We start from the raw sequence: 41,185 nt of genomic DNA on the forward strand, positions 1-41,185 counted from the left end.
GCGCGCGAGCCGGCACGCAGCGATCCGGCGACACCGTGCGTCCCCCCACGCTTACTCCGTCGCGTCCGTAGGGTCGCTCGATGGCGACCGGCCCCGCGCTCCCCTTGGCCCCGGAACCGATCCCGCTGGGCGCGCTCTCCGATCCGATCCTCGTCGACCCCGCGCCGCGGCTGCTCGGGGCGGTCGTCGAGGCGTACCGCGAGGCCGCCCCTGAGTTCGTCGCCCCGAGCGTCGCCGATCTGGCGGGAGCGGCGGACGGAGACCGCGGTCCGGACCCCTCGGGCCTCCCGACGCTGAGGGTGCTCGCGGGCGAGCGAGCGAGCGACGCCGCGACGGCCGGCTTCCGGGCGGCGAGCCGGCTCGCGGCGCTGCTCGACGCCGACCTCGTCGACCTCCGGACCCTCGACGTGCCGCAGCCGAACCCGGTGCTGGCCGGCGAGGAGACGGGATTCGCGCTGATCGAAGGGGTTGACGGCGGCGAGGGCGAACGCGACGGTGCGAGACCGACGAGGCGGTGGCACCGCGTCGGCGCCGACGCCTCGCTCCGCGAGCGGTACGCCTCGACGTTCGCGGACGCCGAGCGGTACCGGCTCCGGACGCCCAGTCGGCGACGAGCGTACGAGGGGTTCGCGGCGCGGTGCGACGAGGCGGTCGCCGCCGCGGTGCTCCGCGCGCTCGACGCCGAGGTCGACGCCGATTCGCCCGGCGTCGGTCCCGAGCCCGAAGCGACGCGGGTCCGCGCCTACGCGGTCGGCGCCCGCGAGGGCGTCTCCGACCACGCGCTCCGCCGGGCCTGTGAGGACGCGGGACTCGGCAGCCCGTCGACGTTCACGCGGATAAAGCGACTCCTCCGCGAGGCCGACCTGATCGAGACGGTGTCCGAGCCGCAGCCGGTCGGTCGGCCGCGGGAGCGGCTCGCGGCTCGCGGCGCGCTCGAATCAGCCGAGACGCCGGCGGAGACGGTCGCGGCAGTTCGCGGCGTGACGGAGTGAAACGCGCCGGAGCGTCCGGGGCCTCGGGACCGATCTTCAGTCGTCCTTCGTCTTGATGTCCGCGGAGAGCCCCTGCGCCATCTCGATCTCCGTGGAGTTGTTCAGGGTCCACGCGGTGCGGTCGGTGACGGCCTCGATCGCCTCGCGGGCGGAGGGGTAGCCGTTGCCGGACTTCTTCACGCCGCCGAACGGGAGCTGGACCTCCGCGCCGATACACGGGAGGTTCCCGTACGCGAGCCCCACCTCGGCGCGGTCGCGGTAGTAGTTGATCTGGCGGTAGTCCTCGGAGATGACCGCACCGGCGAGGCCGTACGCGGTGTCGTTCTGGATCTCGACCGCGCGCTCGATGTCACCGTCGTACTCCAAGAGCGCGACGTGAGGGCCGAACACCTCCTCGTGGGTACACCGGAGGTCGGCGTCCGGGTCCGCCTCGTAGACGAACGGGCCGACCCAGTGACCGTCCTCGTGGCCGTCCGGGATCTCCTCGGCGTCGAGCTCGGTCCGGTCGACGAGGACGTTCACGCCCTCCTCGCGCGCGAGCTCGTTGTACTCGGTGACCTTCTCGACGTGCTCCGGTTCGATGAGCGGCCCCATGAACGTGTCCTCGTCCAGCGGGTCGCCGACCGCGACCGACTCCGCGACCTCGACGAACCGCTCTTTGAACTCGTCGTACACGTCGGTGTGGACGATCAGGCGCTCCGAGGAGACGCAGCGCTGCCCGGTCGTCTTGAACGAGGACATCACCGCGGAGTGGACCGCGATGTCGAGGTCCGCCTTCTCCGTGACCACGATCGCGTTCTTCCCGCCCATCTCGCAGGCCGCACGCTTGCCGGGGACGCCGCCGAGCTTGTCCTGGATGTGGTGACCGACCTCGGCAGAGCCGGTGAAAAGCACCGTCGAGACGTCGTCGTTCTCGACGATCGCGTTGCCGGCGTCGCCGAACCCCTGAACCATGTTGAACACGCCGTCGGGGATGCCGGCGTCGTCGAACATCTCCGCGACGATCTGCGCGCACCACGGGGTCTGCTCGGCGGGCTTGAACACGACGGGGTTCCCCTCGACCAGCGCGATGGCCATGTGCCAGTAGGGGATCGCGACCGGGAAGTTCCACGGCGTGATACAGCCGGTGACGCCGCGGGGCTTCCGGCGCATGTACGCGTCCTTCGAGGGGATCTCGGAGGGGACGATGTCGCCCTTCGGGTGTCGGGCGTCGCCCGCGGCCCACTCGACCATGTGCGCGGCCTCGACCACGTCGGCTTTCCCTTCCGATATCTCCTTGCCGCACTCCTTCGAGACGACCTCCCCGAGCTCGTCCGTGCGCTCGCGGAGCTCGTGATACACGTCCCAGAGGTACTCCGCGCGCTGGACCCGCGAGAGCTCGCGCCACTCCTCGAACGCCGCGGACGCGGCGTCGACCGCGCGGTCGACGTCGTCGGGCGTCGCGCGCCGGAACTCGCCGAGGGACTCGCCGGTCGCGGGGTTCTCGCTCTCGAACGTCTCGGAGCCGTCGCCGTCGACCCACTCGCCGTCGATGTAGTGCTGGTAGGGCTGCGCCATGGACGCAATATTTGCGGGTCTCGGTAAAAAGTCACCTCTCCGTCGGCGCCGAGCCCGCCGACGGGCCGCGACTATTCCCCGCGCGGCTCGCCGTCGGACCGGCGCCCGCCGTCGGCGCGCTTCTCGAGCTCGCCGGTCAGCTCCGCGGCGTCGAAGTCGTGGTCCGGCCGGATCGCGACGAAGTCGAGGAACCGACGCGCCGCGAGGAGCTCCTCGGTCGAGTAGGCCGTGAGCGCGGCGTCGACGGCGTCGGCCGCGCCGATCAGCGGCTCCAGGGCCGCGAGCGCGCTCGCGAGGTCGTAGGCGTGGGCCGCCTCGCGGCCGTCCTCGCTCACGCGGGTCGCGTCGATGACGTACAGCTCGCCGTCGGCGACGAGAACGTTCTCGGCCCGGAGGTCGCCGTGGGCGAGCCCCGCGTCGTGAACCGTCCGCAGGGTCGCGAACAGGTCGGGCGCGAAGCCGGCGACCGTCTCGGCGTCGAGTTCGCCGAGGGTCCGGAACTCGGGGAGGTACTCCAACACGAGGACGCCGAGGTCGCCGACCTCGAACGCCTCGATCGGCTCGGGCGCGTTGACGCCGAGCTCGCGGACCCGACGGGTCGCCTCCAGCTCGTGGCGCGCCATCTCGTACGGGGTCTCGTGGCGCTCGAAGAAGCCCTCGGTCCCGGCCGAGAACGCGCCGAGGTTCCGCCCCGTAGTGAACAGCGCGTGAACGAGCGTGTTCTGCCGGGTGATCACCTTCACGAAGAGGTCGTCGTCCACGACCATCGGCGTCGACAGCCAGTTGTCGGCGTCGAGGAACCGCACGCCGACCTCGTCGCGGTCGTACCGGTCCGCCAGCTCGCGGACGACCCGCTCGACGTCGGGCCAGTCGACGCGACCGCGGACGAGGTCGCGGAACTCCATACCGGCGGGACGCGGCGACGCCTGATAAGTCGTCGGCTCGCGGCCGCCGCCGCCGAGGACACGTCTGTCACGGTCGTTCGCATCGTTTATGCCCGCGGGTCGCAATTCTTGCCCATGGACTTCGAGGTACCCGCCGAACACCGGATGATACGCGACACCGTCCGGGAGTTCTGCGAGGAGGAGATCGCGCCGGTCGCGCAGGAGATCGAGGACGAACACCGATTCCCCGAGGAGGTGTTCGACGCCCTCGCGGAGCTCGACATGATGGGGGTCCCGGTCTCCGAGGAGTACGGCGGCCTCGGCGGTGACCAGCTGATGTACGCCCTGGTCACGGAGGAGCTCGGGCGCGTCTCCGGCGGGATCGGGCTGTCGTACGCCGCCCACACCTCGCTGGGCGCGAAGCCGATCGAGCTGTTCGGCACCGACGAGCAGAAGGCGGAGTGGCTCCGTCCGCTGGCGGAAGGCGAGGGGCTCGGCGCGTGGGCGCTCACGGAGCCGGGCAGCGGCTCCGACGCCTCCGACATGGACACGACCGCCGAGTACGACGCCGACGCCGGCGAGTACGTGCTGAACGGCACCAAACAGTTCATCACGAACGCGAACGTCGCGAACTCGATACTCGTGAAGGCCGTGACGGACCCCGAGGCCGGCTACGACGGGATCTCGACGTTCATCGTCGACCCCGACGCCGACGACGGGTTCGAGGTGACGACCGTCTGGGACAAGATGGGCCTCAACAGCTCGCCGACCTGCGAGATCAGCTTCGACGACGTGCGGGTCCCGGAAGACCGGCTGCTCGGCGAGGAGGGCGAGGGATGGAAACAGACTATGAAGACGCTCGACGGGGGACGCATCTCGATCGCCGCGCTCTCCGTGGGGCTTGCGCAGGGCGCCTACGAGGCCGCGAAGGAGTACTCCGGCGAGCGCGAGCAGTTCGGGAAGCCGATCGCGAAGTTCGACGCGGTCCGCGACAAGGTGGTCCACATGCACCGACAGATCGAGCGCGCCCGACTGTTGACCCACCGGGCGGCCTCGAAGTACGACGCCGGCGAGTCGGTCACCAGGGAGTCGGCGCTCGCGAAGCTCGACGCCAGCGAGGCGGCCCGCGAGGTCGCCGAGGAAGCGGTCCAGACGCTCGGGGGCTACGGCTACACCACCGACTTCGCGCCCCAGCGCTTCTATCGCGACGCGAAGCTCATGGAGATCGGCGAGGGGACCAGCGAGATCCAACACGTCGTCATCGGGCGCGAACTCGGACTCTGACCGGCTGTTTCGCCTTCTCGATCCCCGAACTCAGGGGAACTCGATCAGGTCGTCGTCGACGGCGCGCAGGCTCTCGGCGAGCCGCGACCCCTCCGGCACCGCACGGCGGAACGGCTCGGAGCCGAACTCGACGTCCCCGTTGACGGAGACGAGCCCGAGGTCGGCCGGATCGCCGTCGAGTCCCGTCAGGAACGCGACCGTCCGAACGGCGGGCACGTCGCCCGCCCGCGCGTCGGGATCGACGGAGCCGTAGAGGGTGCGGTTAACGGCGACATGGTGGACGCAGGTCGGCGTCGGCGCGAAACACAGCAGGTAGCGGGCGCCCGGCTCGGTGCGACCGAGCTTGGGGCGGAGCGCGTGGCGCTCGTCGGCGTGGAAGTACCGCTCCATCCGACGGTACTGTCTGAGAACCTCGTTCGCGCCGGTAGCGCGGCGGACGGCGGCGTCGGACTTGAGCTCGATCACGCGGTCGACGGCCTCGGGCGTCCGCGTCCGGACGAACAGGTCGACGACCCCCCGTCGCCCGTCGGCGTCGTACGGCTCTTCGAGCCGGATCGCCGGCGACTCGGTCGTCGCCTCGTAGTGTTCGACGAGTCGGGTCGCCAGCGCGTCTTCGCGCATGGATCCCGGGAGGCGTCGGAGCGCGATAAACCCGCCCCTCGCGGTCCGGATCGGCGCGCGTCGAGCGGTCGGGTCACCCCCGGGCGCGTTCCCGCGAACCGAGAGACGTCACGGGGTTTGTAAGGCTGTAGCCCCTACGATCGGTGATGTCTGATAACCTGTCCAGACGGCGGTATCTCGCCGGAACCGGAGCCGCGCTGACCATCGGAACGCTCGCCGGCTGTTCGGGCGGCGGCGACGGTGGGGACGGCGGAGACGGGTCGGACGGATCCGACGGTGGGGACGGGGGAGACGGCGGGTCCACCATCGAGGACGTCCCGAGCGCGATCGACGACTACCTCTCGGACGCTCGGCTGTACGAGGGGACGATGGTCGACGCCACGGGCCAAGACGAGGTGACCATCGAGGTCGGGGCCGGCGACATCGGGTACGCCTTCTCGCCGCCGGCGGTCCGCATCGACTCCAGCACGACCGTCGTCTGGGAGTGGACCGGGGCGGGCGGCGCGCACAACGTCGCCTCCGTCGAGGACTCCGAGTCCGACTTCAACAGCGGGAACGCGGTCTCCGAGGAGGGGGCCACCTTCGAGCAGTCGTTCGACAACACGGGGATTCAGCTGTACCAGTGTACGCCCCATCAGGCGAACGGGATGCTCGGCGCGATTGAAGTCGTCGAGGCCTAGACACCCCACGGCGGGCCGTTCCGTCGCAACGTAGATTTTTCGAGCGCAGACGCAGCTCAAGAGAGGAACGACCAGCGAACGTCGACGAGCCGGTCGCGCTCGCTGGTGACAGTCGGCCGCGCGAGGTGGTCGTTGGCGTTGGCGCCGACCTCGGCGAGCCGCGACAGCGCCTCTTCGAGCGTGCGATCCGAGCGCTCCACGGCGGGGTCGCGCTCGTAGGGGGCGTCGATGGGGTTCGCTCGCGAGTTCGAGATCGCGATCGCGTCGGTGAGATCGCCGCCGATCGCGTGGGGCGGCTGGTGGAAGTGCCAGTCGGCGACCGTGAGGAACAGCCACACGTCGCCGTTGATGGCGTGATACTCGCCGGTGACCCGATCGGCGTCGTACGCGACGACTCGCGAGAGGACGGCGGTCTTGAGCCGGTAGAGCGCGTCCTTTCGCGCAGAGCGGACGTTGCTCTCGGTGACGTCGCCGCGCTCGTAGGCCGCGGTGGCCTCGTCGGCGAACTGCTTCGCGACCTTGTTGACGACGTACAGCGATTCGAGCAGGTCGTCCGTCGGTTCGAGGGGAGTCACGGCGAATGTCGGTCGGGCTGCGACCAGCAGCAGGTCCGGCCGTCGCGCGGATAGGCGTTTCGGGCTCGCGGCGTCGGCCGTTCGAGACCGGCACCGTCGGCGCGCCGGACCGCGTCCGGGCGAGCGACCCCCGATGGTTAATTCTTTAAGCGCAGGGACGAAGTGAGGTGTAAGATGGCGCACGACTCCGTGAAACTGTACTCGGCGATATACGTCGCCCTCCTCGTCGCGGCGACGTTGAACTTCGCGCTCTTCGAGACGTCGTTCGTCGAGTTCACGTACACACAGGCGATCGTCGGGACGCTGGTGATCGCGACGGTCAAGACGCTGCTTATCGTCGCGTACTTCCAGCACCTCCGGTGGGAGAACCGCTCGCTGACCTACCTGATGGGGCTCGCGCTCGCCCTCACCATGCTGCTGATGGCGGCCGCGACGTACTCCATCTCGTAACGCTCCCGCACTCTCAGGCCGGTTCTCTTCCCCGACGGGGCTCTCTTTCCGCGAAACTCCAGCCTCCCGCGAAGCTCCTCGCCTTCCTCGAAGCTCCCCGGCTCTCTCGACGTACCCGTGTCGTCCCAAGTCCCGGCGCCTATCCCCTGTCTGACGTAGTGTATAATCAAGTGGTATTAGTTAGTTATAACACGCGTCGCAACGTCGCCCCGATCCGATGGGGTTCAGCGACCGACTGCTCGACGACGGCGCGGAGATCTGGGCGGCACAGAAGGAACACCCGTTCGTCACCGAACTCGCCGACGGGAGCCTCGACGAGGCGGCGTTCAGACACTGGGTGAAACAGGACTACCGGTACCTGCTCGACTACGCGCGCGTCTTCGCGCTCGCGGGGACGAAGGCGGACGACGAGGAGACGACCCGCCGGCTGACGGCGACCGCGCACGCGACCCTCGACGACGAACTCGACCTCCACCGGTCGTTCGCCGCCGACTACGGGCTCTCGGTCGACGACCTCGAAGCCGTCGAGAAGGCGCCGACCTGCGGCGCGTACACCGACTTCCTCGTTCGGACGGCCCACGAGGGGTCGATCGCAGAGATCGCGGCCGCCGTCTACCCCTGCGGACAGGGGTACCTCGACGCCGCGGACCACATGGCCACCCTCGCGACCGAGGACCACCGGTACACCCCGTTCATCGAGAAGTACACGAGCGACCCGTTCCGCGAGACGGTCGCGTGGCTGCGCGACCTCGTGGACCGATACGCCGAGGCGTTCCCGGGGGAACGCGACGCGATGCGGGCGGCGTTCCTCCGGAGCGCTCGGCTCGAACACGCCTTCTGGGAGATGTGTTACACCCGGGAGACGTGGGACGTCTGAGGCGGGGCCGGGCGACTGATTCGGTAGTGAGCGGTCTCGGAAGTGAGCGGTCCGGAGGTGGGCGGTCTCGGAGGTTGGCGGTCTCGGAGGTGGAAGCAACGACTGCTGGTTACAGAAGCGGATACCGTGAGCGGACCCTACCGTCGAGCGAACCAATGGACGTGCTACTCTTGGGCGCGAGCGGTCGTATCGGACAGCGGGTCGCGACGGAGCTGCTCTCCCGCGGGCACTCGGTCACGGGAGTCTCTCGGAGCGGGAGCGTCGAGGGAATCGACGACGACGCGTTCGTCGCGGTCGCGGGGGACGCGACCGACGCGGACCAGGTGGCCCGGCTCGCGGCCGGTCACGACACGGTCGCGTCGGCGCTCGGTCCGGGCGAGGGCGACGACCCGGAGGTCCTCACCGAGATGATCGAGGCGGTCGTCGAGGGGCTTCGACGCGCGTCGGTCGACCGGCTCGTCTGGACCGGCGGCGCCGGCGGCCTCAGCGTCGGACCCGACACGCGGCTCGTGGAGACGGCGGAGTTCCCCGACGAGTGGGAGCCCGTCGCCCGGGCGGCCATCGAGGCCTACGAGATCCTCGCGGCGGCCGACGACCTGCGGTGGACCTACCTCGCCCCCGCCGCCCTCATCGAACCGGGCGAACGGACGGGCGAGTACCGGACGGCCGACGGCGAACTCGTCGCCGACGACTCCGGGGACAGCTACATCTCGATGGAGGACTTCGCGGTCGCGCTCGTCGACGAACTCGACTCCGGCGACGGCGTTCACACGTACGTCGGCACCGGCTACTGAGCCGGACCGCGGAAAGCGCCGGGCGAAACCGTCGGACGATCGTCCCGGCGAACCGACGCGATTCTCTTTCTGTCGCTCGCGGAGCCGACGACGAAAGAAGGAGGCCGACGCGGCCGACCAGCGGCTCGCTCGTTAGAACGGGTACTCGCGCGGCTCGTGCTGGATCGAGATCCACTTCGTCTCGGTGATCTCGTCGAGGAACGCGTCGCTGTTGTAGTGGCCGACGCCGGAGGCGCCGATCCCGCTGAACGGGACGTGCGCCTCGTCGTTGATCGGCTGGTCGTTGATGTGGACGTTGCCGGTCTCCATGCGGTCGGCGATCTCCTTCGCGGTGGCGAGGTCGCTGGAGTGGACCGCGCCCGAGAGCCCGTACTCGGTGTCGTTGGCGATCTCGACCGCCTCGTCGACGTCGGAGAACGGGATCACGGGCGCGATCGGGCCGAAGTGCTCGTTCGCCGCGGCCGGCATGTCGTTCGTCACGCCCGAGAGGACCGTCGGCGCGACCACGAGCGAGTCGTCGACGCCGTCGACGTCGACCGCGTGACCGCCGGTCTCCAGCGTCGCGCCCGCCTCGACCGTCTCGTCGACGTAGCCGAGCATCTCGTCGCGCTGCGACTCGTCGATGATCGGGCCGACGATCGTCTCCGGGTCGTGGACGCTACCGACCGGCAGCGACTCGGCGCGGTCGACGAGCCCCGCGACGTACTCGTCGTAGACGTCCTCGTGGACGACGTGGCGGTTGATCGAGATACACACCTGTCCCTGGTGGACGAAAGAGCCGAACGCGGCCGCGTCGAGCGCGCGGTCGAGGTCGGCGTCCGCGGTGACGACGTGCGCGTTGTTGCCGCCGAGCTCCATCGCCGGGACCGCGAGGTTCTCTCCTGCGAGGCTCGCGACGTGCTGGCCGACCTCGGTCGACCCGGTGAACGCGACGACGTCGCTCTCGGGGTGGCTCGCGACGCGGTCGCCGATCTCGGAGCCGCGACCGGTGACGACGTTCAGGACGCCCTCGGGGAGGTCGGTCTCCTCGAACAGCTTCGCGAACAGTAGCCCGCCGGTGATCGGCGAGTTCGTCGAGGGCTTGAGCACCACCGCGTTCCCGGCCGCGATCGCGGGGGCGACCGCGCGCATCGAGAGGTTCAGCGGGAAGTTCCACGGCGAGATCACCGTGACGACGCCCTTCGGGCCGACCTGAAGCTGGTTCTCCTTGCCGGGGATGTTGGAGGCGGCGTGTTCGCCCTTCATCCGGCGCGGGAGCGTCGCGGCCTCGCCCGCGTGGTCGCCAGCGATCTGGATCGACGTCTCGCCCATGATGGCGGAGCCGCCGACCTCGTACTCCAGCAGCTCGATTATCTCGTCGGCGTTGGCTTCGAGCGCCTCGTGGAACTGTTCGACGACTTCCTGTCGGCGCGCGGGCGGCTGCTCGCCCCACGACGCCTGCGCTTCGGCGGCGGCCTCGTAGGCCGCGTCCACGTCGGCCTCCGTCGCCGAGGCCACCTCGGTCACCGTCTCGCGCGTCGACGGGTCCTCGACGGCGATGGTCTCGCCGCTCTCGCTGGCGCGCCACTCCCCGTCCACGTAGATCTCGTCCCAGTCCGCGTCGATGGATAGGTCGGTCATTTGTGTTTTACCAAACGGTAGAAACGGTGAAAAGGAGAGAGATAGCGGAGATGCCGTCCGGATCAGGCGGTCCTAGGCCCGACGATATCCCGCCGTCGAACGGAGGGGGAACGCGCCGCCGGTAGACTTTACCGGCTAGTAAGCAACACCGACGTATGAGTCAGTTCGACCGGTCCGGCGGCGTCGCCTCCGACGGGGAGCCCTCGGACCGCATCGACGGGACCGACGCCGCGGCCGCGACCCCGCGGACCGAATCGCGGATCCCGCCGTCGGAGGTGTTCACCATCCTCGGTAACGAGACGCGGGTCCAGGTGCTTCACGCCCTCCTCGATCTCGGCGCCGACGAGTCGCCCGTGAGCTTCACCGACCTGTTCGAGCGGGTCGACGCCGCCGACAGCGCGAACTTCAGCTACCACCTCGACCGCCTCACCGGCCACTTCGTGCGGCGTCGCGACGACGGGTACGAGCTCCGCGCGCCCGGCCGAAAGGTGGTCAGCTCCATCTTCACCGGGACGCTGACGGAGCGGGCGCAGCTCGGCTTCTTCCCGGCGGCGGGGTCGTGTCACGCCTGCGGCGAGGACCTCCACGCGTGGTACGTCGACGACACGCTCTCTATCGGCTGTACCGACTGCGGCGCGATCCAAGTGAGCTACCCGTTTCCGGCGGGCGCGCTCGACGGCCGGTCGACGGACGACCTGCTGGACGCGTTCGGGCACTACGTCCGACACCACTACTGTCTGGCCGCTGACGGCGTCTGCCCCGAGTGTACCGGCGCCGTGGAGACAGAGCTCGTGCGGACGCCCGACGAGGAGGGACAGGCGGTCGCGGTCGAACACACCTGCGGGCGCTGTAGCTACGACCTCCGCTCGACGGTCGGGCTCCTGCTGCTCGACGACGCCGACGTCCTCCGGTTCCACGCCGACCGCGGCGTCGACCTGAGCTCGGTCCCGTTCTGGACGTTCGACTGGTGCGTGAGCGACGCCGCGACGACCGTCGTCTCGGAGGAGCCGCTCCGGGTCCGGCTGACCGTCGACTGCGCGGGCGACGAGATCCGCGCGGTCGTCGACGAGAGCGGAACCGTCGTCGAGACCAGCGACCCCGACCGCGACGGACGGTGACGTCTCCGAGGAACGGTGTTCCGTGACGAAGAGAAGAATAAAGTGCCGCCGCGACAGCCCACAGTCCCGCTCCGCCGTCGGCGGCCGGGCGCGGCGCGCGGGGGTTCTCGTCGGACCGGATCGCGCGGTCGACGGTCCGCTTACTCGAACAGCTCGACGGCCTGCTCGTAGCGGTCGGAGGGCTCGCTCCAGTCGACGACCTCGAAGAAGTTGTCGACGAACTCGCCGCGAGCCGGGCCGTAGTCGTGGTAGTAGGAGTGCTCCCAGACGTCCAGCGCGAGGATGGGGTGGCCGCCCCAGATCGCGCCCTGATCGTGCTTGTCGACCACGACGTTGCGGAGCTGGTTCGAGAACGTGTCGTACACTAACAGCGCCCAGCCGCTGGCCCCGGAGGCCGCCGCCTCGAACTCGGCCTTCCAGGCGTCGTACGAGCCGAAGTCCTCTTCGATGCGGTCGGCGAGCGCGCCCTCGGGCTCGTCGCCGCCCTCCGGCGACATGTTCTGCCAGAACAGGTCGTGGAGGATGTGACCCGAGGAGTTGTGGGTCACGTTCCGGATGGCGCCCGCCGACGAGGAGAAGTCGCCCTCCTCGCGGTTCGCTTCGAGCGTCTCCTCGGCGCTATTCCAGCCGTTCACGTACCCCTGATGGTGTGTGTCGTGATGCCATTCGAGCACCTGCTCGGAAATGTGCGGCTCCAGCGCGTCGTACTCGTACGGCAGCGGATCGAGTTCGTAGCTCATTGTTGCGTCTCACCGTACTCGCGGGACGGATAAGAAGATTCTCTGTAGCGCGTTCCAGTAAGAAATCTGAAATACAAACATTATCCGAGTAATCCCCAAAAACCGATTTGGATCAGGATTGCGAAATTCACATACAGATACCGACTATTCCCCGATTCTGTAATCGTGATCGTTATCAGTCCTGAGCGAACCGGTCGACGGTGACTGCCGAGGAGTCGATCGCGGCCGACGGTGGCCGCCGTGCGTTCGCGGTTCGCGGAGGCGTAATTCCGACCGAGTTTTTTGTAGTCGGGGAGCGATCTGCCCGCATGGACTTACGCGCCGCAACCGCCGAAGACGTCGACGCGGTCCGATCGGTCGCCCGCGAGTCGCTCGTGGCGTCGTACGGACACGCGGTCGACGAGGAACTGTTGGACGAGGCCGTCGAGGAGTGGTACGACGCCGGCGACTTGGGCGACGACGTCGAGGACGACGACGCGGTGTTCCCCGTGGCCGTCGTCGACGGGGTCGTCGTCGGGTTCGCGGAGAGCTACGTCGTCGGCCGCCGCGAGCGCGTCGGCGAGATCGACTGGCTCCACGTTCACCCTGACCACAGGGGCGAGGGCATCGGTTCCGCCCTCCTCGAACGCGTCGAGTCCGCGCTCCGCTCGGCCGACGTCGACCGGATCGAGGCGCGCGTCCTCGTCGACAACGAGGCGGGGACCGAGTTCTACGAGCGCGAGGGGTACGAGCTCGCCGGCGAGCGCGACGTGGATATCGGCGGGGAGCCGTTCGCGGAGCGGGAGTACCGCAAACAGGTCGGCCGCCTCACGGGCATCTCGGAGGCGACGTACGAGACCGACGACGGCGAGACCGTCCACGTCGCGTTCGACGAGAGCGACCGCGGCTCGCTCGCGCCGTTCTACGTCGCGTACGTCGACCCGGACCACGACCGCCGCTACGGCTTCCTCTGTGGCAACTGCGAGGGGACCGACGTCGCGATCGACACGATGGACCGGATGGAGTGTCGCGACTGCGGGAACCGCCGGAAGCCGGCGCGGTGGGACGCGGCGTACTGACGGAGCGCAGTCGACGGCTCCCCTCCGGACGAGTTCCCCTCACAGCGTCTCCTTCACGCCGATGACTCGCTCCTCGGCCTCGCGGCCGGGGTCCCACTCGCTCCCGTCGCGGTCCGACTCGCGGTGTTCCGCCACGGTCCGTTCCATCGCCTCGTCGACCGGCGTCGACTCCCACCCGAGGTCCGCGAGCGCGCAGGTGTCGAGCAGGTGCGGATACTCGCGGTAGAGCGTGAAGTCGTCGGGTTCGAGCCCGCCGGCCGCCAGCGCGTCCGCGCTCGCGGGGACGATCTCGACCTCGACGCCCGCCGCGTCGGCGATCGCCTCCAGCGTCTCGCGCAGCGTGAGCGCGCGCCGGTCGCCGACGTTGTACGCCGCGCCCGGCTCGCCGCGCTCGGCGACGATCCGCAGCGCGCTCGCGACGTCCTCGACGTACGCCCGGTGCCAGAGGTTCTGTCCGTCGCCCGGGACGACCACGCGGTCGTGGGTTAGCACGCGGTCGATCCAGTAGTCGAGCCGCTCCGTGTAGTCGTGCGGGCCGTAGACGATACACGGGCGGACCGCCATGGCGGCGACGCCCGCCTCGGCGGCCGCGAACACCGCGCGGTCGCCCTCGGCCTTCCGGTTGCCGTACGTCTCGTGGGCGTCGTCCGTCGCCTGCTCGTCCGTACACGGCTCAAGCGGGGTCTCGCCCTCCCGCTTGGGGATCTCTTCGGCGGCGTAGCTGGAGCCCGACGAGATGTACACGTAGCCGTCGACGTCCGAGAAGATCTCGGTCGCGGTCTCCACGTCCGCCGGGTGGTAGGCGACGCAGTCGATCACGACGTCGGGCTCGACCGACAGCTTCGCCGCGCGGAGCGCGGTCTCGTCTCTCCGATCGCCTTCGACGCGCGTCACGCGGTCGTCGTCCGCGAAGGGGTTCTCGTGGTTGCCGCGGTTGAAGATCGCGACCTCGTAGCCGTGCGCCAGCAGCTCCTCGACCGCGTGCCGGCCGATAAATCGCGTGCCCCCGACGACGAGCGCCGTGTCTGTCATACTCGGGATCGGACGAGCGAAGTAAAAAGCGTGGCCGAACCGGCACGCGACGCTCCGGGATCAGTCATCGTCGCCGCGCGGGCCGTCGCCGCGCCACCGGCGGTATAGGAGGTACGCGACCCCGAGGCCGATCCCCCACGTGCCGACGCCGAACACCGCGACCGCGACGCCGCCGAGGAACTCGCCGAGCGGAACGCCGAACATACCCGAGTTCGGCGCGTCCGCCACATAAACGCTCCGAGAGAGGTAGCTTCTCGGAGCCGGGGGCCGTACGGCCGCTCATGTCAGAACGCACTCGACGGCGACCCTGGCTCGCCGCCCTGCTCGCGCTCGTCGTCTCCGGACTGGGTCACGCGTACCTCCGCCGGTGGGCGCGCGCGTTCGGCTGGTACGTCGCCGTCACCGCGGCGGTGTTCCTCTTCGTCCCCGAGCCCGCGATCTCCGGCGCGCTCGCCGGCGACCCGCCGCGGGTCCGGGACGTCGCGCCCGCGGCGGCGGTCGTCGTCGCCAGCGTGATCGACGCGTACGTCGTGGCGCTCCGGAACAACCGGGAGTACGATCGAGAACGCGACGCGGCGCGCGGGACGGACTTGACGGATTCGGCGAACCGGACTACCGATCCCGACGGAAGGTCCACGGGCCCGTCGGGAGGCGGAGGGAGTCTCGAGTCGACGGAGACGGTCCGCTGTCCGGAATGCGGAAAAGAGACCGACCCCACGTTTAACTTCTGTCAGTGGTGCGCGGAGCCGATCGAAGGCGGAGCGTCGTCGTAACGCGGCGGAAGGAAAAAGCGGGCCGCCGGCAGCGACCTCAGAAGAGGTAGAACAGCGGGAAGATGAACACCCAGACGATGTCCACGAAGTGCCAGTAGAGGCCGAAGTACTCGATCGGCCGCTCGTCGTCGAGGTAGTGGCCCTGGTAGGCCCTGACGAACAGGAAGATGGCGATCACTAAGCCGAGCAGCACGTGGATCCCGTGGAGCCCGGTCGTGACGTAGTAGATCGACGCCTGGATCGGGTCGCCGTGGGCGTTCGCGGAGATCGTCACGCCGCGGTCGAAGATCTCGTGGTTCCACTCCCACAGCTTGATCGCCATGAACGTGAACCCGAGCAGGATCGTCGCCCCGAGCGTCGCCAGCAGCCCCTGCCGGCTCTTGCGGCGGGCCGCGACCAGCGCGAGGATCACCGTGAACGAGGACGTGATCAGCACGAAGGTGTTGATGAGCCCCGGCAGCGACTCCGTCAGCGGCGACCAGGTCATCCAGCCCGCGTTGTAGCGGACGAAGATGGCCGCCGAGAGGAACGCGCCGAAGACGATCACGTCGGAAGCGAGGAAGAACCACATCCCCAGCTTCACCTTCTCGACGCCGTTGAACGGCCAGCGCTCGGCGAACTCGGATGGGGGCGCGTAGAAGTCTTCGAGCCCCCACTTCACGCCGGTGTAGAGGAGTCCGACCATACCGGCCACGATGGCGATCGGATACATCGCGTTGGAGATGACGACGTTGCTCTGGAGCGCCGTCTCACCCAGCTCGACGGTCACCGCGTCCGCGAATCCGGAGAACCCGAACAGCGTGACGCCGAGCGCCACCGCGAGCGCGAACGGCCAGATGCTCGCGTGGCTCGGGTGTTTGTCCCAGTACGGGTACTCGGAGATGTGCGCCGAGTGGCTGTCGCCGCCGTCGGTGGCGACGTCGCCGTTGTCGTCCGTCTTCATCGCGGGGCCACCGTCCGGCACGTAGTCCTTCACGAACTCCAGCTTCCCGGAGGCGTACGACGGCCGGTTCGGCCAGTTCTCCAGCGGCGGCGGCGAGGAGACCGCCCACTCCGCCGTCCGCGAGTAGTCCCACGGGTTGTCGCCGGCGGGCTCGCCGGAGACGTAGGACTTCGCGAAGTTGTAGAACATGATGAAGAAGGAGAGCCCCAGCACGAACGCGCCGATCGTCCCGAACTGGTGGTAGATCTGGAACTCGGGGTTGTACTCGAACACCCGGCGCGGGGTCTCCCAGCCGAGGAACATCGAGAAGTAGACGGCGTTGAAGCCGATGAAGAAGATCACGAAGTGGAGCTTCCCGAGGAACTCGTCGTACATCTTCCCCGTGATCTTCGGGAACCAGTAGTAGGCCCCGCCGAACAGCGCCGTCGCGCCGCCGAACATCACGTAGTGGAAGTGCGCGACCACCCAGTAGGTGCCGCGGAACTCGTAGTCGAGCACGATGGCGCCGAGGAAGACGCCCGTGATCCCGCCGAGGATGAAGAGTAGGAGCGCGCCGAACGCGAACAGGAACGGCGTGGTGAACTGGATCCGCCCCTTGATCAGGGTGTAGATCAGCGCGAAGACGACCAGGTCGAAGGGAAGCGAGATCCCGATGGTGGTCGCCATCATCAGCGTCTTGATCTCCAGGTTGATCGTCGTCAGGAACATGTGGTGCATCCACACGAGGAACGACTGGACGGAGATCAGACAGATGGAGATGATCACCCACTTCCGACCGACGAGGCGGCGCCCGGAGAACGTCTGGAACAGCTCGAGCATGACGCCGAGCGCCGGGAAGAAGACGATGTACACCTCCGGGTGACCGAAGAACCAGAACAGGTGGCCCCACAGCAGCGAGCCCCCTTCGGTCGCCGAGAAGTAGACGCTGCCGAGGACGCGGTCGGCCGCGAGGATGAGCCCGACCGCGAGCAGCGCGGCGAACGCGAACAGCATCATCCAGACGGTCGCGAGCATCGACCAAGTGAACATCGGCATGTCCATGATCCCCATTCCCTCGGCGCGGGAGTGGTGGATGGACGTGAGGAAGTTCACCGTCGACGCCGTGGTCCCGGTGACGAACATCGCGAGCGCGAGCACCGCGCCGGTGGACCCGATGCTCGGCGTGTACATCGGCACGTTGAGCGGGGCGTATATCGTCCACCCCGCCGACAGCGTGCCGCCCTGGAAGAAGCTGATCGCGAGCAGGATCCCCGACCCCAAGTACAGCCAGTACGAGAGGGCGTTGAGCCGGGGGAACGCGAGGTCGTCCGCGCCGATCTGAAGCGGCACGAAGTAGTTCGCGAAGCCGAAGGCAAACGGCGAGAGGAACCAGAACACCATTATCAGCCCGTGGGCGGTGACGGCCTCGTTGTACGCCAGCCCGGAGAGGATCTGGCTCGTCGGGTCCCACAGCTGAAGGCGGATGAGCAGCGCCATCACACCGCCGAACAGCAGGAAGAACAACGCGGTGATCGTGTACAGGATACCGACGTCCTTGTGGTTGGTCGTGACGAACCAGCGCTTCACCGAGGTCGTCGGCGGGAGTCCGCTCATGCGCTCACCCCGCCGGACGCGACGGCTCCGACGCCGGGCGCAGCAATGTTAGAGCTGTTGCCGGCGCTCTCGGAGCTGTTCCCCGTACTCGCGTACCACTCTTCCCACTCGTCTTGCGGGATGACCGTGATCTGCCCCTTCATCGCGGAGTGACCCGCACCGCACAGCTCGAAGCACTCAACGCGGTAGGTCGCCTCCCCGCCTTGCGCTTCGACGTCCTCGGAGCTCACCGCGAACCACGTCTCGCTGTGGTCTCCGGGGATGGCGTCGGACTTTATCCGTAAGTCCGACGAGCCGAAGTTGTGCCACACGTCTCTCGACGTGATGTTGAGGTCGATACGCTGGTCGGCCGGCACGATCAGTTCACCCCGTTCGGTGTGGCCGTTCGGGTACTCGTAGGCCCAGCCGTACTGGTACCCCTCGACCATGATCTCGATGTCGCCCTCGTCGCCGGTGTCCGGCCCCTGTTCGACGTAGAGGAGTAGCCCGTACGCGTACACGACGAGGCTGATGACGACGATGGCGCTCAACCCGAACGAGAGAAAGAGCTTCTTGGCTTTCGGACCGCCCTGTCCCGTCGGGAGCTCGCCGACCACCGGCGCGTCGAACTCCTCGTCCGACCGGTCACCGTCGTCGCGGTACTTGTACACGTTCCACAGCGTGTACGCCACGACGATGGTGCCGACGAGGGTACCGAGCGCGAGGAAGACGAAGAAGATCTCGTCGAAGATCTCCGCCTGTGCGCGCCAGTCGCTCCCCTGTTGTAGGATAACTGGATCTATCATGTTCGTCTGTCTGCTCTTGTCACTCCCTTAGCGATGGTACACTTATCTCTTGTGTAGCGGGGCGGGGACGAGGGGGTGATCGAGGGGGCGATGCGCCCGCCAGACAAGGGAGGCACCCGACTCTCGGAGCGACCTCCGCGAGCCGCGGATCGACGCGGATGCGCCGGACGTGTTGGTCGACCGAACGCAGACGCGTCGAAGCGCGTCGGCGAGCCGAAACGGACGCGTCGAAGGGTATTTGTACGCGCGAACGGACGCCCTAACAACGGATATCCATGACATCACTCACCCTCTTGAGTACGGGGCTGATGGGCCTCCTCGTCGTCGCTACGTTCGTCGCAGTCGCCGAGATCGGGGCGAAGCGGGTTGCTCCCGGCCGCGACGAGGAAGGCGGACGCTACGAGGCGATCGTCGGGACGCTCGGCGAGGTCGCCCGGACGCCGGTCGTGTGGGCGATATCGTTCGTCGGCATCACCCTCCTCGTCGGCGGGAGCATCCTCCTCGGCGTCGGGAGCTTCGGGATCCCGGAGGGACTCGCCGGGACGCTGGTGAGCGTCGCGTACCTGATCGTCGGACTGCTGCTCGTCGGCTTCGTCTTCCTCGGCGCGTACTTCGCGACCCGGAGCCGCGGACTCGGCAACGCCCACGGCGTCGCCGCGGGGACCCTAGCGACCGGCGCCGCGTTCCTCGTCCTCGTCACCGTCCAGCTGCTCGTCGGCGTCGTCGGCTGAGCCGGCCGCGACCTCTTTTCGGTTTGCTCTCGTGAGATCGCTCCGGCTATCAGCGTCCGCTCTCGGCGCCCGAACCGCGGAGCCCGTCGTCGAGTCCGAGGCCGACGTACCCGCCGTACCGGTCCCACACGACGACGAGTGAGGGGACCAGCAGGATCGAACAGAGGTACGCGTAGAACACGCCGAGCGCGAGCAGGACGCCGAAGTCGCGGAGCAGGGGGATCACCGCGAGCCACAGGACGCCGAGCCCGGACACCGTGGTGAGCATGCTGCCGGTGAGCGCGCCGCCCGTCCCGGCGATGGTGACGTCGAGCGCCTCGTCGATCGAGAGCCCGGTCTTGTACTCGTCGACGAACCGGTGGACGAAGTGCACCGTGTAGTCGACGCCGAGGCCGATCGACACCGAGAGGATCGGGGCGTTGATCGGCGTCAGCGGGATCGAGAACAGCCGCATCGAGCCGACGAGCAGACCGACCGTAACGAGGACGGGGACGAGGTTCAAGAGACCGTACACCGCCTTCCCCTCCAGATAGGCGTACGATAGGGCAAGGAACAGCGCCGTGAGCCCGAACGCGGCGAACAGGCTCCGGATCGCCGACTCCGTCAGCAAGTCGATCACCGCCTCGTTGACGACGAGCGAGCCCGTCGGCACGGCTTCGAGCGGCGTGCGCTCGGCGAGCTCGCGCACGTCCGCGACCGCCTCGGAGTTGTCGACGCCCGGCTCGATCGTGTAGTCGATACGCGCGCTGCCGCGGTCGGCCGCCACGTAGCCGCGCGCCCGGCTCTGGGCCGACGAGTCGAGGAGCGCGTCGTACACCTCGTCGACGTTCCGGTCCGGAACGCCGTTGCCGAGCCGGTCGTTGCGCTCGACTAACGCCGCGAACTCGGGGTCCCGGGACGCCCGGTCCCCAATGACGGTGACGACGCTCGTCGCCTGCGCGCGCCGCTCGTCCGTCGTCGCGAAGGTGTCCGGCGGGTTCCGCGTGGTCCGGTCGATCAGCTCCAAGGCGTCGTCGTCTCTCACCGACTGGTCGACGTACAGCGTCACCGACCCGACGAAGCCCTGTTCGAACTCCTCCTCGAAGAGCGTCAACACGTCGAGGAACGTGTACTCCGTCGGCGCGAACGGCTCCGGGAGGTCGGCGTACGTCTCCAGCCGCTCTTCGTCCGGGAAGAACGCTTCCTCGGAGAACTCCGTATTCACGCCGGTGCCGTAGGCGCCGCCGACCGCGCCGCCGACGAGGAGGATCGCGACGACAGCGATCGGGGCGATCCGGGAGAGGTCGACGCCGACGTGGAGGACGCGAGCGATGCGCGACCCGCCGGCGCCGAGCGCGCTCGTCCCGAACGTCGGGATCGGGAGCCGCTCGCGCCACCGGTCGGCCAGCACCTTCGCGGCCGGGAGGAAGACGCCGAAGATGATCAGCGTGAACGTGATCCCGGCGGCGGCGACGATCCCGAAGTCGCGGTTGGGGTCGAACGGGCTCACGACGTTCGAGACGAGTCCGAACACCGTGGTTATCGTCACGAGCAGGAACGCGACGAGGAGCTGGTCCGTCGTCGTCCGCATCGAGTCCTCGATCCCGGCCCCGGTCGCCCGCTCCTCGCGGTAGCGGTTGACGATGTGGATGCCGAAGTCGATCCCGACCGCGAGCAACAGCGGGAACACCGTCACGAGCGAGTCCGAAAACGGAATCCCGGCGTACCCCATGAAGCCGAAGGTCCACAGGAGCGACAGGAGGAGCGCGGAGAGGCCGATCGCCATGTCGAACGGGTCGCGGTACGAGAAGATCAGGAACCCGACGATCAGTATCAGCGCCGCCGGGAAGACGATGATCGCGGTGTCGGTGAGCAGCGCGGTGATCTCCGACTGGAGGACGCCGTCTCCGAAGAGGATCGCGTTCTCGCCGGCCTCGTTGCCCGGAACGGAGTCGACGACCTCGACGCTGCGGGTCTGAAGCTCCGTCACGCGCGCCGTCGTCGCCGCGTCCGGCAGGTCGTAGGTGATCCCGACGATGGCGGTGTCGGCCGTCTGGGCGGTCGGATTGTAGTCGACGGACACCTGCGCCGCGACCGCGCCCGTCGCGTCGGCGTCGGCGATGGCCGCCCGCAGTTCGGCCGGCGTCGCCTCGACCACGGCGTCGCGCCGCTCGGCCGCGGTCGCAGCGGTCGAGTCCAGCTGTCGCGCGATCGCGTCCGCGTGGCTCGACGTCGACGCGACCCGGAGCGTCGAGCGCGACTCCAGTCTGTGTTGGGTCGCTAACGTCCGGACCAGCGCGTCCCGGGAGAGGACGTTGTCGTCGGAGACGATCACCTGCGCCGAGGTCGCCGAGCCGCCGATCGACGTCTCGAACTCCTCGTCGATCTCGTCGAGCGCGCGCTGGGCGGGGATGTCCTGCGTGAACTGGTCCGCGCCGGCGCTCGTCTCGATCCCGGTCAACCCCCCCGCGAACGCGACGGTGACGAGGAGGAACACCGCGACGACCGCCAGCGGCCGCTCCGTGACGACGCGGTCGATCTCCTCGATCAGGCGGTCGATCGCGGTCACCGGCGCCCCGCTGGGAGTCGGCCCGGAGGTCCGTTCGACCGTCGGAGGCGCGCCGAGCCGGGCGATCGGTGAGACACCGGTCTGAGAGGCGCCAGTCTGGGAGACGCCGGTCGGCGAGCCGCCGGACGGGGAGACCCGGCGTGGGGTCGGGCGGGAGCGTGTCCCTTCATCGGATCACCGCCGTCGGTACCAGACGGCGCCGCCGACCGCGACGACGACGAGGAGGACGCCGACGGCGATCATCCCGGTCGGCGTCCCTCCGTCGTCGACGGCGGGGGTCACCGAGACGGGGACCTGCGTGACGTCCGAGATGCGGTCGTTCCCTCGCTCGTCGTCGTACCGGAAGTCGAGCTCGATCGGGTGGTCCTCGACGCTCGCGCTCGACGCGGCGGACACCTCGAACCAGATCCTCGCGGACTCGCCGGGTTCGAGCTCGTCGACGAACGCCTCGTCGTTGACCGCCGTCAGCGGGCTGTCGGCGTAGAGGCCGGCGTTGATGGACGAGAGGGTCTCGGGGCGACGGTTCGTGATCGTGGCATTGATCCGGCGGGTCTCGCCGGCGGCGACCGTCGCGTTCTCGACCGCGAGTTCGAACTCGGGCTGTCGGGGCGCGACCTCGACGCGGCGGGTCTCCTCGGCCGCGAGCGTCGCGTCGCCGCTCTCGTACTCGGTCGTGAACCGGAACTGCCGCGGGCCGGGGTCGGCGCTCCCGCTCACGTCGGCGTCGAAGGTGAAGTTCGCCGACCCGCCCGCCGGGATCGTCGGGAGCGCGTACCGGCTCTCGCCGAGGCTCACGCGGTTGCTGCCGGAGTCGGCGACGAGGACCGCGTCCTCGACGTCGAGCGGCCCCTCGTTCGTGATCGTGCCGGAGACCGTCCCGGAGTAGCCGACTTCGAGCGTCCCGGAGACATCGTCCAGCGAGAACGACTGCTCGCGGAGCGGGACGACGCCGGCGCGCGCGGCCGCCGCGGTCGCGTCGACGCCGTTCGGATCGCGGTAGTCGACGGTCGAGGAGAGCGCGTACGCGCCGCCGCCGAACGCCTCGGCGACCGACGAGTCGAACGTCACCGTCCGGTTCTCGCCCGGCGCCCAGTCGCCGACGAACGACTGCCCGCCGCCCTGTCCGAGGCTGACGGCCGGGCTGGTGGTGCTCCCCGAGACGACCGCGTCGCGGGCGGTCTCGTCGCCGACGTTCGACAGCGTGACGGTGACGTCGCCGCTCCCGCCCACCTGCGCGTCGGTGTCGGTGTCGAGGACGGCGAACCGCGCGCCGTCGTCGACGACGATCGTGAGGTCGAACTCCTCGGTCCCGCGCCGGTCCTTGTGGTCGTTGAACTCGGGGATGATCTCGAAGGTGTACCGGTAGCGGGCGGTCGCCTCCACCTCGTAGCTCCCGTCGGGCACGCCGTCGGGGACGGTCACGTCGAGCGGGACCGACACCGGGCTCGCGGCGGTCGCGACGTCGCCGACCAGGATCTTCCCGTCCTCGACGTCGATCGGTACGCCGCCGTCGTCGACCTCCAGCGTGAGCCCGCGGGCGGTGGTGACGCGGGAGTCGAGCTGGTTGCCGATCTCCATCTCGCCGGTGTTGACGATGTCGACCGTGACGGTCGACTCCGCCCCCGCCGGCACCGAACGCTGGGAGGCGAACAGGTCGAGGACGGGCGACCCGCGGACCTGTCTGTCGGTCGGCTCCGTCTGCGCGACGGCGCCGTCGGCGACCGGGCCGTCGACGCCCGAGAGCGCGGCGGCGTCACCGTCGGGCCCCACCGTACCCGCGCTCGGCGCCGCGGCGCCGGCGAGGGAGACGCCGACGAGCAGCGCGATCGCCGCGACGACCGCCAGCGCCGCCGTCGCGAGCCGCGTCGGCCGGCTCATCGACTTCCTCCGGCGGCTCTCCGAGAGAGTCTGGTCGCCGCGGGCGACCGTCCGTTCCGTGACGCAGCGGAGCGAGTCATACGGGTGTGTCTGCCGCTCTCGTCATAAGCGTGTTGAATGAACGTTCAATCAGGGGCGCTATATACCGGGCGGGAGTACTCCGGCCATGGACGACCCGTTCACGGAGCCGACGGACACGCGAGAGGCGATCCTCGGCGCCGCGTTCCGCGCGCTCCGGAAGCACGGGTACGCGAACGTCACGGTCCAGCGGATCGGCGACGAGTTCGACAAGAGCCCGTCGCTGGTGTACCACCACTACGACGGGAAAGACGACCTGCTGGTCGATCTCATGGGGTTCCTCCTCGACCGGTTCGAGGCCTCGATCGCCGACGGCGGCGATCAAAACGCGTCGCCGAGCGACGAGGGCGGCGACATGCCTCCGGAAGCGGCCTTCGAGCGCTCGGCCCGGGACCAGCTCGACGACTACCTCACGGCCGCCGTCGACCCCGAGTCGCTCGACGACCCGTACGCGCCCGACGCGCGGTTCGTCACGGTGATGACGGATCTCCGATCGCAGGCCGCGAGCGACGAGGCGTACCGCGACCACTTCGACCGCAGCGACCGCGTCTTCGGCGAGTACCTCGAACGGCTCGTGCGCGAGGCGGCGGCCGAGACGTCTCGGGACGGCGCCGAGCGAACGGACGGCGAGCGACCCGTCGACCCCGCGACGGTGGCGGCGACGCTCCAGACGTTCGCGACCGGCGGGATGTTCCGCTGGGCGACAACGAACGAGAAGGGCTGGGTCGCGGACTCGCGCGCGGGTATCGACCAGTATCTGGAGGCGACGCTCCCGCTCGTCGCGAGCGCCGAGTCGGACGAGTAGCGTCTCGGACGCCCTCAGCGGTCGGTGACTCCCTCAGCGGTCGGTGACGCCTTCGGCGTCCATCCGGGAGACCTCCTCTTCGAGCCACTCGCGGAGCCACTTCACGCGCTTGATGCGCTGGTGGGCGATGCTCTCGGCGGTGTCGGAGACGACGCGCTCGGTGTGGTCGTGGGCGCGTTCGAGCACGCGGTCGACCATCTTCGCGGCGTCCATGTGCGTCCGCGACTCGTACCCCATGCGCAACAGCATGAGGACGGCCCCGTTGGCGCCGACCTTGTCGAGCACGTCGGCCTCGATGAGACACCGGCTCTCTAAGGGCACGTCGTCGAGGTCGCCGGTGTACGAGTGGTCGACGACCGCCCCGCACACCTCCTCGATGAACGACTCGGGGTAGTTGCCGCGGCTCTGGAGGTACTCGCGGGTGACGCGCGCGCCCGCCTCGGCGTGAACGTCCTGCTCGGCCTCCAGCTTCGCGACGTCGTGGAAGACGGCCGCGACGCGGACGACGTCGACGTCGGCGCCCTCGGCCTCGGCGATCTCGGTCGCGAGGTCGACCACGTTGAGGATGTGGTTGAACCGGTACGACGCGGAGTGCCACGGGTACCAGCGCATCCGTCCGCCGTCGTCCTCGCTCTCGACGCTGGCCGCGAGGTAGTCGCGGACGAACCCCTTCATCTCCTCGAAATCCTCGTCGCTCACCTCCGTTTCCTTAATTTCGACGCCCACCGGGACCACCTCGGGCGAAAAATTCGTGGTTCATTACCGTCACCGAGGAGCGTTTCGGTCTTAGGCGTTACGACGGAGTCTCCCCGCCGGAGACGGCCGCGGGCAGCGACTGCCGGGGGCTGCCGTCTTGGGGCGGCGTGACGTGACTCGGTGCGCGACGGGTTGCCGAGGTTCGACGCGGGACGCTTAACACGGTCGCGGGCGCACGGGTGTCTATGTTGAGCCCCTTCGGGAACGGCGACCGCGCTCGGTTCCAGCGGGCGGCGGCGGTGAACGTCGCCGGTAACGCGGTGAAGATCGCGGTCGAGGGCGCCGCGGGGCTCGCGTTCGGCAGCGTCGCGCTGGTGGCCGACGCCGCCCACTCGGTTGCCGACCTCGTCGCGAGCGCGGTCGTGTTCGTCTGGGGGGGATCGCGGTACGAGAGCGCCGACGAGACGCACCCGCACGGCCACCAGCGGATCGAGCCGCTGACGGCGCTGTTCGTCGGCGCGACGGTCGCGATCCTCGGCCTGCTCCTGTTGCGCGAGTCGGTCCGGGGACTGGTCGGGCCGGTGGAGGTGACGGCGAGCCCGCTCCTCGTCGCCGCCCTGCTGTTCGCGATGGCCGACATGTACCTCCTGTACTGGTACACGGAACTGGTGAACGCCGACCTCGGCTCGACCGCGCTCGCCGCGCTCGCCGTCGACTGTCTCAACGATATCTACACGACGATCGCCGCGCTGGTCGGCGTGTTCGGCCTGTTCCTCAACGTCCCGATCCTCGACCCGATCGCCGGCGCGCTCGTCAGCGTCCTCGTCGTCTATCAGGGCGTCGAGATCGGCCGCGAGAACGTCACCTACCTCGTGGGGGCCGCGCCGCCGTCCGGCGACCGCGAGCGCGTCGTCGCCGCGCTCCGCGACCACCCGGCCGTGGAGGGCGTCCACGACCTCACGGTGTACTACGACGGGACCGACCTGGAGGTCGAGGTCCACGTCGAGGTCGACGGGGAGATGACGCTCCGCGCGGCCCACGACGTGGAGACGGAGCTCGTCACGAGCCTCCGCGCGCTGGAGGACGTCGGCGACGTCCACGTCCACCTCGACCCGTCCGGACTCGGCGAGTGGAAGGACGCGCCGGAGGGGGCCGGCGCGTCCGCGGAGTGAGTGCGGTCGGTGACGCGGCCGCTCGGGGGCGAACCACCCGCGGCGTGTGGGTTTTGCCCCTCCGGACCCTACGATCCGACATGCTCGGTCGACGCTGGCTGGAGATGACGTGGCGGGACGGACTGTTCGCCCACTGGCCCGTCGACCCGGCGACCGTCGCCGCGTCGCTGCCCGGGGATCTCTCCGTCGCGACCCACGACGGGGACGCGTACCTCGGCGTCGTCCCGTTCGTGATGGACGACATCCGGCCGCGGGGGGTGCCGATGGGGCTGTCCTTCCCCGAGCTCAACCTCCGCACGTACGTCGAGGGCCCGAACGGCCCCGGCGTCTACTTCCACAGCCTCGACGCGGACGACCGACTCGGCGTCGCGGTCGCCCGCGGGGTGTTCCGCCTCCCGTACTACCGGGCCGAGACCGACGTTCGACGGAGCGAGGCGGGGGACGAGATCGATGGCATCGGGGCCGGGGACGAGATCGATGGCATCGGGGCCGGGGACGAGATCGATGGCATCGGGGCCGGGGACGAGATCGATGGCAGCGGGGCCGAGGACGACATCGGTAACGTCGGATCCGGCGTCGGCTCGGATGGGGAGACCGCCGTGCGCTTCGCGAGCCGCCGAGTCCACCGGGGCGCCCCGCACGCGCGGTTCGACGCGACGTACGCGCCGGCCGGCGAGGCGTTCACGCCGGAGCCGGGGTCGCTGCCGGCCTTCCTGCTGGAGAACTACCGCTTCTACACCGCCGGAGAGAGCGGGCGGCTGTACGTCGGCGAGATCGACCACGAGCCGTGGACGCTGCGCCCGGCCGCGGCGGAGATCCGGGCGAACACGCTGTTCGCGGCGAACGGCTTCGAGGCGCCCGACGGCGACCCGACACTCCACTACGCCGAGCCGATCGCGGTCACCGCGGACCGGCTCAGACGAGTCTGACGGGCGTCGGCGCGGCAGCGGCGGGGCAGGCGCGCGTCACGGGAACAGCCCGCGGTACTCGTGGGCGGTCGCCGTGCGCTCCAAGGCGAGCGTGTACGCGGCGGTCCGCAGGTCGGGCAGCCCCTTCGCGTCGTACTGCTCGATGGTCTCGTCGAACGCGGTGCCGATACGGCGCTCCAGCTCGGCGTTGACCGTCTCCAGCGGCCATGAGAACTCTTGGGCGTTCTGGACCCACTCCAGGTAGGAGACGATGACGCCGCCCGCGTTCGCGAGGATGTCGGGGACGACCTGGACGTCCCGCTCGGTGAGAACCTCGTCGGCCGCGACCGTCGTCGGCCCGTTGGCGGCCTCGACGATCGCCGACGCGCGGAGGTCGTCGACGTTGTCGGCGGTGATAACGCCCTCGACGGCGGCCGGGATGAGCACGTCGACGTCGAGGGTGAGCAGCTCCGCGTTGGTGATCGCGTCCGGGTCGTCCCAGCGGGAGTCGGCCGCGCTGGCGCCGCCGCGGATCTCGCCCGCGACGTACTCCTCGATCAGGCCGCCGGCGTCGACGTGTGCCCCGAGCGCCGCCACGTCGAGGCCGTCCGGATCGTACGCCGCGCCCGACACGTCCGAGGTGGCGACCACGTTCGCGCCCGCCTCGTCGAGCAGCCGGGCCGCGTTCGACCCGACGTTCCCGAACCCCTGAACCGCGACCGTCGCGTCCGAGAGGTCGCGATCGAGGTACTCGAAGAGCCGCTCGGTGACGAGCGAGACGCCGCGGCCGGTCGCCTCCACGCGGCCGGGCGTCCCGCCGATCTCCAGCGGCTTCCCGGTGACGACCTGCGGGACCGAGTACCCCTCGTACATCGAGTAGGTGTCCATCATCCACGCCATCGTCTGCGGGTTCGTGTTCATGTCGGGCGCGGGCACGTCGACCTCGGGGCCGATCATCCGGCGGATACCCTCCGTGTACCGGCGCGTGAGCCGTTCGAGGTCGCGCTCGGTGAGGTCCTTCGGCTCGCATATCACGCCGCCCTTCGCGCCGCCGTACGGGAGGTCCACGAGGGCCGTCTTCCACGTCATCCACCCGGCGAGCGCCTCGACCTCGCGCTGGGTGACCGACGGGTGGAACCGGACGCCGCCCTTGAACGGGCCGCGGGCGCTGTCGAACTGACAGCGGTACCCCTCGAACACCTCGACCTCGCCGGACTCAAGCTCCACCGGGAGCGTCACCTTCAGCGTTCGTTCCGGGTGTTTGAGCCGCTCGAACACCCCGTGGTCCACGTCTGCGTACTCCTCGGCGCGGTCCATCTGGGCGAGCATGTTCTCGAACGGATCGTCGACCATGGCCGGACCGACTCGACGACGGGTGATATCGGTTTCGGCAATTGTTGCGTCCGGTAGAACGTGTCTATCACGGTCACTTCGGTCGCGACGAACCGTCGGCTGACCGTTCCGGTCGGACTTATACGTCGGGGCCGTCAATCGGCGGTCATGACACGCGGACACGCGGCGGGGGACCGTCGATGACGGCACAGACCCTCCACCCCCGAGTCCAGATCGTGTGGATCCTCCGAGCGGTGTTGGTCTCGGCGCTCGTCACCGCCCCGTTCGTCGCGGGCGCGTACCTCGAGTACCTCCCGCGGTGGGCGCCGGTCGCCGTCGGGGCCGTCGTCCTCGCGCTCACGGTGGCGCACGCGCTGCTCAAGTACCGCCGCTGGAGCTACGAGATCCGCGAGGACGCCCTCTACCTCGACCGGGGCGTGATCACGCAGGTCCGGACGACGGTGCCGCTGGTGCGGATCCAGCACGTCGACTCGCGCCGCGGCCCGATCGAGCGGACCGTCGGGCTGGCCTCCTGCGTGGTGTACACCGCCGGATCGCGGGGCGCCGACGTGCGGATCCCCGGGCTCACGCCGGACGGCGCGAGCGACCTCCGCGAGGAACTGAAGCGGCTGGCGATCCGCGCCGACGGGGAGGACGCGGTGTGAAGCTGGCGCCGCAGTCGGTTCCGTACCGCGCGCTCCAGAAGGCGGCCGGGACCGCCGTCGCGCTGTTCGTGATCGTGAACAGCGGCGGGTTCGGCCTCCCGATCGCGGTCGGCGGCGGCGCCGCGATCCTCCTCGCGGCCTTCGCCTACGAGGTCGCGTACTACCGACGGTTCGAGTACGAGCTCACCGAGGACACGCTCGACATCTCCTCGGGCGTGATCTCCAGACGCGAGCGGGAGATCCCGTACCGGCGGATACAGAACGTCGACGTGAGCCGCGGCGTGGTCCAGCGCGCCATCGGCGTCGCCGCGGTCGATCTAGAGACCGCGGGCGGCTCCAGCACCGAGGGGTCGATCCGCTTCGTGACGCCCGACGAGGCGACCCGGCTCCAACGCGAGGTCCAGCGCCGGAAGTCCGGCGCCGGTCGGCGGGACGAGGGCGACGAGGCGGCCGCGACCGGCACGGCGGACCGCGACGCGGTCGAGGGCGGCCGCGACGACGCCTTCGCTCCCAAGGAGGAGGTCCTGTTCGCCATCTCCCCGAGCGAACTGGCCCTCGTCGGCGCGCTGTCGTTCGACGGGCGACTGATCGGGCTCCTCGCGTTCCTCAGCTCCGGGTCGTTCCCGGTGCTGTCAGGCTTTCTGCCGGAGACGTCCGCCGCCGCGCTGACCGCCACGGCGATCGTCGGGGTCGCGGTCCTCTTCATCGCGTCGTGGCTCATCGGAGCGGGGGTCGCGTTCTCGAACTACTACGGGTTCCGGCTCTCTCGTGCCGGCGACGAGCTGCGCTACGAGCGCGGGCTGTTCCGTCGGTACAGCGGGTCGATCCCGACCGAAAAGGTCCAGACGCTGCGGATCACGGACAACCCGGCCAAGCGCGCGCTCGGCTACGCGAGCCTCTCGATCGAGACCGCCGGGTACGCGCCCGGGCAGGGGGGTGACTCCGGCAACCAGTCCGCCGTGCCGATCGCCGCGACGGACCGGGTGTACCGGCTCGCACACGAGATCGAGTCGTTCGGAAGCCCGGAGTTCAGCCGCCCGCCGAAACGGATACGGTGGCGGTACGCCGTCCGGTACGCGCTGATCGTCGGCCTCCTCACGGGGATCGCGTACGGGGTAAATTGGTACGTCTCTCCGTCGCTTCCCTGGTACGGCGTCGCCGCGCTCCTCCTCGCCGTTCCGCCCGCGGCGCACCTGAAGTGGAAGCACCGCGGCTACTGGATCGGGGAGGACCACCTGCTCACGCGGAACGGGTTCTGGAGTCGCACCGTCGCCGTCGTGCCGTACTACCGGATCCAGAACGTGATCGACAGCCGCACCGTGTTCCAACGGCGCTGGGGCGTCGCGACGATCGTCGCCGACACGGCGGGGACCGGCTCGCTGACCGGCAGCGACGCCGCGGCCGTCGACTTCGAGATCGACGAGGCGGAGGCGCTGCGAGAGACGCTCACCGAGCGCCTCGCGATCGCCGTCGCGGAGCGGCGACAGTCGGAGAGCGACTCCTTCGAGTGGCTCGACGACGACGGGAGCGAGCGCGCGGCCGAGATCGACGAGACAGTCGGAGAGGTCGGTGCCGATGAGACAGTCGGAGAGGTCGGTGCCGATGCGGAGCCCGACGAGCCCACCGGAGACGGCCCGGAGATACCCGACGACGGCGTCGTCCGTCCGGACTTCTCGCCGAGCGACCGCGACTACTCGGAGCCCGCGGAACGGATCGACACGGGCGAGTACGCGGTCGACCAGAACCCGTCGGACGCGGACGTCGCGCACGGGCCGAACGCGGGCGGCGACCGGGACCGAAGCGGGGCGGAGAGCGAGCGAGAGGGCGGGAACGACGACAACGACGAGAGCGACGACGCCGACTCGCGGGACTGAGGTGCGCCGCGGAACTCCCTACTCGTCGAGGAGCTGTTGGGCGATCGTGTTGCGCAACACTTCGCTCGTCCCCTCGTAGATCTCCGAGAGCTTCGCGTCGCGGTAGAAGCGCTCGGCGGGGAAATCCTTGGTGTAGCCGTAGCCGCCGTGGATCTGAATCCCCTCGTTGGCGACCTCGCGGGCGATCTCCGAGGCGTACAGCTTCGCCTGCGCGGCCTCCTTGATGAAGTCCTCGTCGCGCATCTTCAGGTCGGCCGCCTCGTGCATCAAAAGCTCCGCGGCGCGCGCCTTTGTGTCCATGTCCGCGAGCTTGTGCTGGATCGCCTGAAAGTCGCTAATGGGGCGGTCGAACTGCTCGCGCTGCTGGGCGTACGACGTCGCCTCGTTGAGCGCGGCCCGCGCGATGCCGACCGAGCGCGCCGCGATGGTGATCCGGCCGCCGTTGAGCGTCTTCAGCGCCTGAACGAACCCCTCGCCCTCCTCGCCGAGCCGGCGCTCCTCGGAGATCCACATGTCGTCGAACCGGAGCTCGGCGGTCGGACACCCCTTGTCGCCGAGCTTGTCTTCCGTCCCCTCGACGACGAATCCGTCGTCCTCCTCGGGGCGAACGACGAACGACGAGATGCCCTTCCGCCCCGCGTCGGGGTCGGTCTTCGCGAACAGCGTGACGGTGTCGGCGACGGAGCCGTTCGAGATCCAGAGCTTGCCGCCGTCGACGACGTAGCCGTCGCCGTCGCGCTCCGCGGTCGTCGACATCGCGGGCACGTCCGAGCCGGCCTCGGCCTCCGAGAGCGCGAACGCGCCGATGTCCTCGGCGGTGTTCAGGGCGGTGAGGTACTCCTGTTTCTGGGCCTCGTCGCCGAACTCGTAGATCATGTTCCCGGCCAGCGACGTGTGGGCGGCGACGACGGTGCCGAGTCCGCCCGACCCCCGAGCGATCTCTTCGAGCCCGATCGCGTAGCTGTGGTAGTCGAGGCCCGCCCCCTCGTACTCGACCGGGAACGGCATGCCCATGAGGCCGAGGTCGGCCATCTCCTCGACTAGATCGGCGGGGAACTCGTCGGTCTCGTCGATCTCGGCCGCGCGGGGGACGACCTCCTCGTCGACGAACTCCGCGACGGTGTCGCGGATCTGACGCTGCTCTTCGGTGAGCGTGAACTCCATGAATCGGCGTTCGGCCGGGCGGACTTAGCCGTTTTCACACGGTTGTACACGGGTCGACGGTTCGTCGAGGCGATCGGGGGCGGAGGCGTGCGGTTTCGGTCGCTCTCCCCGCGACCGACGCTCGGCGGACGTTCCACGAGGCTTTTTATGCGTTGTGCCGTAAACACTGGCAACTGAATGAGCGGACGAGAACACGCCCCCGGCGAGGCCGACCTCGCGTGGTGTCACGAGGCGGTCCAAGGGGTCTCGCGGACCTTCGCGTTGACTGTCGACGTGTTAGAGGAGCCGATGGCGTCGCAGATCTGCGTGGGCTATCTCCTCTGTCGCGTCGCCGACACGGTGGAAGACGCCGGCCACATCCCACCGGACGCCCAGAGCGACGTGTTGCGGACGTACCGGCGGGCGATCGACCCGGACGACGAGACCGAAATCGGCGAGTTCCGCGAGGCGGTCGACGAGTGGCTGCCGGCCGAGCGCGACGAGGACTGGACCGTCGTCGCGGAGTCGCCCACCATCGCCGCGACGTTCGAGGAGCTCGACCCCGAGGCCCAGGAGGCCATCGTCCCGCCGGTGTTGGAGATGGTCGACGGGATGGCGATGTTCGTCGACCGTCACGCCACGGAGGGCGGTCTCCGAATCGACGACCGCGACGAGTTAGAGCAGTACTGCTACTACGCGGCCGGGACCGTCGGCAACCTCATCACGAACCTGCTCACCCGCGGCGACATCGGCGAGGAGCGTGCGAAGCGCCTGCGGGAGACCGCCGAGGAGTTCGGCCTCCTCCTCCAGCTCGTGAACGTCTCAAAGGACGTCTACGACGACTACACCGAGGAGAACAACGTCTACCTCCCCGCCGAGTGGCTCGAAGCGGAGGGCGTCGACCAAGAGCGCGTCGTTCACCCCGAGAACCGCGAGTCGTCCGCGCGCGTCGTCGACCGGACCGCCGACTACGCCCGCTCGTTCCTCGACGACGCGCAGGCGTACCTGGAGACGATGCCGCTCTCGAACGGCAACACGATGGAGGCGTGGACCGTCCCGTACCTGCTCGCGGTCGGTACCCTCCGCGAGCTCGGGAGCCGCCCGGAGGACGCGCTCACCGAGACCGGCGTGAAGGTGTCCAGACAGGAGGTGTTCGCGGTGATGTCCGCCGCGAGCGACGTCGGCCGCGACTCGCTGGCGGAGCTGCGACAGACCATCGCCCGAACGCCGTTCCACCGCGCGGTCGGCTCGGCCGACTGAGCCGTCGACGGTCGGCTCCGGCGGCGATCGACCGGCCTCTCTCGTTCCTTCTTTCGCGGCCGCGACCGACCCTGATTCTTCCAGTCGCGACCGACTCCGCCACTCACAGCCGCGACCGCGCCCGCGACACCGCGGGGACGCGCACGCCGGTCGTCTCGCCGAGCGCCTCGGCCGCGCTCAGCAGCCACTCGGCGCGCTCGACCCGGGAGTCGAGGTCGCCCGGCCCGATACGGTAGCGCTCGACCAGCTCCTCGACGGTCGCGCCGCCGATCCACTCGTCTAAGATGCGCGCGGTCTTCACCGACTCCAGCCAGCCCTCGAAGTCGTCCGGCTCGGTCATGTCCGTGGTCAGGTGCGCGGCGTTGGTCCGCGCGAACTGGTAGATCTCGGCGCGCTCGGCGTTACCGAGGTAGGTGTCCTGCATGTCCGGCGTGTCGCAGATCACCTCGAAGGCGGTGAGCGTCGTCGCGTCCGACAGGTCCGCGGCCGTCCGCAGTCCGGCGACGATCCGCTCGCCGGTCTCCGGCCGGACGTACTGCTTCGAGGTGGTCTCGCCGACGGCCGTGGCGACGAGGCGGTACTCCTCGATCCCGCCCGTCTCCCGGGCGACCATCCCGGCGGCGACGAGGTCGTCGACCGCGACGGCGACCGCGTCGGCGAGGCCGCCCGCGCCCGCCTCCCGCGCGTAGAACGTCCCCTCGAACACGTCGAGGATCTCCGACTCGGTCGCCGCGAACTCCGTCGCGATCGCCGCGAGGACGTGCGTCCGGAGCGCACCCGGATCGGCGAGCTGCGACTCGACGGCCTCCGGCTCGCCCTCGACGTACCGCTCGCGGACTTCCGCGCGCGTGTCGGCGTCCGCGACGAGGACCGCCTCGCCGTGGGGGTCGAGCCCCGGACGCCCCGCCCGCCCGCACATCTGGTGGACCTCCAGCGTCGGGATCCACGACATCCCGCCCTCGCCGTACCGGCGCTGGTCGCGGACGACGACCCGGCGGGCGGGGACGTTGACGCCGGCCGCCAGCGTGGGCGTGGCGCAGATACAGGCGACGTTGCGCTCGCGGAACGCGGACTCGACGACCGCGCGGTGGCCGGAGCGGAGCCCGGCGTGGTGGAAGGCGACGCCCGCGCGCAGGCAGTCCGCGAGCTGTCGCCCCGTGAGCGTCCCGTCCACGTCGGTGGCCTGCTCGGCCGCCGCGGCGGCCGCGTCCTCCACCCCCAGCTCCGCGGCGAGGCCCTCCTCGGCGAGCCGCTCCGCGAGGTCGACCGCCTCGCGGCGGGAGCGGACGAACGCGAGACACTGCCCGCCGTCCGCGACCGCGTCGGCGACCAGCGCAGCCGTGACCTCGGTCGGGTCGCTCTCGGCGTCCGGGCCGTCTCGGTCGGCGTCGAGATCGGAACCGGCGCCGGCCGCCGAGTCGGCGTCGTCCGCGACGTCGACGGAGAGGCTCGTCCCGTCGTCGAACGCGACCTCGCCGGCGACGGCGACGCCGGTCCGGAGATCGACCGGGCGCCACTCGGATTCGACGAGGGCGGCGTCGAGCCAGTCCGCGATCGCCTCGGGGTTGTCGACGGTCGCCGACAGCGCCACCGTCTGGAGGTCGGGGTTCCGCCGCCGGAGCGTCGACAGCGTCACTTCGAGCGTCGGCCCGCGACGCTCGGCGCCGAGCAGGTGGATCTCGTCGACGACGACGCAGGCCAGCTCGTCGACCCACGAGGCGCCGTTCCGGATCGCGGAATCGACCTTCTCGCTCGTCGCGACGACCACGTCGTTGCCCGCGAGCGCCTCGCCCGTCGCGTCGAAGTCGCCGGTGGAGATCCCCACGTCGACGCCGGGCAGCGCCGCGAACGTCTCGTACTTCTCGCGGGCGAGCGCGCGGAGCGGACAGACGTACAGCCCGGGGCCGTCGGCCGTCAGCAGCGCGAGCTGGGCGACGAGCGTCTTGCCGGAGGCGGTCGGCACCGCGGCCACGACGTCGGCGCCCTCGCAGACGCCCGCGTCGACCGCCGCGCGCTGCGGCGGGTACAGCTCGCGCACGCCGCGCTCGGCGAAGTGGTCGACGACGGGCTGAGACAGCGGCAGGTCCCGGACGCGCATGTGCCTCTCGTTCGGCGGGACCGGTGATAAAGAGTCGGCGGTAATCCCCCTCGGGCTACGGCATCTCCCCGGCTACGCGTCGGTGTCGAAGTCCTGAAAGAGCTTCTCGTAGTCCTCGTCGTCGGTCGCGACCGCGTCCCGGGACTCGTCGGCCCGCTCGCGGAGCTCTTCGATCCGGTCGGTGAGCCGCTGGTACTCCTCGTTGCTCGCGAGGTCGCTCGCGCTCTTTTCGGCCTCCAGCATCGCCTTCTTCGAGGTCAGCGAGAACAGGTCCTGGACCTCGGTGTCGTACTCGCCGCGCCGCAGCAACCCCTCGACGGTCTCTCGGAGGGTGTCGCTGGTGACGGGTTTCACCAAGTAGTCGTCGAACCCCATCTCCAAGATGTCGAAGTCGGGCTCGACGGCGGTGACCATCGCGATCCGGCAGTCGATGCCGCGGTCCCGGGCGGCCGTGAGGACCTCGTCGCCCGAGAGGCCGGGCATCCGTCGGTCGAGGAGTATCGCGTCGACCTCGTCGTCGGCCTCGTCGAGTTCGTCGAGGGCCTCGCGGCCGCCGTACGCGGTTCGCACGCGGTACTCGTCGCCGAGCCAAGCGGCGTACAGGTCGGCCAGATCGGGTTCGTCCTCGACCACGAGGACCAGCGGCGGTTGCTCACTCATGGATGACGGGAGCGAGGGGGTGTTCGCTCACACGTTTCGTCTCGCCGCTGGCTATATTAAAATACCTCTTCGACACGCCGTCCGAATGGTCGGTCGACCGGCGGCGAGGTCGGCCACCGGGACGGAGGCGAGACCGGACGCCTCCGGCCGGCGACCGGTCGCGGTTACTCGTCCGGGCTGTAGTTGGGCGCCTCGTCGGTGATCATCACGTCGTGCGGGTGGCTCTCGCTCTGGCCCGCCGAGGAGACGCGGACGAACTCCGCGCGCTCGTGGAGATCGGGGACGGTCTCGGCGCCGACGTACCCCATCCCGGAGCGCATCCCGCCGGTGAGCTGGTGGAGCTCGGAGCCGAGGCTTCCCTTGTACGGCGTCGCCGCCTCGACGCCCTCGGGGACGAACTCCTCGTCTTCGTCCTCCTCCTTGAGGTAGCGGTCGCCGCCGCCGGACTTCATCGCGCCGACGGAGCCCATCCCGCGGTACTGTTTGTACTTCTTCCCCTGCATCGTGATGACGCGCCCCGGCGCCTCGTCGGTGCCGGCGAAGTAGGAGCCGAGCATCACCGCGTCGGCGCCCGCCGCGATGGCCTTGATCGCGTCGCCGGAGTAGCGGATGCCGCCGTCGGCGATCACGGGCACGCCGTGGTCGGCCGCGACGTCCGCGACCTCCGCGACCGCGGTCATCTGGGGCATGCCCGCGCCGCTGACCACGCGCGTGGTACAGATAGAGCCCGGGCCGATGCCGACCTTCAGCCCGTCGGCGAAGTCGACCGCGGCCTCGGCCGCCTCGCGCGTCCCGACGTTACCGACGACGACGTCGGCGTCGACGGTCGCCTTGATCGCCTCCGCGGAGTCGAGGACGTTGAGGTTGTGGGCGTGCGCGCAGTCGATGAAGACCACGTCGACGCCGGCCTCGTCGGCCGCGACGGCGCGCTCCTCCTCGAAGGGGCCGACGGCGACGCCGGCGATCAGCCGTCCCTCCTCGTCCCGGGCGGCCTCCTCGTGTTCGCGGCGCTGGAGGATCCCCTGCATCGTCACCAGTCCGACGAGCCGGTCGTCGCCGTCGACGACCGGGACGCGCTCGATCTTGTGGTCGTACATCAGTTCGAGCGCCTCGCGCGCCTCGACGTCCTCCGGCGCGGTGATGACCTCGTCGGTCATCGCCTCGCGGACGGCGTCGTCCTCGCCGACCTCGAGGTACGGGCGGATGTCGGTGCCGGAGATGATCCCGAGGACGGTGTCGTCCTCGGCGACGACGGGGGCGCCGGAGACGCCCTGCCGCTCCATCACCGCGTCGGCCTCACGGACGGTGTCGTCCGGCGAGACGGTGACGACGTTCTCGCGGCGGATGACGAGCTCGTGGGCGCGCTTGACGCGCTCGACCTCGGCGGCCGTCTCCTCGACGGTCATGTTGCGGTGGAGGACGCCGAGCCCGCCCTCGCGCGCCATCGCGATGGCGAGGTCGCTCTCGGTGACGGTGTCCATCGCCGCCGACAGCACGGGAACCGTGAGTTCGACGTTTTTCGACACGCGGGTGGAGAGGTCCGCGTCGTCGGGCTCGACCCGGCTCTCCTTCGGGCGGAGTAGTACGTCGTCGAACGTCAGCGCTTCGGGAACGTCGAGCTTCGCCGAGAATCGGCCAGAATCTGTCGCCATATAATCCGTCACGAACGGCCGATGAAAAGCGTTGCGAGATGGCACGGACGTGGGCGTTAGTCACATCCGAACCCGCGTTGTATACACGTCTGTGCCCAGTTATCGGTCGAGAACCCGGTGGCTGCGAGCGCGACGGACGGGCCTCACCGTCAGAACCTGATTGTCGGTCGCGGCGGCCGAAATCGAGAGATGATCGGGGAACGCCGGAGAGAGCTGACGTATCGTCGTCGAACCCCCAGCTTCGCCGTCGATGATCTGTGTCGTGCGGACGGGTCTCACACAACCTTTAACGCGACCGAAACACGTATATTAGATATGGACTCCGACAGTCCCGTGAACGCGCGCATCGCCGGCCAGCCGAACGCCGCCCTCGGCGTCCGCTTTACAGCCGGCAATCCGCGCAAACGCTTTACATGGGCTCGTCGGACCTTCCGCGGCGTGGACTCCGCGTGCTGGTCCCCGGACCACTGCGAGTCGCACGCGTCCCACCGCCACCCCGACGGTCAGGGCTATCGTCCCTAAATGAGCACGTCACGTCACCCGGTCGCCCTGCGATTAGAACAGCAGGTCGGGAGCGCGACGAAGCTGCTCGCGACCGTGATGGCCCTGCCGCTCATCGACGGCATCTTCCCGGCGTTAGTCGTCGCCGGCGTCCTCGGATCGGCGACGGGCGTCGTCGAGACCGGGATCCTGATCTTCGGCGGCTCCGCGACCGCCGCGGTGATCCTCGCGGAGATGGACGGCTCCCGGCGGGAGATGGCGGCCTCCGTGCTGCTGATCGGCGCGGTGATCATTCCTGTCGCCGCCGTCGAGGCCGCGCTCGCGCCGACGCTCCAGGAACTCCTGAATCTGTCCATCTTCGAGCGGTTCGCCGGGCTGGTCATCCTGACGATCGCCGCCAAGACCGCCAGCTCGGAGATCGGCGAGTACCTGCCGAGCCCGGGTGTGATCATCGGGCTCGGCCTCGTCGCGAGCTTCGACCCGTCGGGAGTCACCCTGCGGACCTCGACCGAATACGTGGTCAACGGCACCGCGGCCGCCGCGGTCGGCGTGGGCTTCGCGCTGTCGATCGCGCTGCTGTCGCCGCACCTCCGCGGGCGCGTCGACATCGACCGGTTCCGGTTCGGCTCCGCGGTCGCGCTGGGCGTGCTCGCGTTGCCGATCCTGCTCGGTCCGTTCGACCTCATGCAGACGGACGCGCCGGTCGCGCTCGCCGTCCTCGCCGTGACGGCCCTGTTCGCGTACGACCCGAACTCCGACGGCGTGGGGCCCGTTCCGGGCGACGACGCGCCCGATGACGAGGCGCCCGACGACGACGCGCCCGACGGCTCCGCGGACGGGGATGACGCGTCCCCGACCGACGCCGGCGACGACTCCGAGGAGGCGCCGAGCGAACCGCCGCTCGACGCGCCGCCGGCGGGGCCCGCTTCCGTCGTCGACGACGACGTGGCCGTCCTCGCGAACGGCGGCGACGCGCGCGAGAGCGACGACGACGGGTCGGACCCGTTCACCGACGACGACTCCCGCGCGCCGTGGCTGTAGCCTGACGTCGCCGGCCGCGACCCCCGCGTTCGACTCGGTTCGGTCGGCACCGCGCGGGCCGCGCGTGTCGCCGGGGTTTAGGCACTCGACCCCGAACGGCCGCTATGTCGAACCGCGTCGTTCAGGGGCGGATGGTGACGCCCGAGAAGCTCGCAGAGCTGGTCGAAGGAGAGTCGGTGTTGGAGGCCGAGTCGATCGCGGACGCCGACCGCGACTGTCCGGAGTGCGGCGGCGACGTCATCTCGGTCGGATACATGCCGAGCGTGACCGAGTTCGTCACCGGCTACAAGTGCCAGGAGTGCTCCTGGGGAACTACAGATCGGGACGAATAGGGCCTCATACCGACGGAATTGAGGCTTCTGCTGGTGCGACCACAGCTCCGCGTACAGAATCAGTTACGAAATCCAAGTTTCGGGAAACCCGTCGCGGTCCCGTGATTTTGGATACTTTTCGCGCCAGTAGACAAATGAGTGACAAGATAAAAGGGATCCCACTAATCCCAAACGGAACTGAATCGACTCTCAACCAACGACAAGTGGAGGACTACAAGCATCACCGTGAGAAGTTCCTCACCTGGTGTCTCACACAGGGCAAGTCTCCAGAAACAAGTACGGGCTACTCGGAATCAACAATGAATGTCCGTCACTACCGCGTGAATACCTTCTACAGATCCATCTGGGAAGATGGAGGCTATACAACCTCGGTGACTCATGATGATGCCGACTCCTACCTCCGTGAAATCGCGCTCTCAGACTATGCTGACACTACGAAATCTCACATCTACAAATCACTTAAAACGCTGTTCAGGTGGCGAGAGCACGCTTTCGACATGGATCCCTGGGAACCCGAGCTCACGTTCTCATCTGGTAGTGGTACGTCGACATCACGTGATTATCTGACGAAAGATGAACGCACTCGAATACGCGATGCATCGCTCGAGTACGGTTCAATTCCGAACTATAACAGCTGTACTCCCACAGAGAGAGATCGATACAAGGGGTTCCTAGCCCGTCGATTCGATGTAGCAAAAGAGGATATTGGCTTGGAGCACTGGGAGCGTGCCAATGGGTGGAAGATCGCCTCTCTCGTGTTCGTCTCACTTGATACTGGACTCAGGCCAATTGAGGTCAACCGAGCCAAAACCTATTGGGCAGACACCAGTGCCCGGACAATTCGGATCCCAACAGAGGAGTCCTCAAAAAGCGAAGAAGCTTGGGATCCGGTTATCAGTGACCGTACTGCGACCATCTTGGAACGGTGGCTCGATCAACGCTCATCAATTCCAATGTACGACGACAGTGACACTCTCTGGATGACCACCAAAGGAAATCCGTATAACTCACGTTCGCTCTCATACCTCATCGATCAACTCTGTGAGACTGCTAACATCGCAACTGAAAACAGACAGGTGACGTGGTACTCGATTCGTCGAGGACTCGCAACGGGGCTAATCGATGAAGCAGACTTGAGTACTGCTCGAGATCAACTTCGCCACAAAAATATTGAGACAATTGCGAGATATGACCAGAGTCCACCAGAGCGACGTCGAGACGCACTAGACAAGATCGGATAATCACTAGTAGCAGCCAATCTATTTCATTTCAGTCAGTGATGATCACTGGATAATGAGTGATACTGTGTCGCTCTTATGTAGAACTGCGGAAAGCCCCCATAACAAGGCAATCAACGGTGATATCGACGGATGCGCCGGTGAGGTTCAACGATCTGATGAGGCCAAACGTCTGAGCGGCCTGTTCCAAGCCCTGC

Annotated in this window: 37 protein-coding genes and 1 pseudogene; 19 read left to right on the forward strand and 19 right to left on the reverse strand. The window is 69.0% G+C overall.

What is annotated here, in order from left to right; all coding sequences use genetic code 11:
- Positions 1-80: 80 nt before the first annotated feature.
- A complete protein-coding gene (locus tag EXE46_RS06710) occupies positions 81-992 on the forward strand; it encodes a DUF5821 family protein (RefSeq protein WP_137687656.1) in 912 nt (303 codons plus the stop codon).
- Positions 993-1,028: 36 nt separating this feature from the next.
- Here the strand turns inward: EXE46_RS06710 and EXE46_RS06715 are convergent, their stop codons facing one another.
- A complete protein-coding gene (locus tag EXE46_RS06715) occupies positions 1,029-2,549 on the reverse strand; it encodes an aldehyde dehydrogenase family protein (protein ID WP_137687657.1) in 1,521 nt (506 codons plus the stop codon).
- A gap of 71 nt (positions 2,550-2,620) precedes the next feature.
- Entirely contained in the window at positions 2,621-3,454 is an 834-nt protein-coding gene (locus tag EXE46_RS06720) for an RIO1 family regulatory kinase/ATPase (protein ID WP_137687658.1), read from the reverse strand.
- 114 nt (positions 3,455-3,568) lie between these two features.
- Between EXE46_RS06720 and EXE46_RS06725 the strand changes: the two genes are divergently transcribed.
- Positions 3,569-4,717, forward strand: a complete 1,149-nt coding sequence (locus tag EXE46_RS06725) for an acyl-CoA dehydrogenase family protein (RefSeq protein WP_137687659.1) — start codon at positions 3,569-3,571, stop codon at positions 4,715-4,717.
- A 30-nt stretch (positions 4,718-4,747) separates the two neighbouring features.
- Here the strand turns inward: EXE46_RS06725 and EXE46_RS06730 are convergent, their stop codons facing one another.
- Positions 4,748-5,338 carry a hypothetical protein gene (locus tag EXE46_RS06730; RefSeq protein ID WP_137687660.1) on the reverse strand — a complete coding sequence of 197 codons (591 nt, stop codon included), beginning with the start codon at positions 5,336-5,338 and terminating at the stop codon, positions 4,748-4,750.
- Positions 5,339-5,484: 146 nt separating this feature from the next.
- Between EXE46_RS06730 and EXE46_RS06735 the strand changes: the two genes are divergently transcribed.
- Positions 5,485-6,018 (forward strand): halocyanin domain-containing protein, encoded by a 534-nt coding sequence (locus EXE46_RS06735; protein ID WP_137687661.1) that lies wholly within the window; start codon positions 5,485-5,487, stop codon positions 6,016-6,018.
- Positions 6,019-6,074: 56 nt separating this feature from the next.
- On the opposite strand, the gene EXE46_RS06740 is transcribed toward EXE46_RS06735, so the two are convergent.
- Entirely contained in the window at positions 6,075-6,593 is a 519-nt protein-coding gene (locus EXE46_RS06740) for a hypothetical protein (RefSeq protein ID WP_137687662.1), read from the reverse strand.
- A gap of 174 nt (positions 6,594-6,767) precedes the next feature.
- Here EXE46_RS06740 and EXE46_RS06745 point away from each other — a divergent pair, with 174 nt between their 5' ends.
- The 3 genes from EXE46_RS06745 to EXE46_RS06755 all read left to right on the forward strand — a co-directional run bounded on the left by EXE46_RS06745 (position 6,768) and on the right by EXE46_RS06755 (position 8,714).
- A complete protein-coding gene (locus tag EXE46_RS06745) occupies positions 6,768-7,043 on the forward strand; it encodes a cytochrome C oxidase subunit IV family protein (protein ID WP_137687663.1) in 276 nt (91 codons plus the stop codon).
- A gap of 217 nt (positions 7,044-7,260) precedes the next feature.
- Positions 7,261-7,920, forward strand: coding sequence for a thiaminase II (tenA, locus tag EXE46_RS06750; RefSeq protein WP_137687664.1), 660 nt, complete (start codon positions 7,261-7,263; stop codon positions 7,918-7,920).
- A 155-nt stretch (positions 7,921-8,075) separates the two neighbouring features.
- Positions 8,076-8,714 (forward strand): NAD(P)-dependent oxidoreductase, encoded by a 639-nt coding sequence (locus EXE46_RS06755; RefSeq protein ID WP_137687665.1) that lies wholly within the window; start codon positions 8,076-8,078, stop codon positions 8,712-8,714.
- 132 nt (positions 8,715-8,846) lie between these two features.
- On the opposite strand, the gene EXE46_RS06760 is transcribed toward EXE46_RS06755, so the two are convergent.
- Positions 8,847-10,334, reverse strand: coding sequence for an aldehyde dehydrogenase family protein (locus EXE46_RS06760; protein WP_137687666.1), 1,488 nt, complete (start codon positions 10,332-10,334; stop codon positions 8,847-8,849).
- Between the two features lie 155 nt (positions 10,335-10,489).
- On the opposite strand from EXE46_RS06760, the gene EXE46_RS06765 reads away from it, so the two are divergent.
- Positions 10,490-11,452: a helix-turn-helix transcriptional regulator gene (locus tag EXE46_RS06765; RefSeq protein ID WP_137687667.1), complete on the forward strand. Its 963-nt coding sequence runs from the start codon at positions 10,490-10,492 to the stop codon at positions 11,450-11,452.
- A 140-nt stretch (positions 11,453-11,592) separates the two neighbouring features.
- Here the strand turns inward: EXE46_RS06765 and sod are convergent, their stop codons facing one another.
- On the reverse strand, positions 11,593-12,192 hold the full coding sequence (gene sod / locus EXE46_RS06770; RefSeq protein ID WP_137687668.1) for a superoxide dismutase: 600 nt from the start codon (positions 12,190-12,192) through the stop codon (positions 11,593-11,595).
- Positions 12,193-12,500: 308 nt separating this feature from the next.
- Between sod and EXE46_RS06775 the strand changes: the two genes are divergently transcribed.
- Positions 12,501-13,250, forward strand: a complete 750-nt coding sequence (locus tag EXE46_RS06775) for a GNAT family N-acetyltransferase (RefSeq protein ID WP_137687669.1) — start codon at positions 12,501-12,503, stop codon at positions 13,248-13,250.
- A gap of 39 nt (positions 13,251-13,289) precedes the next feature.
- Here the strand turns inward: EXE46_RS06775 and EXE46_RS06780 are convergent, their stop codons facing one another.
- Positions 13,290-14,282: an NAD-dependent epimerase/dehydratase family protein gene (locus tag EXE46_RS06780; protein ID WP_137687670.1), complete on the reverse strand. Its 993-nt coding sequence runs from the start codon at positions 14,280-14,282 to the stop codon at positions 13,290-13,292.
- Between the two features lie 60 nt (positions 14,283-14,342).
- On the reverse strand, positions 14,343-14,486 hold the full coding sequence (locus tag EXE46_RS17070; protein WP_199234123.1) for a hypothetical protein: 144 nt from the start codon (positions 14,484-14,486) through the stop codon (positions 14,343-14,345).
- A 77-nt stretch (positions 14,487-14,563) separates the two neighbouring features.
- On the opposite strand from EXE46_RS17070, the gene EXE46_RS06785 reads away from it, so the two are divergent.
- Entirely contained in the window at positions 14,564-15,055 is a 492-nt protein-coding gene (locus EXE46_RS06785) for a zinc ribbon domain-containing protein (protein WP_137687671.1), read from the forward strand.
- Between the two features lie 37 nt (positions 15,056-15,092).
- Here the strand turns inward: EXE46_RS06785 and EXE46_RS06790 are convergent, their stop codons facing one another.
- Together EXE46_RS06790 and coxB are read right to left on the reverse strand one after the other, a co-directional pair.
- Positions 15,093-17,591 (reverse strand): cbb3-type cytochrome c oxidase subunit I, encoded by a 2,499-nt coding sequence (locus EXE46_RS06790; RefSeq protein ID WP_137687672.1) that lies wholly within the window; start codon positions 17,589-17,591, stop codon positions 15,093-15,095.
- A complete protein-coding gene (coxB, locus tag EXE46_RS06795) occupies positions 17,588-18,376 on the reverse strand; it encodes a cytochrome c oxidase subunit II (protein WP_137687673.1) in 789 nt (262 codons plus the stop codon). Before coxB ends, EXE46_RS06790 begins: the two co-directional genes overlap by 4 nt.
- A 308-nt stretch (positions 18,377-18,684) precedes the next feature.
- Here coxB and EXE46_RS06800 point away from each other — a divergent pair, with 308 nt between their 5' ends.
- Positions 18,685-19,107, forward strand: coding sequence for a hypothetical protein (locus tag EXE46_RS06800; protein ID WP_137687694.1), 423 nt, complete (start codon positions 18,685-18,687; stop codon positions 19,105-19,107).
- A gap of 49 nt (positions 19,108-19,156) precedes the next feature.
- Here EXE46_RS06800 and EXE46_RS06805 read toward each other — a convergent pair whose 3' ends face one another.
- On the reverse strand, positions 19,157-21,655 hold the full coding sequence (locus EXE46_RS06805; RefSeq protein WP_137687674.1) for an RND family transporter: 2,499 nt from the start codon (positions 21,653-21,655) through the stop codon (positions 19,157-19,159).
- Positions 21,656-21,829: 174 nt separating this feature from the next.
- Positions 21,830-23,533 (reverse strand): COG1361 S-layer family protein, encoded by a 1,704-nt coding sequence (locus EXE46_RS06810; RefSeq protein WP_137687675.1) that lies wholly within the window; start codon positions 23,531-23,533, stop codon positions 21,830-21,832.
- A 166-nt stretch (positions 23,534-23,699) separates the two neighbouring features.
- Between EXE46_RS06810 and EXE46_RS06815 the strand changes: the two genes are divergently transcribed.
- Entirely contained in the window at positions 23,700-24,416 is a 717-nt protein-coding gene (locus EXE46_RS06815) for a TetR/AcrR family transcriptional regulator (RefSeq protein WP_137687676.1), read from the forward strand.
- Between the two features lie 33 nt (positions 24,417-24,449).
- Here EXE46_RS06815 and EXE46_RS06820 read toward each other — a convergent pair whose 3' ends face one another.
- Positions 24,450-25,151, reverse strand: a complete 702-nt coding sequence (locus tag EXE46_RS06820; protein WP_137687677.1) for an HD domain-containing protein — start codon at positions 25,149-25,151, stop codon at positions 24,450-24,452.
- A gap of 206 nt (positions 25,152-25,357) precedes the next feature.
- Between EXE46_RS06820 and EXE46_RS06825 the strand changes: the two genes are divergently transcribed.
- On the forward strand, positions 25,358-26,284 hold the full coding sequence (locus EXE46_RS06825; protein ID WP_137687678.1) for a cation diffusion facilitator family transporter: 927 nt from the start codon (positions 25,358-25,360) through the stop codon (positions 26,282-26,284).
- 80 nt (positions 26,285-26,364) lie between these two features.
- On the forward strand, positions 26,365-27,213 hold the full coding sequence (locus EXE46_RS06830; protein WP_137687679.1) for a YqjF family protein: 849 nt from the start codon (positions 26,365-26,367) through the stop codon (positions 27,211-27,213).
- Positions 27,214-27,249: 36 nt separating this feature from the next.
- Here the strand turns inward: EXE46_RS06830 and EXE46_RS06835 are convergent, their stop codons facing one another.
- Complete coding sequence (locus EXE46_RS06835; RefSeq protein WP_137687680.1) at positions 27,250-28,545, reverse strand: Glu/Leu/Phe/Val dehydrogenase; 1,296 nt, start codon at positions 28,543-28,545, stop codon at positions 27,250-27,252.
- 179 nt (positions 28,546-28,724) lie between these two features.
- Between EXE46_RS06835 and EXE46_RS06840 the strand changes: the two genes are divergently transcribed.
- Together EXE46_RS06840 and EXE46_RS06845 are read left to right on the forward strand one after the other, a co-directional pair.
- Positions 28,725-29,189 carry a PH domain-containing protein gene (locus EXE46_RS06840; RefSeq protein WP_137687681.1) on the forward strand — a complete coding sequence of 155 codons (465 nt, stop codon included), beginning with the start codon at positions 28,725-28,727 and terminating at the stop codon, positions 29,187-29,189.
- Positions 29,186-31,063, forward strand: a complete 1,878-nt coding sequence (locus tag EXE46_RS06845; protein ID WP_137687682.1) for a PH domain-containing protein — start codon at positions 29,186-29,188, stop codon at positions 31,061-31,063. The genes EXE46_RS06840 and EXE46_RS06845 overlap by 4 nt, the downstream gene beginning before the upstream one ends.
- Before the next feature lie 18 nt (positions 31,064-31,081).
- Here EXE46_RS06845 and EXE46_RS06850 read toward each other — a convergent pair whose 3' ends face one another.
- Positions 31,082-32,227 (reverse strand): acyl-CoA dehydrogenase family protein, encoded by a 1,146-nt coding sequence (locus EXE46_RS06850; RefSeq protein ID WP_137687683.1) that lies wholly within the window; start codon positions 32,225-32,227, stop codon positions 31,082-31,084.
- A gap of 177 nt (positions 32,228-32,404) precedes the next feature.
- Between EXE46_RS06850 and EXE46_RS06855 the strand changes: the two genes are divergently transcribed.
- Entirely contained in the window at positions 32,405-33,466 is a 1,062-nt protein-coding gene (locus EXE46_RS06855; RefSeq protein ID WP_137687684.1) for a phytoene/squalene synthase family protein, read from the forward strand.
- A gap of 103 nt (positions 33,467-33,569) precedes the next feature.
- On the opposite strand, the gene EXE46_RS06860 is transcribed toward EXE46_RS06855, so the two are convergent.
- The 3 genes from EXE46_RS06860 to guaB all read right to left on the reverse strand — a co-directional run bounded on the left by EXE46_RS06860 (position 33,570) and on the right by guaB (position 37,876).
- Positions 33,570-35,564 (reverse strand): DEAD/DEAH box helicase, encoded by a 1,995-nt coding sequence (locus tag EXE46_RS06860; protein ID WP_137687685.1) that lies wholly within the window; start codon positions 35,562-35,564, stop codon positions 33,570-33,572.
- Positions 35,565-35,636: 72 nt separating this feature from the next.
- Positions 35,637-36,224 carry a HalX domain-containing protein gene (locus EXE46_RS06865; RefSeq protein WP_137687686.1) on the reverse strand — a complete coding sequence of 196 codons (588 nt, stop codon included), beginning with the start codon at positions 36,222-36,224 and terminating at the stop codon, positions 35,637-35,639.
- A 164-nt stretch (positions 36,225-36,388) separates the two neighbouring features.
- A complete protein-coding gene (guaB, locus tag EXE46_RS06870; RefSeq protein WP_137687687.1) occupies positions 36,389-37,876 on the reverse strand; it encodes an IMP dehydrogenase in 1,488 nt (495 codons plus the stop codon).
- 522 nt (positions 37,877-38,398) lie between these two features.
- Between guaB and EXE46_RS06880 the strand changes: the two genes are divergently transcribed.
- The 3 genes from EXE46_RS06880 (at position 38,399) to EXE46_RS06890 (ending at position 40,991) form a co-directional block, all read left to right on the forward strand.
- Positions 38,399-39,418 (forward strand): DUF5794 domain-containing protein, encoded by a 1,020-nt coding sequence (locus EXE46_RS06880; protein ID WP_137687689.1) that lies wholly within the window; start codon positions 38,399-38,401, stop codon positions 39,416-39,418.
- 104 nt (positions 39,419-39,522) lie between these two features.
- Positions 39,523-39,750 carry a DUF5795 family protein gene (locus EXE46_RS06885; protein ID WP_137687690.1) on the forward strand — a complete coding sequence of 76 codons (228 nt, stop codon included), beginning with the start codon at positions 39,523-39,525 and terminating at the stop codon, positions 39,748-39,750.
- A gap of 134 nt (positions 39,751-39,884) precedes the next feature.
- Positions 39,885-40,991 carry a site-specific integrase gene (locus EXE46_RS06890; protein WP_137687691.1) on the forward strand — a complete coding sequence of 369 codons (1,107 nt, stop codon included), beginning with the start codon at positions 39,885-39,887 and terminating at the stop codon, positions 40,989-40,991.
- Between the two features lie 73 nt (positions 40,992-41,064).
- On the opposite strand, the pseudogene EXE46_RS06895 reads toward EXE46_RS06890, so the two are convergent.
- Positions 41,065-41,185: pseudogene (locus EXE46_RS06895) on the reverse strand (IS1595 family transposase); the annotation flags it as partial.

Source organism: Halorubrum sp. GN11_10-6_MGM (assembly GCF_005435165.1).
GTDB lineage: Archaea > Halobacteriota > Halobacteria > Halobacteriales > Haloferacaceae > Halorubrum.

Coding starts and splice junctions, on each gene's coding strand:
- EXE46_RS06710 (WP_137687656.1), top strand. CDS start 81: ATGGCGACCGGCCCCGCGCTCCCCTTGGCCCCGGAACCGATCCCGCTG.
- EXE46_RS06715 (WP_137687657.1), bottom strand. CDS start 2,549: ATGGCGCAGCCCTACCAGCACTACATCGACGGCGAGTGGGTCGACGGC.
- EXE46_RS06720 (WP_137687658.1), bottom strand. CDS start 3,454: ATGGAGTTCCGCGACCTCGTCCGCGGTCGCGTCGACTGGCCCGACGTC.
- EXE46_RS06725 (WP_137687659.1), top strand. CDS start 3,569: ATGGACTTCGAGGTACCCGCCGAACACCGGATGATACGCGACACCGTC.
- EXE46_RS06730 (WP_137687660.1), bottom strand. CDS start 5,338: ATGCGCGAAGACGCGCTGGCGACCCGACTCGTCGAACACTACGAGGCG.
- EXE46_RS06735 (WP_137687661.1), top strand. CDS start 5,485: ATGTCTGATAACCTGTCCAGACGGCGGTATCTCGCCGGAACCGGAGCC.
- EXE46_RS06745 (WP_137687663.1), top strand. CDS start 6,768: ATGGCGCACGACTCCGTGAAACTGTACTCGGCGATATACGTCGCCCTC.
- tenA (WP_137687664.1), top strand. CDS start 7,261: ATGGGGTTCAGCGACCGACTGCTCGACGACGGCGCGGAGATCTGGGCG.
- EXE46_RS06755 (WP_137687665.1), top strand. CDS start 8,076: ATGGACGTGCTACTCTTGGGCGCGAGCGGTCGTATCGGACAGCGGGTC.
- EXE46_RS06760 (WP_137687666.1), bottom strand. CDS start 10,334: ATGACCGACCTATCCATCGACGCGGACTGGGACGAGATCTACGTGGAC.
- EXE46_RS06765 (WP_137687667.1), top strand. CDS start 10,490: ATGAGTCAGTTCGACCGGTCCGGCGGCGTCGCCTCCGACGGGGAGCCC.
- sod (WP_137687668.1), bottom strand. CDS start 12,192: ATGAGCTACGAACTCGATCCGCTGCCGTACGAGTACGACGCGCTGGAG.
- EXE46_RS06775 (WP_137687669.1), top strand. CDS start 12,501: ATGGACTTACGCGCCGCAACCGCCGAAGACGTCGACGCGGTCCGATCG.
- EXE46_RS06780 (WP_137687670.1), bottom strand. CDS start 14,282: ATGACAGACACGGCGCTCGTCGTCGGGGGCACGCGATTTATCGGCCGG.
- EXE46_RS17070 (WP_199234123.1), bottom strand. CDS start 14,486: ATGTTCGGCGTTCCGCTCGGCGAGTTCCTCGGCGGCGTCGCGGTCGCG.
- EXE46_RS06785 (WP_137687671.1), top strand. CDS start 14,564: ATGTCAGAACGCACTCGACGGCGACCCTGGCTCGCCGCCCTGCTCGCG.
- EXE46_RS06790 (WP_137687672.1), bottom strand. CDS start 17,591: ATGAGCGGACTCCCGCCGACGACCTCGGTGAAGCGCTGGTTCGTCACG.
- coxB (WP_137687673.1), bottom strand. CDS start 18,376: ATGATAGATCCAGTTATCCTACAACAGGGGAGCGACTGGCGCGCACAG.
- EXE46_RS06800 (WP_137687694.1), top strand. CDS start 18,685: ATGGGCCTCCTCGTCGTCGCTACGTTCGTCGCAGTCGCCGAGATCGGG.
- EXE46_RS06810 (WP_137687675.1), bottom strand. CDS start 23,533: ATGAGCCGGCCGACGCGGCTCGCGACGGCGGCGCTGGCGGTCGTCGCG.
- EXE46_RS06815 (WP_137687676.1), top strand. CDS start 23,700: ATGGACGACCCGTTCACGGAGCCGACGGACACGCGAGAGGCGATCCTC.
- EXE46_RS06825 (WP_137687678.1), top strand. CDS start 25,358: ATGTTGAGCCCCTTCGGGAACGGCGACCGCGCTCGGTTCCAGCGGGCG.
- EXE46_RS06830 (WP_137687679.1), top strand. CDS start 26,365: ATGCTCGGTCGACGCTGGCTGGAGATGACGTGGCGGGACGGACTGTTC.
- EXE46_RS06835 (WP_137687680.1), bottom strand. CDS start 28,545: ATGGTCGACGATCCGTTCGAGAACATGCTCGCCCAGATGGACCGCGCC.
- EXE46_RS06840 (WP_137687681.1), top strand. CDS start 28,725: ATGACGGCACAGACCCTCCACCCCCGAGTCCAGATCGTGTGGATCCTC.
- EXE46_RS06850 (WP_137687683.1), bottom strand. CDS start 32,227: ATGGAGTTCACGCTCACCGAAGAGCAGCGTCAGATCCGCGACACCGTC.
- EXE46_RS06855 (WP_137687684.1), top strand. CDS start 32,405: ATGAGCGGACGAGAACACGCCCCCGGCGAGGCCGACCTCGCGTGGTGT.
- EXE46_RS06860 (WP_137687685.1), bottom strand. CDS start 35,564: ATGCGCGTCCGGGACCTGCCGCTGTCTCAGCCCGTCGTCGACCACTTC.
- EXE46_RS06865 (WP_137687686.1), bottom strand. CDS start 36,224: ATGAGTGAGCAACCGCCGCTGGTCCTCGTGGTCGAGGACGAACCCGAT.
- guaB (WP_137687687.1), bottom strand. CDS start 37,876: ATGGCGACAGATTCTGGCCGATTCTCGGCGAAGCTCGACGTTCCCGAA.
- EXE46_RS06880 (WP_137687689.1), top strand. CDS start 38,399: ATGAGCACGTCACGTCACCCGGTCGCCCTGCGATTAGAACAGCAGGTC.
- EXE46_RS06885 (WP_137687690.1), top strand. CDS start 39,523: ATGTCGAACCGCGTCGTTCAGGGGCGGATGGTGACGCCCGAGAAGCTC.
- EXE46_RS06890 (WP_137687691.1), top strand. CDS start 39,885: ATGAGTGACAAGATAAAAGGGATCCCACTAATCCCAAACGGAACTGAA.